The 53,887-nt window shown below is 70.1% G+C and carries 57 protein-coding genes, 1 rRNA gene, 2 pseudogenes and 1 riboswitch (1 of these 61 cut by a window edge); of the genes and pseudogenes, 39 read left to right on the top strand and 21 right to left on the bottom strand.

The features are described 5' to 3' along the window. Positions 1-8: 8 nt before the first annotated feature. The 11 genes from rrf (at position 9) to FCI23_RS23780 (ending at position 10,232) form a co-directional block, all read left to right on the top strand. Positions 9-125: ribosomal RNA gene (gene rrf / locus FCI23_RS23725) — 5S ribosomal RNA — on the top strand. Between the two features lie 113 nt (positions 126-238). Next, positions 239-847 carry a CDP-alcohol phosphatidyltransferase family protein gene (locus tag FCI23_RS23730; protein WP_136725949.1) on the top strand — a complete coding sequence of 203 codons (609 nt, stop codon included), beginning with the start codon at positions 239-241 and terminating at the stop codon, positions 845-847. 146 nt (positions 848-993) lie between these two features. After that, a complete protein-coding gene (locus FCI23_RS23735; RefSeq protein WP_136725950.1) occupies positions 994-3,489 on the top strand; it encodes a mannose-1-phosphate guanyltransferase in 2,496 nt (831 codons plus the stop codon). A gap of 82 nt (positions 3,490-3,571) precedes the next feature. Beyond that, the gene (locus tag FCI23_RS23740; RefSeq protein WP_136725951.1) at positions 3,572-4,510 is read left to right on the top strand and encodes a DUF881 domain-containing protein; all 939 of its coding nucleotides are present in this window, start codon (positions 3,572-3,574) and stop codon (positions 4,508-4,510) included. Then, complete coding sequence (locus tag FCI23_RS23745; protein ID WP_030364457.1) at positions 4,510-4,842, top strand: small basic family protein; 333 nt, start codon at positions 4,510-4,512, stop codon at positions 4,840-4,842. The genes FCI23_RS23740 and FCI23_RS23745 overlap by 1 nt, the downstream gene beginning before the upstream one ends. A gap of 7 nt (positions 4,843-4,849) precedes the next feature. Continuing rightward, positions 4,850-5,791 carry a DUF881 domain-containing protein gene (locus FCI23_RS23750; RefSeq protein WP_136725952.1) on the top strand — a complete coding sequence of 314 codons (942 nt, stop codon included), beginning with the start codon at positions 4,850-4,852 and terminating at the stop codon, positions 5,789-5,791. 114 nt (positions 5,792-5,905) lie between these two features. After that, positions 5,906-6,727, top strand: a complete 822-nt coding sequence (locus FCI23_RS23760) for an FHA domain-containing protein (protein ID WP_211265464.1) — start codon at positions 5,906-5,908, stop codon at positions 6,725-6,727. A 43-nt stretch (positions 6,728-6,770) separates the two neighbouring features. After that, positions 6,771-7,505 carry a transcriptional regulator FtsR gene (gene ftsR / locus FCI23_RS23765; protein WP_136725955.1) on the top strand — a complete coding sequence of 245 codons (735 nt, stop codon included), beginning with the start codon at positions 6,771-6,773 and terminating at the stop codon, positions 7,503-7,505. 58 nt (positions 7,506-7,563) lie between these two features. Then, the gene (locus tag FCI23_RS23770) at positions 7,564-8,037 is read left to right on the top strand and encodes a bifunctional nuclease family protein (RefSeq protein WP_136725956.1); all 474 of its coding nucleotides are present in this window, start codon (positions 7,564-7,566) and stop codon (positions 8,035-8,037) included. A 191-nt stretch (positions 8,038-8,228) separates the two neighbouring features. Beyond that, the gene (locus FCI23_RS23775) at positions 8,229-8,849 is read left to right on the top strand and encodes a MerR family transcriptional regulator (protein WP_136725957.1); all 621 of its coding nucleotides are present in this window, start codon (positions 8,229-8,231) and stop codon (positions 8,847-8,849) included. A gap of 57 nt (positions 8,850-8,906) precedes the next feature. Next, positions 8,907-10,232, top strand: coding sequence for a DNA polymerase IV (locus tag FCI23_RS23780; RefSeq protein WP_136725958.1), 1,326 nt, complete (start codon positions 8,907-8,909; stop codon positions 10,230-10,232). Positions 10,233-10,285: 53 nt separating this feature from the next. On the opposite strand, the gene FCI23_RS23785 is transcribed toward FCI23_RS23780, so the two are convergent. After that, positions 10,286-10,660, bottom strand: coding sequence for a PRC-barrel domain-containing protein (locus FCI23_RS23785; RefSeq protein WP_169316910.1), 375 nt, complete (start codon positions 10,658-10,660; stop codon positions 10,286-10,288). A gap of 100 nt (positions 10,661-10,760) precedes the next feature. Further along, positions 10,761-10,860: riboswitch (glycine riboswitch) on the top strand. 144 nt (positions 10,861-11,004) lie between these two features. Between FCI23_RS23785 and gcvP the strand changes: the two genes are divergently transcribed. After that, positions 11,005-13,899, top strand: coding sequence for an aminomethyl-transferring glycine dehydrogenase (gene gcvP / locus FCI23_RS23790; RefSeq protein ID WP_136725960.1), 2,895 nt, complete (start codon positions 11,005-11,007; stop codon positions 13,897-13,899). A 176-nt stretch (positions 13,900-14,075) separates the two neighbouring features. Here the strand turns inward: gcvP and FCI23_RS23795 are convergent, their stop codons facing one another. Both FCI23_RS23795 and FCI23_RS23800 read right to left on the bottom strand, forming a co-directional pair. Beyond that, positions 14,076-14,282, bottom strand: a complete 207-nt coding sequence (locus FCI23_RS23795; protein ID WP_136725961.1) for a DUF5999 family protein — start codon at positions 14,280-14,282, stop codon at positions 14,076-14,078. Between the two features lie 251 nt (positions 14,283-14,533). Further along, positions 14,534-15,121 (bottom strand): hypothetical protein, encoded by a 588-nt coding sequence (locus FCI23_RS23800; RefSeq protein WP_136725962.1) that lies wholly within the window; start codon positions 15,119-15,121, stop codon positions 14,534-14,536. Between the two features lie 516 nt (positions 15,122-15,637). On the opposite strand from FCI23_RS23800, the gene FCI23_RS23805 reads away from it, so the two are divergent. Both FCI23_RS23805 and FCI23_RS23810 read left to right on the top strand, forming a co-directional pair. Beyond that, entirely contained in the window at positions 15,638-17,140 is a 1,503-nt protein-coding gene (locus tag FCI23_RS23805; protein WP_136725963.1) for a glutamate--cysteine ligase, read from the top strand. Between the two features lie 67 nt (positions 17,141-17,207). Continuing rightward, positions 17,208-17,999: a CPBP family intramembrane glutamic endopeptidase gene (locus FCI23_RS23810; RefSeq protein ID WP_246143931.1), complete on the top strand. Its 792-nt coding sequence runs from the start codon at positions 17,208-17,210 to the stop codon at positions 17,997-17,999. A gap of 11 nt (positions 18,000-18,010) precedes the next feature. On the opposite strand, the gene FCI23_RS23815 is transcribed toward FCI23_RS23810, so the two are convergent. Next, positions 18,011-18,835 carry a PhzF family phenazine biosynthesis protein gene (locus FCI23_RS23815; protein ID WP_136725965.1) on the bottom strand — a complete coding sequence of 275 codons (825 nt, stop codon included), beginning with the start codon at positions 18,833-18,835 and terminating at the stop codon, positions 18,011-18,013. A 98-nt stretch (positions 18,836-18,933) separates the two neighbouring features. Here FCI23_RS23815 and FCI23_RS56595 point away from each other — a divergent pair, with 98 nt between their 5' ends. From FCI23_RS56595 to FCI23_RS62425, 4 genes and pseudogenes are all read left to right on the top strand, one after another. Beyond that, the gene (locus tag FCI23_RS56595; RefSeq protein ID WP_169316911.1) at positions 18,934-19,092 is read left to right on the top strand and encodes a hypothetical protein; all 159 of its coding nucleotides are present in this window, start codon (positions 18,934-18,936) and stop codon (positions 19,090-19,092) included. Between the two features lie 37 nt (positions 19,093-19,129). Further along, complete coding sequence (locus FCI23_RS23820) at positions 19,130-19,738, top strand: PadR family transcriptional regulator (protein WP_136725966.1); 609 nt, start codon at positions 19,130-19,132, stop codon at positions 19,736-19,738. A gap of 330 nt (positions 19,739-20,068) precedes the next feature. After that, positions 20,069-20,734 (top strand): annotated as a pseudogene (locus FCI23_RS63840) (glycoside hydrolase family 3 protein); the annotation flags it as partial. Between the two features lie 25 nt (positions 20,735-20,759). Then, positions 20,760-22,175 (top strand): glycoside hydrolase family 3 C-terminal domain-containing protein, encoded by a 1,416-nt coding sequence (locus FCI23_RS62425; RefSeq protein ID WP_265737767.1) that lies wholly within the window; start codon positions 20,760-20,762, stop codon positions 22,173-22,175. Positions 22,176-22,200: 25 nt separating this feature from the next. On the opposite strand, the gene FCI23_RS23835 is transcribed toward FCI23_RS62425, so the two are convergent. Then, positions 22,201-22,629 carry a type II toxin-antitoxin system Rv0910 family toxin gene (locus tag FCI23_RS23835; RefSeq protein WP_136725969.1) on the bottom strand — a complete coding sequence of 143 codons (429 nt, stop codon included), beginning with the start codon at positions 22,627-22,629 and terminating at the stop codon, positions 22,201-22,203. A gap of 289 nt (positions 22,630-22,918) precedes the next feature. Between FCI23_RS23835 and FCI23_RS23840 the strand changes: the two genes are divergently transcribed. The 4 genes from FCI23_RS23840 to FCI23_RS58340 all read left to right on the top strand — a co-directional run bounded on the left by FCI23_RS23840 (position 22,919) and on the right by FCI23_RS58340 (position 25,733). Continuing rightward, complete coding sequence (locus FCI23_RS23840) at positions 22,919-23,608, top strand: pyridoxine/pyridoxamine 5'-phosphate oxidase (protein ID WP_246143932.1); 690 nt, start codon at positions 22,919-22,921, stop codon at positions 23,606-23,608. A 144-nt stretch (positions 23,609-23,752) separates the two neighbouring features. Continuing rightward, positions 23,753-24,232 (top strand): Clp protease N-terminal domain-containing protein, encoded by a 480-nt coding sequence (locus FCI23_RS23845; protein ID WP_246143941.1) that lies wholly within the window; start codon positions 23,753-23,755, stop codon positions 24,230-24,232. A 12-nt stretch (positions 24,233-24,244) separates the two neighbouring features. Continuing rightward, the gene (locus FCI23_RS23850) at positions 24,245-25,204 is read left to right on the top strand and encodes an EamA family transporter (RefSeq protein WP_136725971.1); all 960 of its coding nucleotides are present in this window, start codon (positions 24,245-24,247) and stop codon (positions 25,202-25,204) included. A 334-nt stretch (positions 25,205-25,538) separates the two neighbouring features. Continuing rightward, a complete protein-coding gene (locus FCI23_RS58340; RefSeq protein ID WP_211265454.1) occupies positions 25,539-25,733 on the top strand; it encodes a hypothetical protein in 195 nt (64 codons plus the stop codon). A gap of 103 nt (positions 25,734-25,836) precedes the next feature. Here FCI23_RS58340 and FCI23_RS23860 read toward each other — a convergent pair whose 3' ends face one another. Further along, positions 25,837-26,505 (bottom strand): FMN-binding negative transcriptional regulator, encoded by a 669-nt coding sequence (locus FCI23_RS23860; RefSeq protein WP_136725972.1) that lies wholly within the window; start codon positions 26,503-26,505, stop codon positions 25,837-25,839. 14 nt (positions 26,506-26,519) lie between these two features. After that, positions 26,520-27,173: a pyridoxamine 5'-phosphate oxidase family protein gene (locus FCI23_RS23865; RefSeq protein ID WP_136725973.1), complete on the bottom strand. Its 654-nt coding sequence runs from the start codon at positions 27,171-27,173 to the stop codon at positions 26,520-26,522. Between the two features lie 33 nt (positions 27,174-27,206). On the opposite strand from FCI23_RS23865, the gene FCI23_RS23870 reads away from it, so the two are divergent. Next, on the top strand, positions 27,207-28,538 hold the full coding sequence (locus tag FCI23_RS23870; RefSeq protein WP_136725974.1) for an aminotransferase class I/II-fold pyridoxal phosphate-dependent enzyme: 1,332 nt from the start codon (positions 27,207-27,209) through the stop codon (positions 28,536-28,538). 245 nt (positions 28,539-28,783) lie between these two features. On the opposite strand, the gene FCI23_RS23875 is transcribed toward FCI23_RS23870, so the two are convergent. Beyond that, complete coding sequence (locus tag FCI23_RS23875; protein ID WP_136725975.1) at positions 28,784-29,251, bottom strand: pyridoxamine 5'-phosphate oxidase family protein; 468 nt, start codon at positions 29,249-29,251, stop codon at positions 28,784-28,786. 39 nt (positions 29,252-29,290) lie between these two features. Between FCI23_RS23875 and FCI23_RS23880 the strand changes: the two genes are divergently transcribed. Beyond that, on the top strand, positions 29,291-29,935 hold the full coding sequence (locus FCI23_RS23880) for a cysteine hydrolase (protein WP_136725976.1): 645 nt from the start codon (positions 29,291-29,293) through the stop codon (positions 29,933-29,935). On the opposite strand, the gene FCI23_RS23885 is transcribed toward FCI23_RS23880, so the two are convergent. Next, positions 29,918-30,394, bottom strand: coding sequence for a Rieske (2Fe-2S) protein (locus FCI23_RS23885; RefSeq protein WP_136725977.1), 477 nt, complete (start codon positions 30,392-30,394; stop codon positions 29,918-29,920). The genes FCI23_RS23880 and FCI23_RS23885 overlap by 18 nt on opposite strands. Positions 30,395-30,838: 444 nt before the next feature. On the opposite strand from FCI23_RS23885, the gene FCI23_RS23890 reads away from it, so the two are divergent. From FCI23_RS23890 to FCI23_RS23915, 6 genes are all read left to right on the top strand, one after another. After that, a complete protein-coding gene (locus FCI23_RS23890; RefSeq protein ID WP_211265455.1) occupies positions 30,839-31,660 on the top strand; it encodes a HipA family kinase in 822 nt (273 codons plus the stop codon). Then, positions 31,657-32,040, top strand: a complete 384-nt coding sequence (locus FCI23_RS23895; protein WP_136725978.1) for a DUF3037 domain-containing protein — start codon at positions 31,657-31,659, stop codon at positions 32,038-32,040. Before FCI23_RS23890 ends, FCI23_RS23895 begins: the two co-directional genes overlap by 4 nt. Before the next feature lie 117 nt (positions 32,041-32,157). Beyond that, complete coding sequence (fabG, locus tag FCI23_RS23900) at positions 32,158-32,919, top strand: 3-oxoacyl-ACP reductase FabG (protein ID WP_136725979.1); 762 nt, start codon at positions 32,158-32,160, stop codon at positions 32,917-32,919. Between the two features lie 21 nt (positions 32,920-32,940). Continuing rightward, positions 32,941-33,699, top strand: a complete 759-nt coding sequence (locus FCI23_RS23905; protein ID WP_136725980.1) for an SDR family oxidoreductase — start codon at positions 32,941-32,943, stop codon at positions 33,697-33,699. Positions 33,700-33,750: 51 nt separating this feature from the next. Continuing rightward, positions 33,751-34,467, top strand: coding sequence for a uracil-DNA glycosylase (locus FCI23_RS23910; protein ID WP_136725981.1), 717 nt, complete (start codon positions 33,751-33,753; stop codon positions 34,465-34,467). Between the two features lie 599 nt (positions 34,468-35,066). Further along, entirely contained in the window at positions 35,067-35,486 is a 420-nt protein-coding gene (locus FCI23_RS23915; RefSeq protein ID WP_136726072.1) for a hypothetical protein, read from the top strand. Here the strand turns inward: FCI23_RS23915 and FCI23_RS23920 are convergent. The 4 genes from FCI23_RS23920 to FCI23_RS58345 all read right to left on the bottom strand — a co-directional run bounded on the left by FCI23_RS23920 (position 35,474) and on the right by FCI23_RS58345 (position 38,659). Continuing rightward, the gene (locus FCI23_RS23920; RefSeq protein WP_211265456.1) at positions 35,474-35,836 is read right to left on the bottom strand and encodes a hypothetical protein; all 363 of its coding nucleotides are present in this window, start codon (positions 35,834-35,836) and stop codon (positions 35,474-35,476) included. The two genes, FCI23_RS23915 and FCI23_RS23920, sit on opposite strands and share 13 nt — an antisense overlap. A gap of 144 nt (positions 35,837-35,980) precedes the next feature. Further along, the gene (locus FCI23_RS23925; RefSeq protein ID WP_136725983.1) at positions 35,981-36,484 is read right to left on the bottom strand and encodes a DinB family protein; all 504 of its coding nucleotides are present in this window, start codon (positions 36,482-36,484) and stop codon (positions 35,981-35,983) included. 233 nt (positions 36,485-36,717) lie between these two features. Next, positions 36,718-38,337, bottom strand: coding sequence for an apolipoprotein N-acyltransferase (lnt, locus tag FCI23_RS23930; RefSeq protein ID WP_136725984.1), 1,620 nt, complete (start codon positions 38,335-38,337; stop codon positions 36,718-36,720). Between the two features lie 34 nt (positions 38,338-38,371). Beyond that, positions 38,372-38,659, bottom strand: a complete 288-nt coding sequence (locus FCI23_RS58345) for a hypothetical protein (protein WP_211265466.1) — start codon at positions 38,657-38,659, stop codon at positions 38,372-38,374. A gap of 234 nt (positions 38,660-38,893) precedes the next feature. Here FCI23_RS58345 and FCI23_RS23940 point away from each other — a divergent pair, with 234 nt between their 5' ends. Next, positions 38,894-39,523: an NAD(P)-dependent oxidoreductase gene (locus FCI23_RS23940; protein ID WP_136725985.1), complete on the top strand. Its 630-nt coding sequence runs from the start codon at positions 38,894-38,896 to the stop codon at positions 39,521-39,523. 74 nt (positions 39,524-39,597) lie between these two features. Here the strand turns inward: FCI23_RS23940 and FCI23_RS23945 are convergent, their stop codons facing one another. Next, entirely contained in the window at positions 39,598-39,819 is a 222-nt protein-coding gene (locus tag FCI23_RS23945) for a dodecin (protein WP_136725986.1), read from the bottom strand. Positions 39,820-39,922: 103 nt separating this feature from the next. After that, a complete protein-coding gene (locus FCI23_RS23950; RefSeq protein WP_136725987.1) occupies positions 39,923-40,597 on the bottom strand; it encodes a hypothetical protein in 675 nt (224 codons plus the stop codon). A gap of 119 nt (positions 40,598-40,716) precedes the next feature. Here FCI23_RS23950 and FCI23_RS23955 point away from each other — a divergent pair, with 119 nt between their 5' ends. Beyond that, positions 40,717-41,583: an Fpg/Nei family DNA glycosylase gene (locus FCI23_RS23955; protein WP_136725988.1), complete on the top strand. Its 867-nt coding sequence runs from the start codon at positions 40,717-40,719 to the stop codon at positions 41,581-41,583. Between the two features lie 37 nt (positions 41,584-41,620). On the opposite strand, the gene FCI23_RS23960 is transcribed toward FCI23_RS23955, so the two are convergent. After that, on the bottom strand, positions 41,621-42,259 hold the full coding sequence (locus FCI23_RS23960; RefSeq protein WP_136725989.1) for a TetR/AcrR family transcriptional regulator: 639 nt from the start codon (positions 42,257-42,259) through the stop codon (positions 41,621-41,623). An 86-nt stretch (positions 42,260-42,345) separates the two neighbouring features. Between FCI23_RS23960 and hpnH the strand changes: the two genes are divergently transcribed. Continuing rightward, a complete protein-coding gene (gene hpnH / locus FCI23_RS23965) occupies positions 42,346-43,350 on the top strand; it encodes an adenosyl-hopene transferase HpnH (protein WP_136725990.1) in 1,005 nt (334 codons plus the stop codon). A gap of 201 nt (positions 43,351-43,551) precedes the next feature. Further along, positions 43,552-45,030: a sensor histidine kinase gene (locus FCI23_RS23970; protein WP_136725991.1), complete on the top strand. Its 1,479-nt coding sequence runs from the start codon at positions 43,552-43,554 to the stop codon at positions 45,028-45,030. A 137-nt stretch (positions 45,031-45,167) separates the two neighbouring features. Here FCI23_RS23970 and sthA read toward each other — a convergent pair whose 3' ends face one another. Further along, positions 45,168-46,571, bottom strand: coding sequence for a Si-specific NAD(P)(+) transhydrogenase (sthA, locus tag FCI23_RS23975; RefSeq protein ID WP_136725992.1), 1,404 nt, complete (start codon positions 46,569-46,571; stop codon positions 45,168-45,170). Positions 46,572-46,729: 158 nt separating this feature from the next. Here sthA and FCI23_RS23980 point away from each other — a divergent pair, with 158 nt between their 5' ends. After that, a complete protein-coding gene (locus FCI23_RS23980) occupies positions 46,730-48,397 on the top strand; it encodes a serine/threonine-protein kinase (protein WP_169316913.1) in 1,668 nt (555 codons plus the stop codon). A 62-nt stretch (positions 48,398-48,459) separates the two neighbouring features. Here FCI23_RS23980 and FCI23_RS23985 read toward each other — a convergent pair whose 3' ends face one another. Continuing rightward, entirely contained in the window at positions 48,460-49,980 is a 1,521-nt protein-coding gene (locus tag FCI23_RS23985; protein WP_136725994.1) for a glutamate synthase subunit beta, read from the bottom strand. A gap of 318 nt (positions 49,981-50,298) precedes the next feature. After that, complete coding sequence (locus FCI23_RS23990) at positions 50,299-51,261, bottom strand: thaumatin family protein (RefSeq protein WP_169316914.1); 963 nt, start codon at positions 51,259-51,261, stop codon at positions 50,299-50,301. Positions 51,262-51,508: 247 nt separating this feature from the next. Here FCI23_RS23990 and FCI23_RS58350 point away from each other — a divergent pair, with 247 nt between their 5' ends. The 3 genes and pseudogenes from FCI23_RS58350 to FCI23_RS60005 all read left to right on the top strand — a co-directional run bounded on the left by FCI23_RS58350 (position 51,509) and on the right by FCI23_RS60005 (position 52,303). After that, entirely contained in the window at positions 51,509-51,904 is a 396-nt protein-coding gene (locus FCI23_RS58350) for an RNA polymerase sigma factor (RefSeq protein WP_211265457.1), read from the top strand. Further along, a pseudogene (locus FCI23_RS60000) lies at positions 51,816-52,058 on the top strand (glycosyl hydrolase); the annotation flags it as partial. The gene FCI23_RS58350 and the pseudogene FCI23_RS60000, both read left to right, overlap by 89 nt. Positions 52,059-52,165: 107 nt before the next feature. Then, entirely contained in the window at positions 52,166-52,303 is a 138-nt protein-coding gene (locus FCI23_RS60005; RefSeq protein WP_246143933.1) for a hypothetical protein, read from the top strand. Between the two features lie 43 nt (positions 52,304-52,346). On the opposite strand, the gene FCI23_RS24000 is transcribed toward FCI23_RS60005, so the two are convergent. Further along, positions 52,347-52,937 carry a helix-turn-helix domain-containing protein gene (locus FCI23_RS24000; RefSeq protein ID WP_136725996.1) on the bottom strand — a complete coding sequence of 197 codons (591 nt, stop codon included), beginning with the start codon at positions 52,935-52,937 and terminating at the stop codon, positions 52,347-52,349. 306 nt (positions 52,938-53,243) lie between these two features. Between FCI23_RS24000 and FCI23_RS24005 the strand changes: the two genes are divergently transcribed. Further along, a complete protein-coding gene (locus FCI23_RS24005) occupies positions 53,244-53,597 on the top strand; it encodes a hypothetical protein (protein ID WP_136725997.1) in 354 nt (117 codons plus the stop codon). Between the two features lie 121 nt (positions 53,598-53,718). Here FCI23_RS24005 and FCI23_RS24010 read toward each other — a convergent pair whose 3' ends face one another. Next, positions 53,719-53,887, bottom strand: partial view of an amidohydrolase family protein gene (locus FCI23_RS24010; protein ID WP_136725998.1) — the 3' end only. The gene runs 776 nt beyond the window's last position; only the last 169 of its 945 coding nucleotides appear in the window; the start codon falls outside the window, past its right edge; the stop codon is at positions 53,719-53,721.

Here is a 53,887-nt window from a genome sequence, read left to right on the forward strand (position 1 = left end):
CATAGTGTTTCGGTGGTTATTGCGTTAGGGAAACGCCCGGTTACATTCCGAACCCGGAAGCTAAGCCTTTCAGCGCCGATGGTACTGCAGGGGGGACCCTGTGGGAGAGTAGGACGCCGCCGAACAATCATTATGAGGCCCTGCCTCGGATCCATGATCCGGGGCAGGGCCTTTTTAATGCCTGCTGTAGGGTCAGGGGGCATCGTCGGCACATACATACACGTACAGGAGGGCCACGGTGGAGGTCCAGGAGACACGGGTGCAGACGGACCGAATCCTCACGGTCCCCAACATCCTGAGCATGGCACGCCTCGTCGGCGTACCGGTGTTCCTGTGGCTGATCCTGTGGCCCGAGTTCGGCGGTCCGAAGGCCGATGGCTGGGCGCTGCTGGTGCTCGCGTGGAGCGGTATCAGCGACTACCTGGACGGCAAGCTGGCCCGGCGGTGGAACCAGATCAGCAGGCTGGGCCGGATCCTGGACCCGGCGGCGGACCGTCTGTACATCCTGTCCACTCTGGTCGGCCTGACCTGGAGGGAGATTCTCCCCTGGTGGCTCACAGCGCTGCTGCTGGCCCGCGAGGTGATGCTCGGAGTAATGATCCTGGTCCTTCGGAAGCATGGCTACGGGCCGCCGCAGGTAAACTTTATGGGCAAGGCGGCGACTTTCAACCTTATGTACGCCTTCCCGCTCCTCCTCCTGAGTGACGGCAACGGGTGGCTTGGCACGTTCGCTGCTATTTTCGGATGGGCCTTCACCGGATGGGGTACAACGCTCTACTGGTGGGCAGGGATCCTGTATGTGGTCCAGGTCCGCCGGCTCGTCCGGGCGGACGCCACAGCCGATTGAGCCTGTGTGCCCCTCTCCTCGTGCTCCTCGCACGAGCCGCAGGGCCGCCGAGCGCAACACCAGCGGCCCATCTTGGCCCATCGCGGCCCACCGGGGCCGGGCGACGTCGGTGAGAATGCCCGTCTCTCAAGGAGGACGCTTCCGACATGAAGGCCGTCGTGATGGCCGGCGGTGAAGGCACCCGCCTTCGCCCAATGACCTCGAGCATGCCCAAGCCTCTGCTGCCGGTGGTGAACCAGCCGATCATGCAGCACGTGTTGACGCTGCTCAAGCGGCACGGTCTCACCGAGACCGTGGTGACCGTGCAGTTCCTCGCCTCGATCGTCAAGAACTACTTCGGTGACGGCGAAGAGCTCGGCATGGATCTCACCTACGCGAACGAGGAGAAGCCACTCGGGACCGCCGGGAGTGTCAAGAACGCGGAGGAGGCACTCAAGGACGACTCGTTCCTGGTGATCTCCGGTGACGCGCTCACCGACTTCGATCTCACCGAGCTGATCAACTTCCACCGGGAGAAGGGCGCACTGGTCACCGTCTGCCTGACCCGGGTACCGAATCCTCTGGAGTTCGGCATCACCATCGTGGACGAGGAGGGCCGGGTGGAGCGCTTCCTTGAGAAGCCCACCTGGGGGCAGGTTTTCTCCGACACGGTCAACACCGGCATCTACGTCATGGAGCCGGAAGTCTTCGACTATGTCGAGGCCGATACGTCGGTCGACTGGTCCGGGGATGTCTTCCCGCAACTCATGAAGGAGGGCAAGCCGGTCTACGGCTATATCGCCGAGGGCTACTGGGAGGATGTCGGCACTCATGAGAGCTACCTCAAGGCCCAGGCCGACGTCCTGGAGGGCAAGGTCGACGTCGAGATCGACGGCTTTGAGATCTCGCCAGGCGTCTGGGTCGCCGAGGGCGCGGAGGTCCACCCCGACGCCATACTGCGCGGTCCGCTCTATATCGGGGACTACGCCAAGATCGAGGCCGGTGCGGAGATCCGCGAACACACCGTTGTCGGATCCAATGTCGTTGTGAAGTCGGGCGCCTTCCTCCACAAGGCGGTGATCCATGACAATGTGTTCGTCGGGCCGGGGACCAATCTCCGTGGTTGTGTGATCGGGAAGAACACCGACATCATGCGCGCTGCACGGATCGACGAGGGCGCGGTGATCGGTGACGAATGCCTGATCGGCGAGGAATCGAGCATCGCGGGGAATGTTCGTGTTTATCCGTTCAAGACGATCGAGGCCGGTGCGATCGTCAACACCTCGGTTATCTGGGAGTCGCGCGGCCAGGCGCACTTGTTCGGTGCCCGGGGTGTCTCGGGAATCCTGAATGTGGAGATCACTCCGGAGCTGGCCGTCCGTCTCGCGGGTGCCTATGCGACGACGCTGAAGAAGGGCGCCACGGTCACTACCGCCCGTGACCACTCCCGTGGCGCGCGGGCTTTGAAGCGGGCAGTCATCTCGGCGCTGCAGACCAGCGCCATCGACGTACGGGACCTGGAGAACGTCCCCATGCCGGTGGCCCGGCAGCAGACAGCGCGCGGCAGCGCCGGCGGGATCATGATCCGCACCACGCCCGGAACGCCGGACTCGCTCGACATCATGTTCTTCGACGAGAGCGGTGCCGACCTTTCTGCGGCCGGCCAGCGCAAGCTCGACCGGGTCTACGCCCGCCAGGAGTACCGCCGGGCGTTCCCCGGCGAAATCGGCGACCTGTACTTCCCGGCGACCGTCTTCGACTCCTACACCGGAGCGCTGCTGCGCGCGGTGGACACCTCGGGTATCGCCGATTCCGGTCTGAAAGTTGTCGTGGACGCCGCCAACGGCAGCGCGGGGCTCGTTCTGCCCAGCCTTCTGGGCCGGCTCAAGGTGGACTCGCTCACCATCAATCCGGGCCTGGACGAGTCGCGGCCCACCGAGACCGCCGAGAGCCGGCGGGCCGGGCTGGTCCGGCTGGGTGAGATCGTCGCCTCGTCCAGAGCGGCTTTCGGGGTGCGGTTCGACCCGGTCGGCGAGCGGCTGTCGCTGGTCGACGAGCGCGGGAAGATCATTGAGGACGACCGGGCGCTGTTGGTGCTGCTCGACCTGGTGGCGGCCGAGCGCCGCAGCGGGCGGGTGGCGCTGCCGGTGACCACGACTCGTATCGCCGAGCAGGTGGCGGCCTATCACGGCACGCAGGTGGAGTGGACGACGACATCGCCGGACGACCTCACCCGGGTCGGCCGGGCCGAGTCGACGATCTTCGGCGGGGACGGCAGGGGTGCGTTCATCATCCCGGAGTTCAGCAGCGTCTTCGACGGCACCGCGGCCTTCGTCCGGTTGATCGGCCTGGTGGCCCGTACACAGCTGACGCTGAGCCAGATCGACGCCCGGATCCCGCGGGCGCACGTCCTCAAGCGCGATCTGGCGACCCCGTGGGCGGTCAAGGGCATGGTGATGCGGCGGGTGGTCGAGGAGGCGGGCGATCGTTCCGTCGACACCACGGACGGTGTGCGAGTGGTCGAGGCCGACGGGCGTTGGGTGATGGTGCTGCCGGACCCGGCCGAGGCGGTCACCCATCTGTGGGCCGAGGGGCCTGATGACGCCTCCGCCCAGGCGTTGCTGGACGAATGGTCGGCGATTGTGGAGAGCGCAGGCCGCTGAGCGAGCGGTGAGCCCCCTGCCGGTGCGCCCGAACGGCGCGCCGGCAGGGGGCCGTTCGAGCGCGGCCCCCCGACGTGCGACGATGTGCGGCATGCCGCAGCAGCAACCCGATCGGAGCAGCCCCAGCCGGAAGGCCGTGCCACGGCGCCCCGATGCCTCGATGTCGCTGCTGACCAATGTCATGGAGCACAGCCTCGACGACGGCTACGCGGAGGCGGCGGCCCGCCGGGGTGAGACGGGCACCTCGCGGCTCCCCGGAACGCTGCGCGGGAAACTTGTCCTCGCTGTGGGCCTGGTGCTGGCGGCCGTCGTCGTCACCCTGGGTGCCGCCCAGGCACGGGTCGCGGCGCCCACGCTGGCCAAGGAACGCCAGAAGCTGATCGACCGCGTCCAGTCCGAGACCAAGTCCGCCGACGGCCTGCAGAAAAGCGTGAACGGCCTGCGGGACGACGTGGCAGCAAAGCAGAGCAAGGCGCTGAAGGACCACGGTGGTGACAGCACCGCGCTGGTTTCTCTCCTCGCCGCCGCCACCGCGGTGGCCGGACCGGGTATGAAGCTGGTGGTCAACGACGCCAAGGAGGCCTCGTCGGGCGGCGGCAGCAACCCCCGTACGAGCAGTGATTTTTCCGACACCGGGCGGGTCCGCGACCGCGACATGCAGCGGGTTGTCAATGGCGTGTGGGCGTCGGGCGCCGAGGCGGTCTCGGTCAACGGGCAGCGGCTGACGGTGCTGTCGGCCATCCGTGCCGCCGGTGACGCCATACTGGTCGACAACAGGCCGCTGGTGCCGCCGTACACGGTGCTGGCGATCGGGGACGGGCAGCGGCTCAGTACTGCGTTCCAGGACAGTGCGGACGGGCAGTATCTGCACGTCCTGGAGCAGAACTACGGGATCCGCGTGAGCATCACCGCCGAGGACACGCTCCGGCTGCCCGCCGCCCCGAGCTTGACCGTACGTTCCGCCAAGCCGGCCCCCGGGGCCGGTACGTCGGACGCTACCAAAACAGGGAAGGGTGCGTAGTGATCGCCGTACTGGGCCTCGTCGTGGGAGTAGTGGTGGGCCTTGTGGTCCGTCCCGTGGTGCCGACGGTGGTCGAGCCCTACCTCCCCATTGCCGTGGTCGCCGCGCTCGACGCCGTTTTCGGCGGTCTGCGGGCGATGCTGGACGGCATTTTCGACGACAAGGTTTTCGTGGTCTCCTTCCTGTCCAATGTGGTGGTGGCCGCGCTGATCGTGTTCCTGGGCGACAAGCTCGGCGTCGGCGCACAGCTGTCCACAGGTGTCGTGGTCGTCCTCGGCATCCGCATCTTCTCCAACGCGGCCGCGATCCGCCGCCACGTGTTCCGGGCGTGACAGCGGCATGAGCGAGGACGAGAGGCCGGAGAAGCCTCCGGGCCGAAGCCCGGACGAGATCCCGGACGAGATCCCGGACAAGATCCCGGACAAGATCCCGGAGAGCAGCGCGGAGGGCGTCCCGGAGACGGGGCCGCCGGCCGCCGGGCTGCCTGGCCCGATGCCGCCGGCGGAACCGCCCACGGCCCTGGAAGAGCCCGCGGGCGCGCGGGAGCGGTCGGGGGCCCCGGCCGACGGCAGACAGCGCCTGAGGGCCGGTCTGTGGCCGCCACGGGTGTCACGGGCGCAGCTGATTGTCGCGTTGCTGCTGTTCGGGCTGGGCCTGGGCCTGGCCATCCAGGTGCGGTCCACCAACGACAACAGCGTGCTGCGTGGCGCGCGCCAGGAGGACCTGGTGCGCATCCTGGACGAGCTGGACAACCGCACGCAGCGGCTGCAGGACGAGAAACGGCGGCTGGAGGCCCAGCGGACCGAACTGGAGAACAGCTCGAACCACGCCGCGGAGGCCCGTAAACAAACCGAGCAGAAGGCCCAGCAACTCGGCGTGCTGGCGGGCACAGTGGCGGCCCAGGGCCCCGGTATCACGCTGACGGTCACCGACCCGAAGGGCAGCGTCCAGGCCGATATGCTGTTGGACACGCTGCAGGAGCTCCGGGCGGCCGGTGCGGAGGCGATCCAGATCAACGATGTACGCGTTGTGGCGGGTACGTACTTCACCCAGGCTTCCAGCGGTGTGCAGGTCGACGGCCACGGGGTGTCGCAGCCCTACCGGTTCAAGGTGATCGGCAATCCGCCGGATCTGGAGCCCGCGCTGAATATTCCTGGTGGCGTGGTGCAGACTCTGGAGAAGGAGCAGGCCACAGCCGATGTGGTGCGCTCCCAGAAGATCATCGTGAATGCCTTGCGGGTGTCGAAGCAGCCTGACTACGCTCGGTCGTCATCCGGGTGATGGCGGCGACGAGTGGAGGCGGCTCAAGGAGGGCAGGGAAACTGCGGGGGGTCGCCGTCCCCACAGGGTGGTGCGTGGTGGAAACTGTGTTGTTGTCATGGCTGAGGGTTCGTCCTGCCCCACGGGCGGGTCTGTTTCGTTCAAGGGGAATCGCCCGTGAAGTTGTTTGAGAAGTTGTTCGGCAAGCGTGCCCGGCAGGAGGGTGACAGCGCGACCGCGCGTCACCGGGCGCCGAGAAGCGCGCAGGGGGAGGCTTCCTCCGAGGAGCGTCCGCTGTTCCGTAATGATCCCGCTGCTCCGGGCGGCGACATTTCGGGTGGTCATGGGGCGGGTTCTGTTGACCCTGCGGCATCGGGACGCATAGGTTTTGGTGAACCATCAGCCTCACGTACGGGTGGAGGGTCCTTGCCGGTCTGCACGAGGTGCGGGCACCGAAATGCGGAGGCCAGTCGCTTCTGCTCCAACTGCGGCGCACCATTGCGGGGCGGGGCCCCTGCCGAGCGGCCGTCCGAGACCACATCCACGATCTCGATCTCCGGCCTGGAGGCCTACGAGGCCGAGGCCACCGGCCAGACCGCGCTTCCGTCGCTGTCCCCGGAGGCCCAGGCGGCGGTGGACGCCCTGCCACCCGGTTCGGCGTTGCTGGTCGTACGGCGCGGTCCCAATTCGGGCAGCCGCTTCCTGCTCGACGGCGAGCTGACCACGGCGGGCCGTCATCCGGAGAGCGACATCTTCCTCGACGACGTGACTGTCTCGCGGCGGCATGTGGAGTTCCGGCGGAGCCCGGACGGCGGCTTCATGGTCGCCGATGTCGGCAGCCTGAATGGCACGTACGTCAACCGGGAGCGCATCGACTCGGTGCCGCTCGCCAACGGCGACGAGGTCCAGATCGGCAAGTACCGGCTGGTCTTCTACCCGAGCCAGCGGGGCTTTTGACCCTCCCCCGGACTCCGTCCGGGGGGACCCCCAGGGAAGGTCCATGCTTCGTACACCGTCGGGCGGTGCCGGAAACGGCACCGCTGCCGCGGGCGGTCGGCTGCTGAGCATCGGCGCGGTGCTCAGTCGGCTGCGCGACGAGTTCCCCGAGGTCACCATCTCCAAGATCCGCTTCTTGGAGGCGGAGGGCCTGGTGGAACCGCAGCGGACCCCCTCCGGGTACCGGAAATTCAGTCTCCCGGATGTCGAGCGGCTCGCCTCCGTCCTGCGGATGCAGCGGGACCACTATCTTCCCCTGAAGGTGATCCGGGAGCATCTGGACGCCCTCGACCGGGGCGAGCAGGTCCCGCTACCGTCGCCCGGCGAATCGCGTGACCTGCTCGGCTGGGCGCCGGAGGCGGAGCCGTCCTGTCCGCGGATCGGCCGTGACGAGCTGATCGCCGCCACCGGTGCGGCTGAGGACCAACTCGCGCAGTGGGAGTCGTACGGGCTGGTGGGGCCCGGTCCGGACGGCGGATATGACGCCGAAACGGTGAATATCGCGAAGATCGTCGCCGACCTGGGGCGGTACGGCCTCGAGCCACGCCATTTGCGGGCTGTCAAGGCCGCCGCGGACCGCGAGGTCGGTCTGGTCGAACAAGTGGTCGCTCCGTTGCGGCGGCATCGCAACCCGCAGACCCGCAACCACGCTGAGAGCACGGCCCGGGAACTGGCCGCGCTCTCGGTCCGGTTGCACGCCGCGCTGGTCCAGTCTGCGCTCCGGGTACGGCTGCCCTGAAGCCGGCCGAGAAGTCCCCGACTACCCAAACCTGCCGGGCACGTCCTAGGGTTGCTGTGTGAACGAGCTCGACGTCGTGGGTGTCCGGGTGGAAATGCCCTCCAATCAGCCAATCGTGCTCCTGCGCGAAGTGGGGGGCGACCGCTACCTGCCCATTTGGATCGGGCCGGGAGAGGCTACCGCCATCGCTTTCGCCCAGCAGGGCATGACTCCAGCCCGGCCGCTGACGCACGACCTGTTCAAGGACGTGCTCGAGGCGGTCGGACAGACACTGACCGAGGTCCGCATCACCGACCTCCGTGAGGGGGTTTTCTACGCCGAGCTGGTGTTCGCCAGCGGTGTCGAGGTCAGCGCCCGCCCCTCTGACGCCATAGCGCTGGCGCTGCGCACCGGGACGCCGATCTACGGCAGCGACGGGGTGCTGGACGACGCGGGTATCGCCATCCCGGACGAGCAGGAGGACGAGGTCGAGAAGTTCCGCGAATTCCTGGACCAGATCTCGCCCGAGGACTTCGGAACGAGCAGCCAGTGACGCCTGCCCCAGGGCATTCGACTACCCTTTCCCCTTCGGTGGTCACGGGAAACCACTCTCGCGGTTGATATCACTCGGCGTGCCGAGCGTGGCGATCGTTGACGCACCCCGGGTGACTGCCTACCGTCGAGATGGAAAGTCCCGACGGCATGTGCGCGTGCCTCCGGGACGCGAAGGGACGGAGGGTCGGCGTGAGAAGCACCGGCGACGGTATGGCCGCAGGCGGCTCGTATCCGATGCACGGGGCGTTGGCCCGTAACCCTGGCATGGCAGCGGGCGGGGGCAGCGCGTCGTCCGGACCGGGGCCTGAGCCCGGGTCCGAACAGATCGGTTACCGCGGGCCCACGGCCTGCGCGGCGACCGGGATCACCTACCGACAGCTCGACTACTGGGCCCGCACCGGCCTGGTCGAGCCGAGTGTGCGGCCCGCATACGGCTCGGGCAGCCAGCGGCTCTACAGCTTCCGGGACGTTGTCGTCCTCAAGATCGTCAAGCGGCTGCTCGATACCGGTGTGTCGCTCCAGAACATCCGTACCGCCGTGCAGCATCTGCGCTCCAGCGCCCCGTCCGAGCTGGCCCGGATGACCCTGATGAGCGATGGTGCCACGGTCTACGAGTGCTCCTCGCCGGACGAGGTCGTCGACCTGCTCCAGGGCGGCCAGGGGATCTTCGGGATCGCTGTGGGCGTGGTCTGGCGCGACGTGGAGAGCACGCTGTCCCAGCTGCACGGCGAGCGGGTCGACACCGGGGAGACCCTCGTCGGCCACAACCCAGCCGACGAGCTCGCGCGGCGCCGCAATCGCGCGGGGTAGATCCATGTCGTACGCGTGTGCGACGGATGTCAGTGCCGTGCGGCACCATCGGTAAGTGTGAGAAGCACTCCGACGATCCTGCACCTGGACATGGACGCGTTCTTCGCGGCCGTGGAGCAGGCATCGAAGCCGAGCCTGCGCGGGAAGCCCGTGGTGGTCGGCGGCCTCGGTCCGCGCGGGGTCGTCGCCACGGCGTCCTACGAGGCGCGGGTCCACGGAGTGCACTCGGCGATGGCCATGGCCCATGCAAGGCGGCTGTGCCCCAACGCGGCGTACCTGGTGCCGCGCTTCGGGCTCTACCGAAAGGTCAGCGACACCGTCATGGGGTTGCTCGGCGAGCTGTCGCCGCTGGTGGAGCCGTTGAGCCTGGACGAGGCGTTCGTGGATCTCGACGCGGGGGGAGTCGAGGAGCCGCCCCTGCTCGTGGCCCAGCGGCTGCGGGCGGACATCAAGGCGGCCACCGGACTGACCGCCTCGGTGGGTCTGGCCGCCTCCAAGCTGCTCGCCAAGATCGCCTCGGAGCGGGCCAAGCCGGATGGTGTTGTCCTGGTCGAGCCGGGCACCGAGCGCGCGCTGCTGGACCCCCTGCCGGTCCGCACCCTCTGGGGCGTCGGACCGGCGACGGCCGAGCATCTGCGCCGGGCCGGGATCACCACGGTCGCCGAGGTGGCCCATGCCGGCGAGTCCGAGCTCGTACGGCTGCTGGGCAAGGCACACGGGGCCTCGCTGTACGCCATGGCGGCGGGGCTCGACGACCGGCCGGTGGTGGCCGACCGGGAAATGAAGTCGGTCTCGGTCGAGGACACCTTCGACGTGGACCTGACGGACCGGGCCCGGGTTCGAACCGAGGTGGCCAGGCTCGCCGACCGCTGCGTTCAGCGGTTGCGGGGCGCGGGGCGGTCCGGGCGAACTGTCGTGATCAAGGTCCGCCGGTACGACTTCAGCACGCTCACCCGGTCCGAGACCCTGCGGGCGCCGACGGATGATCCGGCGGTGGTGCGGGAGACCGCGGCCCGGCTGATCGAGGCGGTGGACACCACCGGGGGCGTACGGCTGCTCGGGGTGGGGGTGGCGGGACTGGCCGACTTCACCCAGGAGGACCTCTTCGCGCAGACAGCGCAGGAGGCGGAGAAGGCCGAGCAGCTGTTGCCCGCCGGTGAGGCGGCTCCCGAGCCTGTGCCGGAGCCCGTCGTGGCCCGGCGGTGGACCCCGGGGCAGGACGTACGGCACAGCGAATTCGGCGCGGGATGGGTACAGGGCAGCGGCGTCGGCCGGGTGACCGTACGGTTCGAGGAACCGGGATCGGTGCCCGGCCGGGTACGGACTTTCGCGGTCGAGGACCCGGAGCTCAGCCCGGCCGAGCCGCTGCCTTTGGTGTCGTAGGGCTCCGGGCCGGGTCCGGCGGATCTTCCCGCCTCCCCCCTTCCCTCACCGCCTCAGCCGCCCGCCAGTTCCCCGAAGTCCCGGTCGGCCGGGTCCTGCGGTCGGCTGCCGGCGGGCGGAACCGCCATGCCGTAGTGGTGGTAGAGCTGCAACTCCTGCTCGGGCGAGAGATGACGTCCCACACCGAAGTCCGGGGCGTCCTTGATGAGAGCCTTGTCGAACGGGACACACAGCTGGTCCTGCACGAGCTCGCTGGGCTCCAGCGGCACGAAGGCATCCCGGCTGAACAGCCCGGTGCGGACGGAGGCCCATTCGGGTTCGCCGGTCGAGTCGTCCAGATAGACCTCGTCGACCGTGCCGATCTTCACTCCGTTACGGTCGAGGGCCCGGCGGCCGATCAGGCTGCGCGGATCGATGTCGGTCTGCACGGTGCCTCCAACTGTTCGGAATGATCCCATTTAGTCATGAAAAATGGCTTCTGTCATACCTGGTCAGAAGGAAACCCGCTGATAGGCTGGCAACGGCTGCAAACCCCATGCGGGAGAGTCCTGCGACGACGCTGTCGCAAGGCGCCGAAGGAGCAACTCCTCCCCGGAATCTCTCAGGCACCCGGTACCGCATGGGCTAGGTCACTCTGGAAAGCAGGAAGGGCTGCAGAGCCTTTTCCTCACCGACGGTGAAAGCCGCCCCGCGGGACGCGAGGCGGTGAAGCTCTCAGGTTGTGATGACAGAGGGGGAGGCCGTGTCGTGCCAGACCAGGAGGCCTCCGCAGATGACCACCCCTCGCAACCCTCGCACTCCGCTGTCCCAACTGGAGCGCGGTATCCCGTTCGCCGCCCGCCATATCGGCCCCGATGCCGCGGCGCAGGCCAAGATGCTCGCCCAGGTCGGCTACGGCTCGCTCGACGAGCTGACCGCGGCCGCCGTGCCGGACAGCATCAAGAGCACCGAGGCACTACGGCTGCCCGAGGCCCGTACCGAAGCAGAGGTCCTCGCCGAACTGCGCGTCCTCGCGGACCGCAACCAGGTGCTGCACCCCATGATCGGCCTTGGGTACTACGGCACCTTCACCCCGCCGGTGATCCTGCGCAACGTCATGGAGAACCCCGCCTGGTACACGGCGTACACGCCCTACCAGCCGGAGATCTCCCAGGGCCGGCTGGAAGCGCTGCTCAACTTCCAGACCGCCGTCGCCGACCTGACCGGGCTGCCCACCTCCGGCGCCTCGCTGCTGGACGAGGGGACGGCCGCCGCTGAGGCCATGTCGCTCTCCCGCCGGGTCGGCAGGGTGAAGGACGGGGTCTTCCTGGTCGACGCAGACACATTCCCGCAGACCGTCGCGGTGCTCCGGACCCGGGCGGAGCCCACCGGCGTCGAGGTGGTCGTCGCCGATCTCTCCGACGGCATCCCGGCGGAGGCTGCCGGGCGCGGCATTTTCGGGGTGCTGCTGCAGTACCCGGGTGCCTCCGGCGCCGTAAGGGACCTCCGGCCGGTGATCGACCGGGCGCACGAGCTGGGGGCGATCGTCACCGTCGCCGCCGACCTCCTGTCGCTGACCCTGCTCACCTCACCCGGAGCGCTCGGCGCGGACATCGCCGTTGGCACCACCCAGCGTTTCGGCGTGCCGATGGGCTTCGGCGGCCCGCACGCCGGATACCTGGCGGTGCGCTCGGCGTACGCCCGCAGCCTGCCCGGCCGCCTGGTCGGCGTATCGGTCGACGCCGACGGCAACAAGGCCTACCGGCTGGCGCTGCAGACCCGTGAGCAGCACATCCGCCGCGAGAAGGCCACCAGCAACATCTGCACCGCGCAGGTGCTCCTTGCCGTCATGGCCGGGATGTACGCGGTCTACCACGGTCCGGACGGTCTGGCCGGCATCGCCCGCCGCACCCACCGCTACGCGGCGATCCTGGCCGAGGGCCTGCGGGCCGGGGGCGTCGAGGTCGTCCACGACGAGTTCTTCGACACGGTGACGGTACGGGTGCCCGGCCGCGCCGCCGAGACCGTGGCGGCCGCCCGGCAGGCCGGGGTCAACCTCCGCCAGACCGACGCGGACCTGGTCGGCATCGCATGCGACGAGACCACGGGCCGTGAGCAGCTGACCGCGGTGTGGGGCGCGTTCGGGGTGCACGGTGACATCGAGGCGCTGGACGCGGCTGTCGCCGACGCCCTGCCCGAGGGGCTGCCGCGCGGTGACGACTACCTCACTCACCCGGTCTTCCACCAGCACCGCTCCGAGACCGCGATGCTCCGCTATCTGCGCCGTCTCGCCGACCGGGACTACGCGCTGGACCGGGGCATGATCCCGCTCGGCTCCTGCACGATGAAGCTCAACGCGACCACCGAGATGGAGCCGGTCACCTGGCCGGAGTTCGGCGCGCTGCACCCCTTCGCCCCCGTCGAGCAGGCGGCCGGCTACCTCACGCTGATCCATGAGCTGGAGGACCAGCTCGCCGAGGTCACCGGCTACGACAAGGTCAGCATCCAGCCGAACGCGGGCTCCCAGGGCGAACTCGCCGGTCTGCTCGCGGTCCGCGCCTACCATCGCGCGGCCGGCGACGCCCAGCGCACCGTCTGTCTCATCCCGTCCTCCGCGCACGGCACCAACGCCGCCAGTGCCGTCATGGCCGGTATGAAGGTCGTCGTGGTGCGTACCAGCGAGGACGGCGACGTCGATGTCGCCGACCTGCACGCGAAGATCGAGCAGTATCGCGACGAGCTCGCCGTGCTGATGGTCACCTACCCCTCCACCCATGGTGTGTTCGAGGACAACATCACCGACGTCTGCGCGGCCGTGCACGAGGCCGGCGGCCAGGTGTACGTGGACGGTGCCAACCTCAACGCTCTGGTGGGGCTTGCCGGGCCCGGCAAGTTCGGCGCGGATGTCTCGCACCTGAACCTGCACAAGACCTTCTGCATCCCGCACGGTGGCGGCGGCCCCGGCGTCGGCCCGGTCGCGGTCCGCGCGCACCTCGCCCCGTACCTCCCGAACCACCCGCTGCAGCCAACCGCGGGCCCGGCGACCGGCGTCGGCCCGGTCTCGGCCGCTCCGTGGGGCTCGGCGGGCATCCTGCCGATCTCCTGGGCGTACGTACGGCTGATGGGGGCCGAGGGCCTCAAGCGCGCGACGCAGGTGGCGGTACTGGGGGCGAACTACATCGCCAAGCGGCTCGAACCGCACTACCCGGTGCTCTATACGGGCCCCGCCGGGCTGGTCGCCCACGAGTGCATCATCGATCTGCGGCCGCTGGCCAAGGAGACCGGCGTCTCGGTGGACGATGTCGCCAAGCGGCTGATCGACTACGGCTTCCACGCGCCGACCATGTCCTTCCCGGTGGCCGGGACGCTGATGATCGAGCCGACGGAGAGTGAGGACCTGGCGGAGCTGGACCGCTTCTGCGAGGCGATGATCGCGATCCGGGGCGAGATCGACAAGGTCGGCTCGGGGGAGTGGCCTGCGGCGGACAGCCCGTTGCGCAACGCCCCGCACACGGCTGCGGCGCTGGGCGGGGAGTGGGACCACCCGTACTCGCGTGAGGAGGCGGTCTTCCCGGCCGGGGTGACGCCCGCGGAGAAGTACTGGCCGCCGGTGCGCCGTATCGACGGCGCGTTCGGCGATCGCAATCTGGTGTGCTCGTGCCCGCCGCTGGAGGAGTACGACGCCTAGGAGGCCTTGGACAGGAAGGCCGTCCAGTCGGATCATCAGCGCCCGCCGCGCCGGGAGCACTTCCCGGCGCTGGCTGGGGGAGCGTCAACGTCACAAGGCCGGCGGCGGCTCGTGACTCAGCCGCTCCGCAGCCGGCACGGCGGCGGAGCAGGGGGCCGTACGTTCCGGGGCCGGGGTCAGGCAGCCGTCACGATGTGCTCGGTACCGAAGGGCCGGTGGGGTGCGATGATCTGCCCGTCGGGGAGCAGTTCGCCGGTGTCCTCGAAGAGGAGGACACCGTTGCACAGCAGGCTCCAGCCTTGTTCCGGGTGATGGGCCACGATGTGGGCGGCTTCCCGGTCGGGGTACTCGGCTGACGGGCACTGCGGCTGGTGCTGGCACATTGACGGTGTCTTTCGCTGAGGTTGGAGTGTCGTACGGCTGGATTGGGTAGGTACCTCGGTCATGGCCGCTCCCCCGTTACTTCGGTCGGTCCCAGTGTTGCCCTACTGGCGTCATTCCGCAGGGATTTCGCGCGAGCTGTCCTCGATACTTGGGGACGCGTTCACTCGCGCGGTCGGTTGCTCGCGCAGTGCAACGCCCCCGTGACCGTTCCGTCACGGGGGCGTCGGGCTGTCGCCCGCTCCGGGGCTTTTCAGGCCGGCGAGCTCAGCAGCGGCGTGGGCGCCAGTCGCAGGGTGAGCACCGGCACCAGGTCGGTGAGCCGGTGCAGCCGGTGGGCGGCGATCCCGGGCGGCGCGGGGGCGAGCGGGATGAGCAGGTCGGCGGAGGCGGGCTGGGCGACGGCCGGATCGTCCGTCAGGTCGCTGTGCAGCCAAAGCGTCAGCATGTACAGTCCGGGCACCGAGAGCAGGTGCGGCTGGTATCCGGCCGTCAGTACGTCCGCCTGGCGCAGCGCGCGCTCCGTGGAGGCCAGGTACGGGCCTTCGCAGAAGTGTGAGAACGCCCAGCCGTCCGCGGTGGGCACGGTCTCGCCGGCCGCGGCGACCCGCTCGTCCGACCGTATGTGGAACCGCCAGCCGGTGAGCCGGGCGTGCGGCAGCCCGCCGCCCGGGGCCGTCGGCTCCAGTACGTGCATCGGGAGCGGGTGGTCAGGAACGAGGGGTCCGACGGCTTCCCGAAGCGCGGGGGTGCGTGCCTCGCGGACCGTGGCGGGGGAGCTCAGCGCGGCGAGTACGCTCCGCAGCGCGGCGGAGGGGGCTGGGGGAATATGCAGCGGCATGGTGGGCGGCCTCTCATGGGGAGACACGGTGGAGAGCTCGGTGGGTGAGGACGGCACTGTCAGCGATGCAACGAGGGCAGACCACGGCGGACCGGACCAATGGCCGCAGGGGCGGGGGCGCGCGGAATCAGCAGGGGCATGCTGGATCCCTTCCCGAGGCCGGGTGCCTGCGCGGGCACGTGCGGCGGGTCGCGGAGTCTCTACCTTATGCGCGCAGTTTATATGACGCGTGTTCGCGCGGTGTTTCGGCTAACAGTCGCGGACATTACCAGCAAGGGGATATCCGGTCTTCCTGGGCGGCTATTTCCTCCGGCTTTGCCGCTAAATGTCCACCGGTGAACTGCAGGTTGCACGTTGCTGCGGACGGCTGATTCCCGCCGACGCTTTTCGTCGGGGGTCCCGGCTCGATTAAGGCAGGCCGCCATGCCAATGGAATGTGCCAGGAGGGACCTAGGTATGAGCATAGCGCCTGCGGGGCATCATCGGGGCACAGTCCGCTCAAGGAGGGACACTCAGATGGGCGAGAAGGTCGTGGCCACGCGGTTCGACCTGTCCGACCGGCAGCGCTACCGGCGAAAGCTGCGGGAGTGCCTCATGGGGCTGGAGCGGCTGTTGGAGGAGAAGCGCTTCGAGCGGCCACGGAATCTGCTGGGCCTGGAGCTCGAGCTGAATCTCACAGATTCCGACGGACTGCCGCGCATGATGAACGATGCGGTGCTTGACCGCATCGCGAGCCGCGATTTCCAGACCGAGCTGGCACAGTTCAATATTGAAGTGAACATACCTCCGCACGAGCTTTCCGGCCGGGTGCTCGACCGGCTCGCAGAGGAGTTGCGCACCGGCCTCGGGTATGCCGACAGAAAAGCCCGTGAGGTCGGTGCGCACATCGTCATGGTCGGAATCCTGCCGACTCTCGGGGTTCATGACCTGGTCTCCGGCAATCTCTCCAGCGACGACCGTTACACCATGCTCAACGAGCGCGTTCTCGCCGCCAGGGGCGAGGAGATCAGGCTCGACATCTCCGGCGTGGAACAACTCCACTGCAGTTCTGCCTCGATCGTTCCGGAGGCCGCCTGCACATCGATGCAGATGCATCTGCAGGTCACCCCGGCCCGGTTCTCAGAGGTGTGGAACGCCGCGCAGGTGGTGGCCGGCCCGCAGATCGCGATGGGGGCCAACTCCCCGTTCGCCTTCGGCCTGGAGCTGTGGCGGGAGACCCGGCCGGTGCTGTTCCAGCAGGCGACCGACACCCGGCCGGAGGAGCTCCAGCTTCAGGGCGTCCGCCCGCTGACCTGGTTCGGCGAGCGCTGGGTCAACTCCGCGTACGACCTCTTCGAGGAGAACGTCCGCTACTTCCCCGCGCTGCTGCCCATCTGCGCCGTCGAGGACCCGCTGCGGGTCCTCGACTCCGGCGGTGTGCCCGAACTGAATGAGCTCACCCTCCAGAACGGCACCATCTACCGCTGGAACCGGCCGGTCTACGCGGTGGCGGACGGCATCCCCCACCTGCGGGTGGAGAACCGGATCATGCCCGCCGGGCCCACCGTGGCCGATGTGGTCGCCAACGCCGCCTTCTACTACGGTCTGGTGCGCGCCGTGGCGGAGGCGCCGCGCCCGCTCTGGACTCGCATGCCGTTCGACGTCGCCGCCGCGAACTTCGAAGCCGGGTGCCGGGACGGTATCAACGCCGTGCTGCGCTGGCCCAGGTCCGGTCGGGGCAGCGGGCTCGTGGAGATCCCTGCCATCGATCTCGTACGGGACGAGCTGCTGCCGCTCGCCGCCTCCGGCCTCGACTCCTGGGGCATCGAGCCGGTTGACCGGGACCACTACCTCGGCGTGATCGAGGGGCGCTGCCGTCGCCGGATGAACGGGGCGCAGTGGCAGTCCGAGACCTTCCATCACAACCTGGAGCGCGGCCTGGGCCGGCAACCCGCGCTGGTCGCGATGACCTTGCGGTACGTCGAGCTGATGCACTCAGGAATCCCGGTTCACCAGTGGCCGGTGGACGCGATGGACTGACACCCGGGCCGCTGCTTCCGTTCGCTTTTCGATGTGCTCGAATCTGCGATGGGGCAGGATGGCGCGAGTGGAGGTCCGTGTGCACGTCGGGACGGTCGGGACAGACCTGGAGCGGGGAACACTGCGCAGCGAGATGCTGCTGGTGCTGGCGCTCTCGCTGGGCGCCAGCGCGGTCGGGGCGCTGATCAGCTTCGTCGGCTCGGTCACCAAGCCCGGCGGGCTGAAGGACCAGGCGGCGACGCTGGTGGGCTCGCAGGCGCCCGGCCGGCCGTGGCTGGACCTGGCTTGGCAGGTCTTCGGGATCGCCACCGCGCTGGTCCCGGTGGCGCTGGTGGCGCACCTGCTGACGCGTGAGGGCGTCGGGATCCGGGTGATGGGCTTCGATCTGCGCCACCTCCGCTACGACCTGGTGCGGGGAGCGGCGGTCGCGGCGGCGATCGGCGGCACCGGGCTGCTGTTCTACCTCGGTGCCCGGGCGGCCGACTTCAACCTCACTGTGGTGCCGGAGTCGCTGCCGGACGTGTGGTGGAAGGTGCCCGTGCTGATTGCCTCGGCGGTGCAGAACGCGGTGCTCGAAGAGGTGATCGTGGTCGGCTATCTGCTGCGCCGCCTGGGACAGCTGGGCTGGTCACCGGCCGCGGCGCTGGTCGCCAGCTCGGTGCTGCGCGGCTCCTACCACCTCTACCAGGGCATCGGCGGACTGGTCGGCAACATGGCGATGGGTGTGGTCTTCGTGCTGCTCTACCGCCGTTGGGGGCGGGTGGGGCCGCTGGTGGCGGCCCACGCCCTCATCGACACCGTCGCCTTCGTGGGGTACGCGTTGCTGGCGGGGAAGGTCGGCTGGCTGCCGACCGCCTGACCTGACCGGCTCTACGGGCTCGTGAGCAGTTCGCCGTCGATGACGGTGACGGCGGTGCCGCGGAGCAGCGTGCGTGGGCCGCGTACCTCGGTGTGCACGAGGCCGGTGCGGGCGGAGGCCTGCAGGCCGGTCAGATTGGTGCCGCCGAGCCGGGCCGACCAGTAGGGGGCCAGTGCGGTGTGGGCGCTGCCGGTCACCGGGTCCTCGTTGATCCCGTAGCCGGGGAAGAAGCAGCGGGAGACGAAGTCATAGCCCGCCGCGGGGTCGCCGGCGGGGGCGGTGACGATCAGTCCGCGCCGGGTGGCGATGCGGGCCACGGCGGCGAGGTCGGGGGAGAGGGCCCGCACCGTCCTCTCGTCGGCCACCTCGACCAGGAGGTCGCCGACGTCCGCGCCGGTCTCGTGCACGGCCACGACCTCCGCGCCGATCGCGGGAGCGATGTCCGCCGGGATCGCGACGGCGGTGAGCGGGGCGGTGGGGAAGTCCAGAGTGATGGACCCGCCCGCGGACGTGGTGGCCGCGAGGATGCCGCAGCGCGCCGCGAACCGGGTGGTGCCGGTGGCGGCGCCGGTGGTGTGCAGGACGTGCGCGGTGGCCAGGGTCGCGTGGCCGCACATGTTGACCTCGGTCACCGGCGTGAACCAGCGCAGCGCCCAGTCGGCGTCCGGGTGACCGCGGAGGGGGTGGGCGAACGCGGTCTCGGCATGGTTCACCTCGGCGGCGACCTGCTGGAGCCAGAGGTCGTCCGGGAAGGCGTCCCCGTCCAGGAGCAGTACACCGGCCGGGTTGCCGGCGAAGGGACGGTCGGTGAAGGCGTCGACGATTCGGATCCGCATGGTGGCGAGCATAGGCCGCGGGCGAGGCCACGGAGCAGAGCCAATTCCGGGTCGGTGGACGCCTTGGACCTGATCGGCCGTCGCCTCTGCCCGGAGCGGTGCCGTCGGCTCAGGTTCGCCGCGGCGCGGTGATTCCCGGCCGGGGCGCGAAGGTGTTCACCTGCCGTCGCAAGCCCGCACCCGACGCCGCGGTGGAGGCGATCGGCATCAACAAGGGCGAGGTGCTTGCCTTACGACAGGTGCCGATATATCGTTGACGTATCACGATCGATCAACGATGGGTGGAGTGTAATCATGCATTCTCAGGAACATGGACACTGCGGGCCCGGTCATCACGGCCGCGGCGAGCATGAGCAGCGGCGAGCGGCCTTCGGCCCCTTCGGCCCGCCTTTCGGGGGAGGCCCCTTTGGTCCCGGCCCCGGCGGACGGGGGCGTGGGCGCGGCGGGGGCGGCCCGCGCGGCCGGGCGCGGCGCGGCGATGTGCGCGCGTCGATCCTGGCGCTGCTCAAGGACCGGCCGATGCACGGCTACGAGATGATCCAGGAGATCGCCGAGCGCAGCGGCGGGGCGTGGAAGCCGAGCCCCGGCTCGGTCTACCCGACCCTGCAGCTGCTCGAGGACGAAGGCCTGATCACCAGTGCGAGCGACGGCGGCAAGAAGCTGTTCACGCTCACCGACTCCGGCCGCACCGAGGCCGAGGCGGGCCCTGACGCCCCGTGGGAGGAGGCCGGCCGCGGCATCGACTGGGACAGCCTGCATGAGATCCGGAAGGCCGGCGGCGGACTCGTCGACGCGTTCCGGCAGGTGTGGGCGACCGGCACCCCGGAGCAGCGTGACAAGGCGCTCGCGGTGGTCAATGAGGCCCGCAAGAAGCTCTACCTCATCCTCGCCGACGAGGACTGAACGGCGGAGCGCATCATTCGGCGGCCCGGGACGGACAACGTTCCGGGCCGTCTCGCGCATTTTGGATCCCGGTGACGTGGTGGGAGTTTTGCGCCGGCTGGTTTGCTTTGTCGTTTACCGACGCCCATCTTGACGTATTGTCATGGCTAGAACAAGACTCCGGTTATGCCACTGATCTCACCGCGCACCCGACTGAGAAGGCTCACCACCCTGGCCACCGCGGCTGTCTGTGTCGCCGCGATCGGCTCCGTGCAGGCCCGGGCTGACGGCCCCGTGTACAAGAAAGCAAACGCGCCCGTGGAACTGCGCGTGAAGGACCTCCTGCGGCGGATGACGCTTCAGGAGAAGATCGGGCAGATGGACCAGGTCGCGGTCGCCCGGATGCAGGGCGACTGCGAATGGAGCGGCGGCGCGCTCAATGATGCGTGCATGAAGACGGTGCTCGCCGACTACCCGGCCGGATCGGTGATTTCCGGCGGTGGTATGGGACCTGCGAAGAACACGCCCGGAGACTGGGCGCGGATGGTCAACTCCGTACAGAAATACGCCATCGAGAACACAAGGCTCCACATCCCTGTGCTCTATGGCGTCGACGCGGTGCACGGCCACAACAATGTCCTCGGCGCCACTGTCTTCCCGCACCAGATCGGTCTCGGCGCTACCTGGGACCCCGCCACGGTGCGGGCCGCCGCCGCCTCGACGGCGCGCTCGGTAGCCGCGACCGGCATCGACTGGAACTTCGCCCCCGTGGCCGACCTCGCGCGCGACCAGCGCTGGGGCCGCTACTACGAGACATACGGAGAGGACCCGCTGCTCACCGGGACGCTTGCCGCCGCCAGCGTGAAGGGCATCGAGGGCGCGGACGGTGCCAAGAACGTCGCCGCCACCGTGAAGCACTTCGGCGGCTACTCGGAGCCCTCCAACGGGCACGACCGTGTCCCGGCCGATGTCTCCACCCGCTATCTGCAGGACACTCTGCTGCCGTCCTACCGGCAGGCCGTCGAGGCCCGGGGCGCAGACGGTGATGGTGAACTCCGGCGCCATCAACGGCGTTCCCGCCACCGCGTCGAAGTACCTGCTCACCAAGGTGCTGCGGGACAGGTGGGGCTTCAAGGGCGTCACCGTCAGCGACTGGCAGGACGTACGGGCCTTGCAGACCAACTACCGGATCGCCGCCGACTACCCGGAGGCTATAGCGCTCGCGGTCAACGCCGGGCTCGACATGGCCATGGAGCCGTACTACGCCAAGCAGTGGAGCGATGGCCTGAAGACGGCGGTCGACCGGGGCCTGGTCTCCGAACGGCGCATCAACGAGTCCGTGACGCGGATCCTGCGGCTGAAGTTCAGCCTCGGCCTGTTCGAGCACCCGTACGTCGACGCCTCGAAGGCCGACGCCGCGGTGCTCGGGGCGGACCAGGGCCTCGCGCGGCAGGCGGCCACCGAGTCGCAGGTGCTGCTGCGCAACGAGGACTCGGTGCTGCCGGTCGGCACCTCCGTGAAGAAGATCGTCGTCGCCGGCGCATACGCCGATGACATCAACGACCAGGTGGGCGGCTGGACCATCGGCTGGCAGGGCGTCCCCGACGGTGTCGATGTGCCCGGCACCACCGTGCTGAAAGGCATCCAGGAGGCCGCGCCGCCTGGCACCGAGGTTGTGCATGCCAAGACCGACGCCGATGCCGTGGCCGAGGCCAAGAACGCCGATCTCACCGTCGTGGTGGTCGGTGAGAAGGCCGCCGCCGAGGGCGGCGCCGACAGTCCGCGGCCCGAGCTCTCCGCCGACCAGCAGGCGCTGGTCAAGTCGCTGAAGGCAAGCGGCAAGCCGGTCGTCACGGTCGTCCTCGCCGGCCGGCCGCTGGTGCTCGGCGACGCGGCCGGGACGCAGGGGCTGCTGATGTCGTGGCTGCCTGGCACTGAGGGTGGCCACGCGGTCGCCGACGTTCTGTTCGGGGCTGCTAACCCCAGTGGGCGGCTGCCGGTGTCATGGCCCAAGGACGTCGGCAATGAGCCGATGTACTACCAGCAACTGCCGGGCACCAATGGCGGTGCGGAGTCCTCGTACGATGCCCTGTACCCCTTCGGTGCGGGCCTGTCGTATACCACGTACGCCTTCGACGCGATCACGGCCGACAAGTCGGCGGGGCAGACGACAGTGAAGGTGACGGTCTCCAATACCGGTGACCGTGATGGTGACCTGGTGGTGCCGGTCTATGTCTCACGGCCGGTGAGCGAGGTACTGGCCCCCGACCGCAAGCTCGTGGCCTTCACCAGGGTCGCGCTGAAGGCGGGAGAGAGCCGGACTGTATCCCTGCGAGTGGCGCGACGCACCCTTGCCGTGACCCCCGGCGACATCGATGGATCCGGCACGGCGAAAGTCGAGCCGGGCGTCTACACCTTCACGGCAGGCGCGCGGAGCGCCGATGTGACGGTTCGGTAGCGGCCGACGGCGGGGACCGCGGCCCTCACTCCACGAGACCGGCCAGTTTCCGGAGCGACTCGTTGAGGGCCGCGGTCGCCGAGTCCTTGAGCCGCCCCGCCATGAGTGAGACGGCCGCCCCGGTGAAGGAGCCGTCGATCCGCAGATCGGTGGTGTCCCCGTCGGGCGTGAGCGTGTAGCGGGTCAGCAGGTCGACACCCATCGGCCCCTTGCCGGTGATCGCGAACTCCCGCTCCGGGGTGAGGGCGCCCACGGTCCAGGTGACCTCGGCGGGGAAGCCCATCATCTTCAGGTTCTCCTGGTAGGTGGCGCCTGCCGCGAGCGGGGAAGGGCCGCCGTGAGGGAAGCCGGTGTGTGTCACGCTCCACTGCTCGTGCGAGCTGAAGTCGGTGAGCTGGTCCCAGACCTTCCCGGCCGGGGCCGCGATGCGGGCCTGGGCGGAGACTTCGGGCATACGGCGGCTCCTTCATCGGGGGTGCGGCGCAACGTAGTCGCAGGGGCTGCGACATTCAATACTGATGGGTCATCAGATTTGACGGGGCCGGGCGGGCCGGACCCGTAGCCCGGCGGGCCGGTCGGCGCGCGGCGTACCGCAGGATCGCGACCCACGCACCAGGTGCCATCGCCGACGGACAGCAGCACGGTGCGGTGCCGGATGTCGTACCGCTTGGATCCGGGCGGGAGGAGCACCGGATCCGGGACGCCGTCGCCCCGTGCCGGACGTCTTGTGTGAGGATCGTGGCGTGGACGATCACAACGAGGGGATGACGGCCGAGGAACTGCTGGCGCGGATGCGGCAGGCCCCGGTGCTGGCGGGTCCGCTGCCGGGGTTCGATCCGGAGCGGGCGGACGACACGCCCGGGCCGCTGTTCGCCCGGTGGCTGGCGCACGCGTTGGGCACCGGGGTGCCCGAGCCGCATGTGATGACGCTCAGTACGGCGGATGCCGAAGCCCGCCCGTCGGCACGGGTGTTGATGCTGCGGGGCGTCGACATCGAGGAATGCGGCTTCGTCTTCGCCTCCGACGCCGGCAGCCGCAAGGGACGGGAACTGACGGCCAATCCGTACGCCGCCCTGAGCTGGTACTGGCCCCTGCACGGGCGGCAGATCCGGATGGCCGGGCGTGTCGCGGTACTGGACGGCGACGCCGCGCGTCGTGACTTCCTGGGGCGTGGTGAGGCCTCCCGGATCTCCGGGTTCACGGGCCGGATGAGCGAGCCCCTTGCCGGCCCGGACGAGTACGAAACGGAACGGCGGCGGGCGGCAGGTCTGGTGGCCGCCGACCCGCAGGCCGTCCCGGAGGGACACACCGTGTATGTGCTGCGGGCCGACGAGGCCGAGTTCTTCCAGGGCGACTCGCGTGGGTTCCATGTCCGGCTGCGCTATGTGCGGGAGGAGGGCGCTGGTTGGACCCGTGGTCTGCTGTGGCCGTGACTTGGGGACAGTTCATCCCTGAGGATGAGCGAACGGGCACCTGTGCCCATCCCCGGGCTGAGGAGGATATGCCTCCTGACGGGGATGTTTTCAAGGACGGCCACTGATGAGGTTGATGTCGTGCACACCGGCGACACCCTGCCCATGGCCCCGACGAACCCCGCTGACGACGCACAGCTCACCGCCGAGCTGCGATCGGTGGCCGCCAGCGCGCGCCGGCGTGCGCTGCGTGACGGGGACCGGCAGATAGACACCGCCCACGTGCTGCACTCCCTGCTGGAAGCCGACCCCGCGGCGCGCGAAGCCTGCGGTGGCCAACTCGTGCGCGTACTCGGCTACCTGGCACAGCGCAGCATCGGCTACGGCATACGGTGGCACGGATCCGTCGAGGAGTCCGGCGCCCTGCAGGCCGTCACCTCGGGAACGGCGGGATGGAGCCCCGCCGCCGCCACCGCGATGCGCGCGGCGGTGGCACGGGCGCACAGCCACGGCCGGCCGCAGGCCGACGGCGGGGATCTGCTGGCCACGCTCGCCGCCGACCCGCGCTGCCGGGCGGTCGAAGTGCTTCGCTCCGCCGGGGTCGAGGTCAGTGGTCACCTGGATGACGGTACTGTCGCGAGCTGACATCATGGCCCAATGCAGGGGTCTGAGGGCAGGAACGCGGGGCTGGGGCTGGCCCTGGCGTCAGCGTTCGCGTTCGGTGGTTCGGGGGTGGCGGCCAAGCCGCTGATCGAGGCGGGGCTCGACCCGCTGCAGGTGGTCTGGCTACGGGTGGCCGGTGCCGCGCTCGTCATGCTGCCGATCGCCCTGCGGCACCGCGGGATGGTCCGCCAGCGCCCGGGGCTGCTGGCCGGGTTCGGCCTGCTGGCCATCGCCGGGTGCCAGGCGTTCTACTTCGCGGCGATATCCCGGATCCCGGTGGGCGTCGCGATTCTCGTGGAGTTCCTCGGACCCGCGCTGCTGCTCGGCTGGGTGCGCTTCGTACAGCGCCGGCCGGTCAGCCGGTCGGCCGCGATCGGTGTCGCGCTCGCGGTCGGCGGCATGGCGTCGGTTGTCGAGGTGTGGTCCGGACTTGCCTTCGACGCCCTCGGGCTGCTGCTCGCCTTCGGGGCGGCCTGCTGCCAGGTGAGCTATTTCGTACTGGCCGACCACGGCAGCGATGCCGAGGACGCGCCCGACCCGCTCGCCATCATCTCGTACGGTTTGCTGATCGCCGCCGCCGCGCTGACCGTCGTATCCCGCCCCTGGGGTATGGACTGGTCGGTGCTCACCAGGCAGGCCGCGCTGGGGGACAAGAACGTGCCGGCCCTGCTGCTGCTCGGCTGGGTGATCCTGGTGTCCACCGTGGTCGCGTATCTGACCGGGGTACTGGCGGTGCGGCGACTGTCGCCGCAGGTCGCGGGAGTCGTGGCCTGCCTGGAGGCGGTGGTCGGGACGGTCTTCGCCTGGGTGCTGCTCGGTGAGCACCTCGGCCTGCCACAGGTCGCGGGTGGCGCCCTGGTGCTCGCGGGCGCGTTTGTCGCGCAGACCGCCAAGCCCCGGCAGGCGGCGGCGGACGTGATGGCCGAGCCGCTCCTGGAGCCGGACCCCGTATAGCCCCGTAGAGAGTGACGATCATGCAGCCCACCGTTCTGCCGCCTCCCGCCGTCTGAGGCGGGCGGCGAACCCACGGAAGACCGGGCCCGGGCGCGTCCCGGGCAGGTCGCCGCTGCCCGCACACGAGAGCAGGCGACCACCATCTGTCTTCCGCGGGAGAACAAACTCGTGTCCACTTTCTATGCCTGCCGCTGCGGCGGAGCCTGCTTTACGTCGCCTTCGCCGCCACCGCCTGGGGTACCGCGGGCGTGGCCGCCGTGCTGCTGGTGGTGCGGGCGGCTCGTACGGTCCCGGAGCGACCCCGCCTCGGCCGCCGGAACGCGACGCCCCTGATGTGCTGGTCACCGGCCTCGGGTTCACGCTCTTCCAGGCCGCGTACTTCGGCGCCGTCCAGATGACCGGGCTGGTCGTCGCGACTGTCGTCACCCTGGGAGCCGGGCCTGTGCTCGTCGCGCTCGGCGGGCGCCTCACCATGGGCGAACGGCTCTGCCTCGGTGGCGGCTTCGTCGTGATCGGAGCCGCACGGTGAGCAGGTGTAGCCGGAGGCCGACAGCAGCACGAGCGCGAGACTCGCCGGACGCGCCGTCCCCGCGTCTCCGCCGCCGAGGACCAGCACAACTGCCCGGCGAGGCCTAAGCGCCCGTTGGTTCCCCCGGTAGGGAAGGGGCCTGCGCAGCCAGTCGGCGCAGCTGGTGGGCGCGGGCGGCCGCGTCGTGCGGGGCGGCACGGCCGGCGAGGAGGCCGGTGACACGCTGCTGCGTCTCGCGGGGCTTGTTGCCGCCGTACTTGAACTTGGCCAGCACTTCGGTCACCTCCAGCCGTAGGCCGCGGATGCCGGGGAGCATCCGGCCGTACGGGGCTTCGCCGGGGGCCACGCGTGCGTAGTCGCCCAGGGGCTGGAAGTGGCCGAGCTGGCGGTGCAGCAGTCCGGCCTTCTCCGCTTCGGCGTCTATGACGTGAGCGGTGCAGAGCAGCTGGACGGCGGCGTAGAAGCTGGTGGGGGTGCCGTGCTCGGGCGGTGCGCCCTCGGGGGCGTGCCAGGGGCCGGGGATGAAGGCGTAGTCGTCGACGACGCTGAGGGTGACTCGGGGATCGGTTTCGAGGGCTCGCCAGATGGGGTTCGGGCGGGCGAGGTGGGTGACGGCTTCGCTGCGCTCAGCGTCGTAAGCGAAGTGCAGCGGCTGAACGATGGGGGGCTCGCCGGGCAGGCCGTTGACGGCGAGCTGGCCGAAGTCGTGGGTGGCGAGCCAGTCCTGCCATTCGGTGTCGTCGACGGCGGCGTCCCAGGGATGGATGAGCATGCGTGGGCCTCCGGTCAGTGGGCGCTGAGGTAGCCGGGGAGGGGGGTCGAGGGGGTGAGGTCGTCGGCGGGGATGGGGGTGCCGTAGGAACGGGTGACAGGGAGGACGCCGCTCCAGTAGGGGAGGGCGAGGTCCTCGGGGTCGTCGTTGGGGCCGCCTGTGCGGACCTTGGCGGAGACCTCGTCGAGGTCGAGGCGGACCACGGCGGTGGCGGCGAGCTCCTTGGCATTGGCGCGGCGGGAGTCGTCGGCGCGGCCGGGGACGATGTGATCGACGATGGTGTCCAGGGCCTCGGCGCGCTCGGCGGGATCGGTGACTTCGCGGGCGGTGCCGTGGACGACCACGGAGCGGTAGTTGATGGAGTGGTGGAAGGCGGAGCGGGCCAGCACGATGCCGTCCAGGTGGGTGACGGTCAGGCACACCGCCAGGCCCGGGTCCTTGGCACCGCGCAGCGGCCGGGATCCGGTGGAGCCGTGCACGTAGAGCCGTGTCCCGACCCGGGCGTAGAGGGTCGGGAGCACGACGGGTGCCCCGTCGCGAATGAAGCCGAGATGGCAGAGGTAGGCATCGTCGAGGATCGCGTGGACCAGCTCGCGGTTGTACGAGGCGCGCTCGGCGCTGCGGGTCGGCACGGTGCGTTCGGTGGCCCGGTACGGTGCGGTAGTCATGGCAGTCCTTTGAACTAGTGCATAATAGGCTTTGTGCTAGGAGAATATCGGATCACCGGAGCCGGCGCAGCAGAGATTGCAGCCGATGTGGAACGCGCCGTCGGGCAGGGCGCCCTGGGGCCGGGGGAGTCATTGCCGCCGCTGAGACAGCTCGCGGCGGAGCTGGAGGTGAACCCGAACACGGTCGCGGCGGCGTACCGGCTGCTGCGCGACCGCGGGGTCATCGAAACCGCCGGCCGCCGGGGCAGCCGGGTGCGCGCCCGTCCGGCCACCACCTCGCGCGACCAGCTCCGGGTCGAGGTCCCGCCCGGGGCGCGCGATCTGTCCACCGGCAACCCGGACCCCGTACTGCTGCCGCCGCTGTACGAAGCCCTGGCGGCCGCCGCCGCGCGGCACTCCGAACGCCCGATGCTCTACGGCCAGTCTGCCGTCACCGACGAGCTGAGCGGCCCGGCCCGGGAGTCCTTCGACACCGACGGGGTCCCGGACGGGCCGATCGGTGTCACCTCGGGGGCACTGGACGCCATCGAGCGGGCGCTCATCGCGCATCTGCGGCCGGGCGACGCGGTGGCGGTCGAGGACCCGGGGTGGGGGAGTGTCCTGGATGTCGTCCCGGCGCTGGGGATGCGCGCGGTGCCGGTCGCCGTGGACGACGACGGGCCGGTGCCGGGTGAGGTGGAGCGCGCGCTCCGGCAGGGCGCGCGGGCGCTGATCGTCACCGACCGGGGACAGAACCCGACCGGCGCCGCGATCTCGGGCGGACGTGCCAGTGAGCTGCGCGCCGTTCTGGCCGGGTATCCGGAGGTGCTGGTGATCGACGACGATCACGTCCACGGCCTCGTGGAGCTCCCGCTGCACCCGCTCGCTGGGAGTACGCCGCACTGGATGCTGGTGCGCTCCACCGCCAAGGCGTACGGCCCGGACCTGCGGCTGTCGGTGCTCACCGGCGATCCGGTCACGGTGGACCGGGTGCAGGGGCGTTACCGGCTCGGTCCTGGCTGGGTCAGCCACCTCCTGCAGGACGCCGTGGTCCACCTGTGGCGGAGCGGCGCGGTGGACACCGGGGCGGTCGCCGCCGCCTACGCATGGCGGCGCGAGGGGTTGCTGCGCGCCCTGCGCGATCGGGGGGTCGCCGCGTACGGGCGAAGCGGTATGAACGTATGGGTGCCGGTGCCGGACGAGACCGGCGCGGTCGCCCGGCTGCTCCAGTCCGGCTGGGCGGTGGCACCGGGCGCGCGCTTCCGGGTGGCCTCGCCGCCGGGGGTACGGGTGACGGTGTCACCCCTCGCCGGCGGCGACATCCTCCCGTTGGCCGACGCGATCGCCGACGCGGTCCGCCCGCACCGGTCGGGGCGGCTCGGCTGACGAGCGGCGCTGCGTTAGGGCGGCACCGGCCGGCGCGCCCCCGTCGCGATGACCCGAGCAGTGCGGGCTGGGCCTGGGCCGAGCCGGCGGAGTTCGTGGATGACGACCGGATCACCTGGCCGCACGGCTTCTTTCATGAATGGCTGCTCTTCACCCTGCGATGCAGGGACGTGCGGCCCCCACATCGCGCTCCGGCCCTCCGACGCCGACCGCAGGACCGCCATCCGGGCAGCGGCCGAGGCGCGTCAGGGCTGAGGGATCTTGCGGAAGTCCCAGGAGACGATACGTTCCGGGGTGAGCCTCAGCCACGCGTGGCGGCCGTCGTGCGGCATGGCCTCGAGGCCGAAGTTCTTCGCCGCGAACAACCGCTCGGGCGCGGTGAGCTCCGGATGCGGTTCGCCGGTACGCGGGGCCTCGCCGACGATTTCCACCGAGCCGGAGAGCTCGGCGCCGCGCAGCTCCCCGTACTCCTCGCCGTCGTCCACGACCACCGCGACGCGCGGGTCGCCGAGCAGGTCCGCCCAGCGCCGGCTCCGTACTATCGAGTACAGCCACAGCGATGTCCCGTCCCAGGCGAACCAGAGCGCCACGACATGCGGACGCCCGTCCTTGGAGACGGTGGCGATGCGGCAGGTGCGCTGCTCCGCGAGGAACGCGTCGAGCTCCTGCGGAGTCATCATGGTGCGGCGCCCGCGCTTCTGATCTGATGACATGTCAGCTACCCTAGGCCGCCGCCGCACGAGGGGGCAACCATGCACGGGAACGACCGGCTTGACGCACTGCTCGACCCGGCCGTAACGGCACTGCTCACCGTCGAGTGCCAGCGCGGCGTCCTCGGCCCGGGCGGCGCCCTGCCCGAGCTCGCCACAGCCGCCCGTGAGTCCGGCGCCCTGGCCAACGTCGCCCGGCTGGTCGTCGCGGCCCGCACGGCCGGTGCCGTGGTGCTGCACGCCATCGCCGAGCGCCGCCCGGACGGGCGCGGAGCCAACCGGAACGCCAGGCTCTTCCGCGCCGCCGAGCGGCTCCAGGTCCAGCAGCTCGCCGGTACTGACGCCACCGAGATGGCCGACGGGATCCCGGTGGCGGCGAGCGACTTCGTACTGCGACGGCTGCACGGCCTCTCGCCGATCGCGGGGACGGAGGCGGACGCGCTGCTGCGCAACCTGGGTGTGCGGACACTGGTTGTCTCGGGCGTGTCGGCGAATATCGCGATCCCCAACGCCGTCTTCGACGCCGTCAATCTGGGGTACGAGGCCGTGGTGCCGGCCGACGCCATCGCCGGGGTGCCCGCCGACTACACGCAGGCAGTTCTCCGGCACACTCTGGCGCTGGTCGCCACCGTGACCACGGCCCGCGCCGTGCTGGACCGGTGGAATCGGTCAGGAGGCCGTGACTGACCCGTTCGCGACGGTGACATTGGTGGCCGCCGCCAGGGGCTGCGTCGCGGGACCGTTCTTCACACTGCCGTCCTCGATGCTGAACTTGCTGCCGTGGCAGCCACAGTTGATCGTGCCGCCCGACACGTCGGCCACCACACAACCGCTGTGCGTGCACACCGCGGTGAACGCCTTGTAGGTGCCCGCGGTCGGCTGGGTCACGACCACCTTCTGGTCTTTGAAAACCGTGCCGCCGCCCGAGGGAATGGCGGAGGCCTTTGCCAGCTCGGTGCCGCTGCCGCTGCCGGCCGCGGTGGAGGCGCTGCCCGTAGCGGGCGTCGCGGCGTTCTGCACGGTGCCGGCCGACGAGTTGTCCGAACTGCCACACGCGGCCAGCGCGGCGGCGAGACCTGCGGCCCCGACTCCGGCGACGACGTTGCGGCGGGTCGGAATTCCTGAAATGCCAGACGTCTCGGCCATACGTCATCCTGCTTTCTGGTGAGAACCGGGGGTTGGGGGAGGGAGCGCCCGGCGGTGTTTTGGTCACGCTTGGTCAGTCATACGGATGTCCGTGTCGGAAGGTTCACTCGTTCATGAAGTTCTCATTTCCGGTCTCCGGCCGCTCCCCGGGCCCTCGCCGGAGAAAGACCGGCTGGTGGAGGAGGAGATTGGCCACCTCCCCCTCCCCCGGCTGGGGAGGGGGAGGTTCCGCCGAGCAGTGCTGCCGACAGTAGCAATGTGTGCGCGGGGACCGTCCGCGGGCCGCGGAGGAGCAGCAGCGGGCGGCGGAGCGACGGGGAGTCGCCGATCACTGACGAACGTGCGTAGCAGTACAGCCGCGCACAGAGGCGCTGCGTGCGGGCGGACTGCCGTGGGACTCCGCCGGGTCCATGGGACAGAATCTGACACACGTACCCTGGTGCGATGCTCACAGAGGTGACGGGGATCCGGTATGTAACGCCCTTGAGAGAGGGCGGCTCGGTGCCCGGGCTTGTCGAGGCCGATGATCTCGGCACATATGTGGTGAAGTTCACCGGCGCGGCTCAGGGGCGCAAGGCGTTGGTCGCGGAGGTGATCGCCGGGGAGCTGGCCCGACGGCTGGGGTTGCGCGTCCCTGACCTGGTCCGCTTCGAGTTCGACCCGGTCATCGCCCTCGGTGAGCCCGACCAGGAGGTCCAGGACCTCCTCAAGGCCAGTGGCGGCCTCAATCTGGGCATGGACTTCCTGCCGGGCGCGCTCGGCTTCGACCCGCTTGCCTTTGAGGTGGATTCCGCGGAGGCCGGGCGTGTTGTCTGGTTCGACGCGCTCATCGGCAATGTCGACCGGTCGTGGCGCAACCCCAACATGCTGATCTGGCACAAGGACCTGTGGCTCATTGATCACGGCGCGTCGCTGATCTGGCACCACAACTGGAAGACCGCCGGACCGGCGGCGGACAAGCCGTACGACGCCGCGGACCACGCCCTCGCCCGTTTCTCGCCCGACCCGACGGCCGCCGCCGCCGAACTCGCACCGCAGGTCACCGAGAGCCTGCTGCGCGAGATCACCGCACTCGTCCCCGACGAATGGCTGCTGGACGAGCCGGGCTTCGCCGGTCCGGACGAGGTCCGCCGCGCGTACGAGAAGGTGCTGCTCAACCGCGCCGCCTCCGTGCACGCGCGGATCTCGCTCGCGGGCAAACAGAAGGAGAAGCAGGCGCCGCCGAAGTGGCTGCGCACCTGGGTCGAGGGGAAGAACGCCACGTGAGCGGCCGGGACGTTTTTGAGTACGCGCTGGTGCGGGTGGTCCCGCGGATCGAGCGTGGCGAGATGATCAACGCGGGAGTGCTGGTCTACTGCCGGGCCCGGTCCTTTGTGGGCGCCCGGGTGCACCTGGACGAGACCCGGCTCGCCTGCCTCGACCCGGACGTCGACGTGGATGGAGTACGGGCCGCCCTGCGCGGCTACGAAGGCATCTGCGCGGGCGGCGAGCGGGCCGGGCAGGCGGCGGACGACGATCCTGGCCGGCGCTTCCGCTGGCTCACCGCGCCGCGCAGCACGATCGTCCAGCCCGGCCCGGTCCATACCGGGCTGACCGCCGATCCGGGCGCCGAGGCGGACCGGCTGCTGGATCTACTGGTGCGCTGAGCCACATCGGCCGCGCCTGCGTTGACAGTCGGTCACCGCCCTCCTACGGTTTCGACTGCGGGACGTACTAAGCGGTCGCTCATACGCACGGCCGCACCACAGGGCTGAGGAGATCAGATGTCCACCACCGAGCAGCGGATCGCGATCGTCACCGGCGCTGCGCGCGGCATCGGCGCCGCCACCGCTATCCGGCTGGCCGCCGAGGGCCGCGCCGTGGCCGTACTCGACCTCGAAGAGAGTGCCTGCAAGGACACCGTCCAGCAGATCACCGCGGCCGGCGGCCGGGCGATCGCGGTCGGCGCCGACGTCTCCGACGAGGCGCAGGTCGAGGCCGCTGTCGCCAAGGTCGCCGAGGAGCTCGGCGCGCCGACCATCCTGGTGAACAACGCGGGCGTGCTCCGCGACAACCTGCTGTTCAAGATGAGCGCTTCCGACTGGGACACGGTCATGAACGTGCACCTGCGCGGCGCCTTCCTGATGACTCGCGCCGTGCAGAAGCACATGGTGGACGCCAAGTTCGGCCGGGTCGTCAACCTGTCCTCCAGCTCCGCCCTCGGCAACCGCGGCCAGGTGAACTACTCCGCGGCCAAGGCCGGTATGCAGGGCTTCACCAAGACCCTCGCCTTTGAGCTCGGTAAGTTCGGTGTCACCGCCAACGCCGTAGCGCCCGGCTTCATCGCCACCGACATGACCGCCGCCACCGCCGCCCGCGTCGGCATGGGCTTCGAGGAGTTCCAGGCCGCGGCCGCCACACAGATCCCGGTCCAGCGGGTCGGCAGGCCCGAAGATGTCGCGGGTGCCATCGCCTTCTTCACCGGCGACGACGCCGGATTCGTCTCCGGCCAGGTCCTGTACGTGGCCGGCGGCCCGCTCAACTGACGCGATCGGAGCTCCCACCTCATGTCCCAGCAGCTTGACAGCGGCCGCGTCGCCATCATCACCGGCGCCAGCCGCGGCATCGGCTACGGTATCGCCGAGGCGCTAGTCGCCCGTGGCGACCGCGTCACCATCACCGGCCGTAACGAGGACGCCCTCAAGGAGGCCGTCGGGAAGCTCGGCTCCGACCGGGTCATCGGCGTCGCCGGCAAGGCACACGACGAGTCCCACCAGGCCGAAGCCGTGGAACGCACCATGGAGGCGTTCGGCCGCGTCGACTACCTCGCCAACAACGCCGGCACCAACCCGGTCTTCGGCCCGCTCGCCGAACTCGACCTCGGTGTCGCGCGCAAGGTCTTCGAGACCAATGTGATCTCCGCGCTCGGCTTCGCCCAGCAGACATACAAGGCGTGGCAGAAGGAGCACGGCGGCGCGATCGTCAACATCGCCTCTCTCGCCGGAGTCAGCGCCTCGCCCTTCATCGGCGCCTACGGCATCAGCAAGGCCGCGATGATCAACCTCACCCTGCAACTCGCCTCCGAAATGGCGCCCGGCGTACGGGCGAACTCAATCGCCCCGGCCGTGGTGAAGACCAAGTTCGCCGCCGCGCTCTACGAGGGGCGCGAGGAGGAGGCCGCGGCCGCGTATCCACTGAAGCGGCTGGGCGTGCCGGAGGACGTCGCCGGTGCCGCCGCCTTCCTGCTGTCCGACCAGGCGGGCTGGATCACCGGCCAGACCCTCGTCATCGACGGCGGCATCTTCCTCAACGCCGGGGTCGGCTGAGCGCCCGGCGGAGCCGATTGTCAGTGGCTCCCGGTACGTTCATATCCAGTAATGGATCGCGTACCGGAGGTCACTGACGTGCCCAGCATGCTGCCCGAGTCCTGGCAGGCCGTCCTCGGCGAGGAGTTGGAGACGCCCTACTTCAAGCAGCTCACCGAGTTCGTCGAGGCCGAGCGGACCGAACACAAGATCTTCCCGCCTCGCGACGAGGTGTTCGCCGCCCTGGACGCGACCCCGTACGACAAGGTCAAGGTGCTCGTCCTGGGGCAGGACCCGTACCACGGCGAGGGCCAGGGGCACGGCCTGTGCTTTTCTGTCCGGCCCGGAGTGAAGACCCCGCCCTCGCTGCGGAACATCTTCAAGGAGCTCAAGGAGGAGTACGGCTATCCGGTGCCCGACAACGGCTACCTGATGCCGTGGGCCCAGCAGGGCGTCCTGCTGCTCAACGCGGTGCTGACCGTGCGCGAGGGTGAGGCCAACTCCCACAAGGGCAAGGGCTGGGAGAAGTTCACCGATGCGGTGATCAGGGCCGTCGCCGGACGCACGGACCCGGCGGTGTTCGTCCTGTGGGGCAACTACGCCAAGAAGAAGCTCCCCCTGATCGACACGACCCGGCACGCGGTGGTGCAGGGCGCACACCCGTCGCCGCTCTCCGCGAAGCTGTTCTTCGGCAGCCGGCCCTTCACCCAGATCGATGAGGCCGTGAAGGCCCAGGGCCACGACCCGGTCGACTGGCGTCTCCCGGACCTCGGCCCGACCGGCTCATAGGCGCGCTGCCCGTATGTGTGTTGCCGGTAATTGTGTTGCCCGGGCAGGCCCGGAAAAGCGATGATCGGGCATGGGGATCGAATCGGAAATCCTCGCCCATTACGAACAGGGCCAAGGAGAACAGAAGGCCGCGCGACGGCGTCAACCGGCTGGAATTCCTCCCTGTCCAGGATGTCCGGCGGCGCGCCCTGCCGCCCGTCGTCGACGGCCACCGGTTCGAGGTGTTGGACCCGGTGCCGCTCCATGTGGGGGCGAAGCAGACCGGGTGGTGTACAGGGGTCACCGCCCGGCCTGGCGACGCACATGACCTGCCCCCCTCGCGGGTGGCCCGGCCCGGCGGCCGGTCGGGCGCCGCTGCTTCGAGCCTGCGGCAAGCGAGCAGCCGGACGCCACAGTGGTGGGCGGCCGGCGCTCCGCCCGTACGGCGGAATTCTTCGGAACTGCCTGATTTCATGGCCCGGCGAGATTCCCGGCGACTTCCCGGATGCCCGTCTCGGCGCCTGACGTCCGTTGTCAGTGCCTGCGGATAGCGTCGGGAGAGTCGGAACGGCAAGAGCGTGCGGGAGGCGTCGGTGGAAGAAGTGGTGGAAGACGCGGTCATGACGCGGATCGGCCAGGTGGCCATGCTGCTGCACGCCGGAGACCGCGAGGAAGCGAGGAACCGTTTCGCCGCGCTGTGGGAGGAGCTCGGCGAGCACGGTGACCCGCTCCACCGCTGCACTGTCGCGCACTTCATGGCCGACACGCAGGACGACCCCGAGGCGGAACTGGACTGGGACCTGCGGGCGCTTTATGCCGCCGATCACGCGGCGCTCGCCGCCCGCGGCTTCTTCCCGTCACTCCATCTGAATCTCGCGGCCGACTACTGGAAGGTGGGCGAGAACCGGATGGCGCGCAGCTGTCTCGGCCGCGCCCGGGAGGCCGCCGCTGTGCTCGGCGACGACGCGTACGCGGACGGGGTCCGCGCGGCGATCGGACGGATGGAACTCCGGCTGGACGCTCCGGATCAGTTGCCGTAGGCCTCCCTGCAGATCCGCGCGGCGTCGCTGTTGCCCGCCCAGCCGCCGTACACCTTGCCGAGCTCGCAGACGTTCGCACCGGCGGCCGGGGGAGCGGCGAGACGGGCACGGGGGCGGGGAGCGACCGGGGCGGCGGTACGGGGCCGGGGCCGCGACCGTGCCGGGGCGCCGGCCGGCGGAGCCGTCGGCCCGGTCGCGGTTGGCGGCTCCGGGCGGAAGGTGCCCAACACCTCATGGACGGGTTGCTGGACGATCGACACCGTCGGTACGACCGGGGTGACGGAGGAGGGCAGGGCCGGCCCAGAGGACTGCCCGGAGCCCGCCTGCCCGGCGGGCTGGGACACGGTCATACACCCCGAGACAGCCGAGGCCGCCGCCAGGACCATCACTGCTGCAATTCGACGCACCCGGCCAACTCTGGCCCACCCGGCAGCGCTTGGGAATGCCCCGCAGGAGTGATCGCGGACGCCGGAAAGGTGTGGATCAGCCGTCGGTCAGTCCCCGGTGGCGCCGTCGATCCGCTCCCGGAGCAGATCGGCGTGCCCGTTGTGCCGGGCGTACTCCTCGATCATGTGCACATAGATCCAGCGCAGCGAAACCGACGCGTCGCGCAATTGGCCGAGGTCATCCAGGGAGCGGCCCTGGACGAGTTCGCGGGCATGCTCGATCTCGGCCTGCCAGGTGGCGAAGGTCCCGGCGGTGTCGGCCAGGCCGATGTTGTGGAAGTCCCCGTCCTCGTCCTGGTCGGTGTAGTAGAGCGGCTTGGCGCCTTCCGCGGCGAGCCTGTTGCGGAACCAGCTGCGTTCCACCTCGGCCATGTGCCGGACCAGTCCCAGCAGGGTCAGCTCCGAGGGTGGTACGGAGGCCTCCCTGAGCTGCTCGTCGTTGAGCCCCTCGCATTTCAGGGCGAGGGTGGAGCGGTGGAAGTCGAGCCAGGTGTCGAGCATGGTGCGTTCGTCGGCCACCAGGGGCGGATCGATGCGCTGCGTCGTTGTCATGAGCGCCATCATGGACGGAGAAGTTGGATCCCGCGACGCATTAACCCCGGCGGAATTGCTCCTGGCTCGCCCGGCCGCCGCAACGCCGCCCGGCCGCAGGCGTAGTTCGAGGCCGGGCCCCGCAGCTGGCCCGCGGTGTGCGGTGGTTGTGACAGCCCCCTGCCGCTTCCCGACGGACGCTGTCACCCCGGAATCCGAACGGGGGCTGTGCCGGGGCGAGGCATTGCGGCGGCCTACCGGCCCCGCGCCGGCCACCGCGCCGGACACGGCCTGTGCGAGCGCGTCCGGGGAACCGGCCTCCGGGCCGGGCCTGAGGGCTGCTGGACGCGGCGGGTCCGGGTGAACGCTTCGTACACCGCACCGGCGGCAAGCAGGATGACGGCCAGGTGCCAGGCCCAGTCCCCGTAGCGGTCGTAGGGGCTGTGGCCGCCGGCGAGCGGGACCTCGTAGACCGCGGCGGTGCTGCGGGAGGTGCCCAGGCGGGAGCCGACCGGCCGGCCCTGGGCGTCGTAGACCGCGGTGATGCCGGTGAGGGTGGCGTGGACCATCGGCCGCCAGGTCTCGGCCGACCGTAGGGCGGCGAGCGAGGCGTGCTGAGCGGGGGCCCAGCTGTGCTGGAAGGTGGAGGTGGAGGACTGGGCGACCAGCAGTTGTGCCCCGCCGTCGGCGAGGCGCCGGCTCATGTCGGGGAACGCCGACTCGAAGCACACGAGGGGGCCGAGCCGCAGTGTCCCGGTGCTCATGATGACCTGGTGGTCACCGCGCCGCCGGTCCTCGCCGGCTGCCTTGCCGACGGAGGTCGCCCAGCCCAGGAGCGAGCGGGCCGGGATGTACTCGCCGAAGGGCACCAGCCGCATCTTGTCGTAGCTGGCCCCGACCGGGCCGTCCGGGCCGATCAGGACAGAGGTCTTGGAGATACCGCGCCCGTCGGCGCGCCGGGCGTCGACATTGACCAGCACGTCCGCGCCCACCTCGCTGGAGAGAGCGGCGAGCCGCCGAGCGATGTCCGGGCGGCTGGTCAGGTCGAAGCTGACGCTGCTCTCGCCCCACACCACCAGGTCGGCGCCCTGGCCGGCCAGCTGGCGGGTGAGCCGCTCCTCCCGGTCGAAGCGCGCCTGCGGACCTACGATCAGGCCGGGCTGCACTACCGCGATCCGTACTGTCCCGGTCCGCTTCGGCACCGGTGCCCACAGCCAGACCGCCGACGTCCCGAGCCCCACCACGGCCAGCGCCGCGCAGGCCGGATTACGGGCACGGGGCAGCGCGATCAGTACGGCGACGGCCGTGTTCACCACGACCACCAGCAGGCTGACCAGCCACACCCCGCCGACCGACACGAGCCGCAGCGCGGGCGTGAACTGCCACTGGCTCGCCCCGAGCAGCCCCCACGGACCGCCGAGGTACTGCCAGGAGCGAGCCAGCTCGGCCATCAGCCAGCCGCACGGCACCAGCACCAGCGCCGCCGCCACCTGCCTCCCACCCGGGTCCCTGCCCGGCGCCCCGCCCAGCAGCCGCCGCACCAGCCACCCCCACGGCGCCCACAACGCACCGAGGAACAGTGCCAGCGGCACGATGAAGACATGCAGGCTCGACCACAGCCAGTGATGCAACGCGATCATGAACCCGGCGCCGCCCAGCCATCCGTCCAGTGCCGCCCGCCGCGCCGTCCCCGCCGACCGGGCCAGCAGAAGCCACGGCACCAGCGCCACATACGCCAGCCACCACAGTGACGGTGCCGGGAAGGCCAGCGCCGGAAGCGCGCCCGCGGCCACGGCCGCCACCCCGCGCATCCAGGGCGAGGTCAGCCGGGGGGATCGCGGCGCGGAAAGACGCCGGTCGACCGTCACTGTCATGCGCGCTCCCTCACGATGTCACGATCGTCCTACCTCACCGCGGATCGCGCCCGCCGTCCAGGACGATGATCTCGCCGGTCAGATACCCACTGGCGGCCACTGAAGCAACCAGATTCGCCACATCGGCTGAGCCGCCCGGCGCGCGGGCGACGGCGTTCAGGGCGCGCCCGGCGGCTACGGCCCCTGTGCCGCTGGCATTGGCGGGTCGGGTGGGGGTGCTGCCGTGGAAGTGGCCGTTCAGGGGGGAGAGCGACGTTGACGATGAAGAGGTCGAGATCGGAGACGAAGACGGCGCGCGATCCGCGGCCAGGTGCAGCACCACCTCACCGAGGTCGGGCGGGAGCTGCTGCCGCTGATCCAGGTCGCTGCTGAGTGGATCTCCAGGCTGACGTCCCTGGCACCGGCCTCCACCCCACGCCCCGGGACGGCCCGATGGTCGCATGTCGCGGCGCGCCGATGAGGTGCTTGAATCGTTGACGGGTGCCATCTAGGGTTTCCGTGAACATTCAAGTAAGGTCTCGGACTCAGGCAAGATCCGGGAAGGGACAACCCCGCCATGAAGCTGCTCGTCCTGGGCGCCACCGGAGCCACCGGCCGCGAACTGCTCGTTCAGGCTCTACGGGCCGGGCACGAGGTTACCGCCTTCGTCCGGAACCCGGCCGCCCTGGACGACCTGAAGTCCCGTGTCCGCGTCCTCACCGGTGACGCCACCTCGGTGGTGGACCTCGCCGCCGCCCTGCCAGGGCACGACGCGGTGCTTTCCGCCCTCGGCTCCGGCAAGTCCATCCGGTCCGACATCGCCTCCCGCGCCGCAACGGCTCTGACCGAAGCCGCCGAGGACTCCGGAGTGCGCCGGGCGGTGTTCCTCTCCGCCTTCGGTGTCGGCGGCAGTCTCGCGCAGGGCAGCGTCATGCAGAAGACGCTCTACGGGACGGTGATGCGGTCGCTGTTCGCCGACAAGGCTGTTGCCGACGAGGTGATCCGTGCCAGCGCCCTGGACTGGACCCTGGTCTACCCCGTCGCCCTCACCCACGGCCCGGCCACCGGCACCTACCGCAGCGGGGAAAAGTTGCCGATGAGGGGCCTGCCCAGGATGAGCCGTGCCGACGTCGCCGAATTCATGCTCACCGCGGCAGCCGGTACCGAGTGGATCCGCCGTACCGCCGTGCTCAGCTCATCTCGGTGAGCGCCGGCCGCGCCGCCATGGATCCAGGCGTCGCGGGCGTCGGTCCGGTCGCCGGTCCCGGCTGAGTGCGGCGGTCAGCCCGCGTCCGGTTCCTCGAGGCGGAAACCGACCTTCAGCCCCACCTGGTAGTGCTCGATCTCGCCGTCCGCGATCTGGCCGCGTACCTGGATCACCTCGAACCAGTCGAGATTGCGGAGGGTCTGGGAGGCACGGCGGATCCCGTTGCGAATGGCGGCGTCCACGCCCTCGTGGGAGGAGCCGACGATCTCGGTGATCCGGTAGGTGTGGTCGGTCATGGTGGCCTCCTTGGCCCGCTGGGGCGCGCAATGTCCTCTCCACGGTGCCCCACCGTCCGTCCGACCGCATTGGGAGGCGGTGCCACTCGGGGGTCAGGGGCCGCTAACGGCCGAAGCCCTGCCCCTGACCCAGATCGCCGCCGCCCTGCGGCAGTCCGCCGCCGCGGTGCCGGCCGCCGGTGTAGCTCTGCTCTGCCGAGCGCTGGGCGGCGGCTGCCCGCGCCAGGGCCTCCTGCCAGTCGGCGCTGTCCAAGTTCCCGCTGAGGCGGGCGTGGCGGGCAGTGCCGGAGGAACTGCTGGCGGCAGTGCTGGAGGAACTCGACGAGGAGGCCGGGGAAGCGATGGTCCGGGCGTTGCCGGTCGTCGCGGTGGTGCTTTTCGCCCCGGAGCCGGCGGCCTTGCTCTGTTCGGCGGGCACAGGGGCAGACACCGCGGCCAGGGCGGGGTCGATCGTCTGGTCCGGTGCCTGGTCGGGCGCCGACTTCACCGGCTCATGGACCCGGGCGGCGATGGCGTCGGACGACTCGTGGGTGAGCAGCAGCCCCAGACCGACTGCGGCACCGGTGGCGGCGAGGAAGGCGGTGCCGATCGCGGAGCGTGGGGCGCGATGGCTCTGGCTGGGACAGTGCCGGCCGTTGATGACCTGTCCGCTGATGATTCTGGCCTCTGCCCCCTCGGTGGTCGCGAGGGGCTGTGGGCCGGGTATCACCTCGGTGGGGTCCAGAGGGCGGGTGGCCGTACGGCCCTGCTGCGCGGGCATCGGGAGCGGGTCAGCCATGGTCCCAGATCATTCACGGTTGACAGTGCCCTGTCCAGTTCCCTGGGCGAGTGAACGCCGCCCCACCTATTCGCGCGGCCTCTTGTGCGCCGGCCGGCCACTTGCCGCACACTGGGCCCATGCCGGAGCTGCCGGAAGTCGAAGCCCTCGCCGGATTCCTCGCCGAGCGCCTGACCGGCCGTGCCATCGCCCGGGTGCTTCCGGTGGCGGTGAGCGTGCTCAAGACGTACGACCCGCCGCTGACCGCCCTGGAGGGACGCACCGTCACTTCGGTCACCCGGCACGGCAAATTCCTCGACATCGGCACCTCGGGCGTCCACATGGTCGTCCATCTCGCCAGGGCCGGCTGGTTGCGGTGGCAGGAGAAGCTGCCGCCCGAGCCGCCGCGCCCCGGCAGAGGACCGCTGGCCCTGCGCCTGGTGCTCGACGGACCGGAGAGAACCGGGTTCGACCTGACCGAGGCCGGCACCCGCAAAGGGCTCGCGGTGTACTGCGTCCGCGAGCCGTCCGACGTGCCCGGCATCGCGCGGCTCGGCCCGGACCCGTTCGACGAGGCGTTCACACTGGAGGTCCTGGCCGGACTGCTGGCGGACGAACGCCGCCAGATCAAGGGCGTACTCCGCGATCAGAGCGTGATCGCCGGCATCGGCAACGCCTACTCCGACGAGGTGCTGCACGCCGCACGCATGTCGCCGTACAAGCTCGCCGCGAGACTGACCGGCGACGAGATCTCCGTGCTGTACGAAGCGATGGGCAGCGTCCTGCGTGACGCCGTCGAACGCTCCCGGGGACAGGCGGCCGGCACCCTGAAGGCTGAGAAGAAGAGCGGCCTGCGGGTGCACGGCCGTGCCGGTCAGCCGTGCCCCGTCTGCGGCGACACGATCCGCGAGGTGTCCTTCAGCGAGTCGTCGCTGCAGTACTGCCCAACCTGCCAGACCGGCGGCAAGCCGCTCGCCGACCGGCGGCTTTCCCGGCTGCTCAAGTAGCGCCGTTCGTCAGTAGTGCCGTTCCGTCCGGCACCGCTCAGGCGCTCCCGACCGCCAGCCCGGCGAGGAGCCGGTCCAGGACCGCCCCCGCTTCCTCGCGGGCCCGGTCGTGGTCCTCGGCGCGGGCGATGTACAGGCTGGCCTCGGAGATCAGCGACGCGAGCATACGGGTCAGGGGCGGCACCGGAAGCTCCTCGATCCGGCCTTCCTGGATCGCCTCGGTGAGTGCCTCGGCCAGCAGCAGATAGCCGTGCTGCTCCACCAGCGTGTCCCAGGCACTGTGCCCGAGCACGGCCGGGCCCTCGACGAGCACGATCCGCTGGAAGTCGGGATCATTGCAAGCATCGAGGAACGACTGGAATCCGGTCCGCAGCAGCTGCCACGCATCGCCCGGATGCTGTTCGGCCCGGCGGGTTTCCTGCTCGACCAGCCGCTCGGCCATCTCCTGGGCGCACTCGCCCATCACGGCCCGGAACAGATCCGCTTTATCGCGGAAGTGGTGGTACAGCGCACCCCGGGTGACCCGGGCGGCCGCCACGATGTCCTCGGTCCCGGTGGCCGCGTAGCCGCGCTCGGCGAAGAGCGTTCTGGCCGCCGCCACCAGGGACTTGCGGGTGTCGGCGACATGCTCGGAGCGGCGGCTCCCGGGGTTTCCGGTGGCACGGGGACTAGTCATACCTACATCCTGTCTCATACAGACTGTATGGTGGTTACGGGTGATATTCCAAAGCTCGGTGTACTCGGCGGACGGAGACACGGATCATGGCACTCCCGCTCAACCTCACCGTCAAGATGGGCAGCTACCTGGTCAAGCAGAAGCTGCTCCGGCGAGAAAAGTTCCCGCTCATCGTCGAGGTGGAACCGCTCTTCGCCTGCAACCTCGCGTGCAACGGCTGCGGCAAGATCCAGCACCCCGCCGGAGTGCTGAAGAAGCGCATGCCGGTCGCCCAGGTGATCGGCGCCGTGGAGGAGTGCGGCGCCCCGATGGTCTCGCTGGCCGGCGGCGAACCGCTGATGCACCCGGAGATCCACGTCATGGCCCGCGAGTTGCTGTCCCGCGGCAAGTTCGTGGTGCTGTGCACCAACGCGGTGTTGCTTCCGAAGCACCTCCACAAATTCTCCCCGCACCGCAATTTCGCCTGGATGGTGCACATCGACGGTCTGCGCGAGCGGCACGACGAGTCGGTGAGCAAGGAAGGCGTCTTCGACCAGGCGGTCGAGGCGATACGGCAGGCCAAAGCGGCCGGCTTTGCCGTCTACACCAACTCCACCTTCTTCAACAACGACAGTCCGCAGGACGTCGTCGAGGTTCTGGACTACCTCAACAACGACCTCAAGGTCGACCGGATGGAGATCTCCCCGGGCTACGCCTATGAGAAGGCCCCCGACCAGGACCGGTTCCTCGGGGTCGAACAGACCCGGCAGCTGTTCAAGGAAGCCTTCTCGGAGGGGCGGCGGCGCAAGTGGCGGCTCAACCACTCCGAGCTGTACCTGGACTTCCTGGAGGGGCGCACCGACTTCGAGTGCACACCCTGGGCGATCCCCTCGTATTCGCTCTTCGGCTGGCAGAAGCCCTGCTACCTGATGGCGGACGGGTACGCGGCGACCTACAAGGAGCTGCTGGAGACCACCGACTGGGACAAGTACGGCCGGGGCAAGGACCCGCGCTGCGACAACTGCATGGCGCACTGCGGCTATGAGCCAACGGCCGTGCTTGCCACGATGGGCTCGCTCAAGCAGTCGTTGAGGGCCGTGACCGCGGGCTGAACCGGACGTGGACCGGCCCCGGGCCGCCGCCCGGAGCCGGTCCTCCGGCAATTTCATGGGGAATTCACAGGACAACGGAAGTCCTCGCGCAGCCGGTTGCCAGTCTTTTCACAGAATTCTCAGGCAGCGTCGGGACATGACCCCGAGTTCTTCCCATTTCGCCCCCGCCGCCACCACGATCACGACCCAGGACTCCTCGCGATGAGCGGGCGGCACTGGACGCTCCGTACCCGGCTGACCGTCTCCACCACGGCGCTGCTGGCGGTGGTCTGCGCGGTGATCGCGCTGATCACAGCGTTGGCCATGCGCTCGTTCCTGCGGCAGAGCCTGGACGACCGGCTCGACGCCGTCGCCGACCGCTCGGCCGGCACCGTGACCCGGACCGTGGGCAAATCGGCGGAGCTGTCGTACCTCAGCGCGTTCGGGGTACCGGGCGGCACCGTGGGCGTCGCGGTGGACGGCGGCAGCGTGACGACCGCCGAGATGGTCAGCGCGACCGGGGAGGCGGAGCAGCCCACGGCCGCGCAGCAGGCGGTGCTGGCCGCGGTGCGGGCGGACGGCGGGCACTACACTGTGCGGCTGCCGGGGCTGGGCGTCTACCGGGTCAAGGCGGTGCGCGCCGGATCCGCAGACGGGGCGGTGGTGACCACGGGGGTGCCGCTCGCGGCGGTGGACAGTATCGTCACCCGGCTGGTGGTGGTCGAGCTGGTGGTCGCGGCGGGCGGACTGGCCCTGGCAGGCCTGGCCTCGGCGGTCGTCGTCGGGCGCAATCTGCGGCCCCTGCGGCAGATATCGGCCACCGCTCTGCGGATCTCCGGCCGGCCGCTGCACAGCGGCGAGGTGTCAGCGCTGGAGCGGGTACCGGCGTCCGACGCCGATGCCAACACCGAAGTGGGCCGTGTCGCGGCCGCGCTGAACCGGCTGCTCGGCCACGTGGAAGGCGCGCTGGAGGCGCGCCACGCCAGCGAGCAGAGAATGCGCCGGTTCCTCGCCGACGCCAGCCACGAACTGCGTACGCCGCTGGCCGCCATCACCGGTTACGCCCAATTGACCCGGCGCGGCACCGAAGTCGTCGGCCCGCAGACCGCATTGGCGCTGGCACAGGTCGAAGCCGGGGCCGCCCGGCTGAGTTCGCTCGTCGACGACCTGCTGCTGCTTGCCCGGCTGGATGACAACCGGCCACTGGAGCGGGGCGAGGTGGATCTCTCGCCGCTGGTCGCGGAAGCAGTGCGCGACGTCCACACCGCCGCCCCGGACCACCACTGGCGGCTCGAAGTGCCCAACGAGCCGGTACTGGTCACCGGCGATCAGGCCAGGCTCCATCAGGTCGTGGCCAATCTGCTGGCCAACGCCCGTACCCATACCCCGGCCGGGACCACGGTCACAGCCGCGGTCCGGCCCCAGGAGGACGGGATACTGGTCCAGGTCACCGACGACGGCCCGGGTATCTCCCCCGAACTGCTGTCCAGGGTCTTCGAGCGGTTCGCCCGCGGTGACGCCTCACGCTCCCGGGCCGCCGGCGGTACGGGTCTGGGGCTGGCCGTCGTCTCCTCGGTCGTCGCCGCCCACAATGGGCGGGTGGAGGCGGCCAGCGAGCCGGGGCGCACCGTGTTCACTCTGCGGCTGCCCTGGGGCGCGCCGTCACCGGAGCGTATTGCGGAGGCCGTGGAGTCGTACTGATCGGACCCGGACCGCACTTGTGTGCGGCCTGTCCCGGTCATGACCACAGAACCCCGTTCGCCGGCGGCCGGGGGCGGCGCCGCGGCGGCATCGATATGACGGAGTTCATACCCCTGTGCCGCTGAGGTGCGCCGGGGTCAGCCTGAGAGGTTGCCGATTTGGCGGAGCTTGTTGGTCGCGTCCAGGGCGGCGACCTTGTAGGACTCGGCGAGAGTCGGATAGTTGAACACCGCGTCGACCAGATAGTCCACGGTGCCGCCGCAGCCCATCACGGCCTGCCCGATGTGGATCAGCTCGGTGGCGCCGGTGCCGAAGACATGGACGCCGAGCAGCCGCCGGTCCTCCGTGGAGACCAGGAGCTTCAGCATGCCGTGGGAATCGCCGATGATCTGGCCGCGGGCCAGCTCGCGGTAGCGGGAGATGCCGACTTCGAAGGGCACCCGCTCCTCGGTCAGCTGGTCCTCGGTCCGGCCGATGAAACTGGTCTCCGGGATGGTGTAGATGCCGATGGGCTGCATATGGCCCATCGGATTCACCGCCTCACCACACGCGTGGTACGCGGCTGCCCGCCCCTGCTCCATCGAGGTCGCGGCCAGCGCCGGGAAGCCGATGACATCGCCCACGGCATAGATGTGCGGCACAGTGGTGCGGTAGTGCTCGTCGACCGCTATCCGCCCGCGCCGGTCGGCGGAGAGCCCGGCCTTGTCCAGATCGAGCTCGTCGGTGAGCCCCTGCCGTCCGGCGGAGTACATCACGGTGTCGGCGGGGATCCGCTTCCCGCTCTCCAGCACGGTGAGGGTGCCCCGCGGGTGGCGCTCGACCGCGGCCACCGTCTCGCCGAAGCGGAAGGTCACCGCCAGCTCCCGCAAGTGATACTTGAGCGCCTCGACGATCTCCAGGTCGCAGAAGTCGAGCATCGCGTCGCGCTGTTCGACGACCGTCACCTTGCTGCCGAGGGCGGCGAACATCGAGGCGTACTCGATGCCGATCACCCCGGCCCCCACGATCACCATGGAGCGTGGCACGGTCTCCAGGTTGAGGACACTGTCGGAGTCCACGATGGTCCGGTCGTCGAACTCGACGCTGGCCGGCCGCGCCGGACGTGTGCCGGTGGCGATCACTATGTGCTCCGCGGTCACCAGTCGGTCCTGGCCGGTCACATCCCGTACGGCGACGGTGTGGTCGTCCGTGAACCGGCCGGTACCGGCGAGCAGCGCGATGTGGTTACGGGTCAGCTGGCTCCGGATGACATCGACCTCGCGGCTCACCACATGTTGCGTGCGGGCCGTCAGGTCGGCAACGGTGATCTCTTCCTTGAGCCGGTAGCTCTGCCCGTAGAGGTCGCGCTGGGTGAGCCCGGTCAGGTAGAGCACTGCCTCGCGAAGGGTCTTGGAGGGAATGGTGCCGGTATTGATGCACACCCCGCCGATCATGTCGGGGCGGTCGGCGACGGCGACCCGCCGGCCGAGTTTGGCTGCGGCGACGGCGGCTCTCTGGCCGCCCGGTCCTGATCCGATCACCAACAAGTCGAAGTCGGGCACCTGGTGAGTCTGACAGCCTGACGCACTGTACGGGAAGGGTCAATCCTGGGTCGCAGAGCGACAAACTCCAAGAAATGTGCGCCGGATTGAGTAGACAGGGGCGCCCGGGCCGTACAGGCCGTCAGTGGGAATGCTCCGGCATGCGATGAGGGATGACCATGGTCACTACACAAGGCACTACATGGCAGTTCCTCGCCGGACGGTACCGGCTGATCGATCTGATCGGAGAGGGCGCCAACGGATCGGCCTGGCGGGCCGAGGACGTGGAGCTCGGCCGCCCGGTGGCCGTGAACGAACTGAGGTTCGACGGCGAGCTGGATGAACGGACCAAACGGCGGCTGGTCGCCAGGATGCTCCGGGAGGCCGAGGTGATGGCCCTGGTGTGCCCCGACAGGGTCGTCACCGTCATCGACATAGCCGAGGAGGAGAAGCGGCTGTGGATGGTAACCGAGCTTGTCGAGGCGCGTCGGCTGGACGAACTGCTCAGCGAGCGCGGCCCGCTGGACTCGGGCCACGCGGCGCGGATCGGCCTGGAACTGCTTGATGTCCTCGGTGCCGCGCACCGCGAGGGCATCACACACGGCGATGTGCGGCCGTCGCACGTGCTCGTCCGCGGTGACGGCCGGATCGCGCTCTCCGGCTTCGGCCTGACCGTCGCCGACGGCGTCCTGTCGTCCGCCACCCGCATGCCGGCCGGGTCGGCATGCTTCGCCTCCCCGGAGCGGGCCCGCGGTGACCGGCCCGGGCCCGCCTCGGACCTGTGGTCGCTGGGCGCTGTGCTGTACGCCATGGTCGAGGGGCGCCCTCCGTATCGCGACCACGGCTCGCTGGACGCCACGCTCGCCGCTGTGGCCCGGGAACCGGTACGGGCGCCACTGCACGCAGGACCGCTGGAGCTCGCCATCAACGCGCTGCTGCGCAAGGACCCGGTGGAGCGGGCGGACGAGACGGTGGCCCGCCGTGCGCTGGACCGGGTGGTCACCGAGTCCGCGGTCGGGACGGCGGACTCGGGGGAATCCGTCTCCGCCGCGCGATCCCGTTCCGGCAAGGTCGTACGCCGCGGCTGGCTGGCGGGCGGCACAGGATTCCTGCGTGGATTGCGGTACCGGGTGCGCCAGCGGCCGAAGGCCGTCACCCTGGGAGCGGTCGCGGTGCTCACGGTGTTCGGGGCCCTGGTCGCCGTACTCCAGCTGACCGGGGACAACGCGGGCCCGTCCGCGTCCGGCCCGGCTACCGCGTTCCCCACCAGCTTCCCCCTGCCGGCCACGCCGGCCGGCGGCTCCTCGCACTCGGGGCTCCCGAGCCCGTCGTCGTCCCAGTCCGTGTCGCTGTCGTCGTCGCAGTCGGCGTCCGCCGACAGCAGCAGCTCGGTGCCCTCGGGATTCGTCTTGGACAGCGACCCGATGGGCTTCTCCATCGCCATCCCGGACGGCTGGAAGCGGATCGGGGACAACGGCTTCTCCACCGGCTCCACATTCGCCGGCACCGGCGATCCGCGCAGGCTGCTTGTCGATGTGACCAAGGACCCCGGCACGGATCCGGTCGTAGCGTGGCAGCAGCTGGAGGCGAGGGTGATGGACACCATCCCGGGCTACCAGCGGATCGGTGACATCCGCGTCGCGGAGTACCGCGGTTGGCAGGCGGCCGACTGGGAGTGGACGTTCGACTTCAAGGGGATCCGATACCGCTCGCTCGACCGGGGCTTTGTGGTCGACTCGACGCACGGGTATGCCATCAAGTGGAGCGTGCCCGAGTCGGAGTGGTACACCGAGGCCAACCAGAGCGCCCTCGCGGTCTTCCTGTCGTCGTTCCAGCCGGTGCGGTGACGGCCCGGCCGGTGCCCGCCCGGGGCACCGGTGACGTCGGTGGCGAGCGGCGGTCCTGAAGGTCACACCACGAGCGCGCGGTCCGTCGGTGCGATCGGGGCGGGAAGGGCCGTCGCACCCATGAGATAACGGTCCACGGCCGCTGCCGCGGAGCGGCCCTCCGCGATTGCCCAGACGATGAGCGACTGGCCGCGGCCCGCGTCGCCCGCCACGAAGATTCCGTCGCGGGTGGCGAACTCCGCGTCGCGGGCGATGGTGCCGCGGGCATCGAGCCGCAGTCCGAGCCGGTCGACCAGACCGTTGTCCCGCTCCGGTCCCTCGAACCCCAGGGCGAGCAGCACCAGTTGCGCCGGGATCAGCCGCTCCGCCCCGGGCCGGGGCCTGCGCCCGGACGGTCCGACACCGGCCAGCCGCAGCCAGCGCACATGCCCGTCGGCGTCCCCGCGAAAGCTCAGAGTGGACGCCGAGAACATCCGCACGTCGCCTTCCGGCCCGGGCAGCGGCACGCCGCGCCCGGCCCGGTCCGCACTGCTGAGGCGAGCCAGCGCACCGGCCTCCTCGTGGGCCGGCGAGACCCGGTAGACCTTCGGATACACCGGCCACGGCTCGTCCTGCCTCCGCTCCGAGCCCGGCTGCGGATTGATGTCCAACTGCACGACCGAAGCCGCGCGCTGCCGCAGTACGGTGCCCAGGCAGTCCGCGGCGGTGTCCCCGCCGCCGACGATCACCACGTCCTTGCCCTCCGCGGTGACAGGCGGCTCCGCGAAGTCGCCCTCGCACACCCGGTTGGCCATCGGGAGGTATTCCATGGCCTGATGTATGCCGTGCAACTCCCGCCCCGGTACCGGAAGTTCGCGCCAAGCGGTGGCGCCGACGGCCACCACCACCGCGTCGTGGCCCCGCACCAGCGCGGCGGCGTCAAGCCCGGTGCCCACCGCCACACCCGTACGGAACTTCGTGCCCTCCGCCCTCATCTGCTCGATACGGCGGTCGAGATGGCGCTTCTCCATCTTGAACTCGGGTATCCCGTAGCGCAGCAGCCCGCCGATCCGGTCGGACCGCTCGTACACCGTCACCGTGTGCCCGGCCCGGGTCAGCTGCTGCGCGCAGGCCAGCCCGGCGGGACCGGAGCCGATGACGGCGACCCGTTTTTCGGACAGTCGCTCGGGGGGCAGCGGCGGCGCATAGCCGTGTTCCCACGCGTCGTCGGCGATCGCGGCCTCGACGTTCTTGATCGTCACCGGGTCCGCGTTGATCGCCAGGACGCACGCGGTCTCGCAGGGAGCTGGACACAGTCGTCCGGTGAATTCCGGGAAGTTGTTCGTCGCGTGCAGCCTGTCGCTCGCGGCCGCCCAGTCGTCGCGGGAGACCAGGTCATTCCACTCGGGGATCAGATTTCCCAGCGGACAGCTGTCGTGGCAGAACGGGATGCCGCAGTCCATGCAGCGCTCCGCCTGCTCGCTGATGATCGGCAGCAGTCCCTGGCCCTGGTAGACCTCGTTCCAGTCCTTCACCCGCTCCTCTACCGGACGGCGGGGCCAGGTGCGGCGGGGGATCTTGAGAAAGCCCTTCGGGTCCGCCATGGCGGCCTCCGGCTTGAGCGCAGCGATCGCATCTACTCGCTACCATACGTCGCCCTTGACCCGTTTCGGACGTGCTGGTCGAGGGTCCTTGGCCGGCACGCACAGCTCATCCACATCAGCCGCCTGGCCGGCGTCGCGGCAAGGGCGGGCCGCCGGCGCGACCCCGCGGGTATCACCCGACAGGAGGCGCTCAGGGACCTGCGGGCCGTCTTCGCGGTGCTGCAGCAAGCCATCGGCGAAGGAGTACGACGACGTGATCGCCCAGCTCCCTGGCGAGTACCGGCCTCTGCTGAAGCGGGGGTAGTGCCGGCACATCGGTCACGGGGGGTTTCCGAAGGCAATGCGGTAGCCGCACTCTCCGGCGCAGGTGAAGGTGCTGGTGGCGTCGTCATCGACGTATGAGTACGCGAACGGCTGGGCCTTCTTGAAGGTCGCCGCGTAGTTCACGGGCCACTTCTCCGGCAGGTACTGATCGCGGGGGGCCCACTGCGCACGGCAGGAGTACTGGTCGGTGCCGAATACCCCGCAGGGCGACTCGCAGCCGACCGTGCGGCCGCCTGTGCGTACGCGCAGTTCGGCGGGGCACGGCACGGGTCGGGTGCAGCCCGCGGAGGAGCAGCCGGAGGCGCAGATCGGGTCCTTGGTCCGGCCGGCCGCGATGTTGATCCACATCGGGACGTTGGAGCCGTCGACCATGCTGACGTCGTAGAAGTCGAGGTTCTGCCAGGAGTTGAGGTTGAACTCGGCGAGCGTCGCGGGGATCACGCCGTACTGGCCGCACTGGAATCGGCCCGCACAGTCACCGGTCTCGCAGTGCCCCCGTCCAGCGGCGTTGAAGACGCAGCCGGTGCGGCCCCAGAAACGCCCTCCCCATCCCTCCGGTACGGCGACGGAGACGCTCCCTCCTGGCCGGAGGACCCATCCGGTCGTGGTGAGCGGGTGCTTGTCGCCCTTGGTGGCGGCCAGCCAGACGGTCCGGCCGAGGCGGTTGGCGAAGGAGAAGGTACGGGTGCCGGCCGCGCCGCCGCCGGTGGCCTTCGTCGCGGTCCCGCCAGGCCGGTGGGTGGCGGTGGAGCGGGTGGTGGCGGTGGGCCGCGCGGCCTTGGAAGCGCCGGGCCGGCTTGGCGCGCCGGAGCGGCCGGGGCTCGCCGACGCGGACGGCGACGCCGTCGCGTCGGGGACGGGCACGGTGGCCGCGGCGCGGTCGGCGGCGGTACTGACCTGCCGGTCGTGCCCGGAGCCGGGGGAGTGGCCGGACGACTCGAACCAGAACACGGTCACCGCTACGGTGATCACCGTCACCAAGAGCCCGACCCGTGATCTTCGGGCCCGCTGTGTACGGTTGCGCCTTCGTCCCATCGCGGTACCTGTCCTCGTCCTTGTCATCGGCTTGGCCCCTGTTACCGGAGACCGGCGGGAAGCGGGCCGACAACAGAAAATGCCGGGACGTGCGCCAGGAATTTCCGTTGTCCGGTCCCGCCTCGCCGGTCTCCGATAACAGAGGCAGATGACACCCGGAGAGTGGAGCATGCGCGGAAACGGTAGGAGCGGTACCGATACCGAGATGGTGGTCGCCGCCCGCGACGGCGACCAGGGGGCGTTGGAGGAGCTGGTAGCCGACTCGCTGCCGCTCGTCTACAACATCGTCGGCCGTGCGCTGGGCGCCCACAGCGATGTCGACGATGTTGTCCAGGAGACGTTGTTGCGAGTGGTGCGGGGCCTGTCCGACCTGCGTGATCCGGACGCCTTCCGGTCCTGGCTGGTGGCGATCACCGTACGGCAGGTCCGCAACCGCGATCATTACCGCAGAACCCGACATGGCCGCCCAGTCCAACATGACCGTCGATCAGGCGCTTTCGCTGTGGCCCAAGCTGATGGGCGCGGGCCGCGTCCTCGGCAGCCCCGCGGTCGCTTACGGCGGTGACACCCCCGGGGGCTGGCTGGACCGCTTCATGTCGGGTGCGAAAGCCCGCGGCTACCGCGTGGACTTCATCGCCCTGCACTGGTACGGCGGGGACTTCACCACATCCGCCGCGGTCGGCCAGCTCAAGTCTTATCTGCAGGCAGTGTGCGAGCGCTACCACAAGCCGATCTGGCTCACCGAATATGCCCTGATCGACTTCTCCCAGGGCACACGGTTCCCGACAGCGCAGCAGCAGGCCGCGTTCGTCAGGCCTCCACCCGTATGCTCGCGGGGCTGCCGTATCTGCGGCGGTACGCGTGGTTCGGGCTGCCCGCCGCGGACTCCGGGCCGAGCAGCGGCCTCTTCCGCAGCGGCCCGGTTGCCACCGAGGCCGGCCGAGCCTTCCAGGCCGCCCCCTGAGGGGCGATCCGGCGGGCGCCGGGGCCGGGCGGAGCGGCGCGGATCATGCGCCGGTGGGACGGGCCCGTACGTGCATCCGCTCGCCCTGCGCTCCGAACAGGGTGATGAACTCGACCGGCTGTTCTCCGGCGTTGGCGAAGCCGTGGGGGATGCGCGTGTCGAATTCGGCGGCCTCGCCGGCGGTGAGGACAAGGTCGTGCTCGCCCAGGGCGAGGCGCAGCCGGCCGGACAGGACGTACAGCCAGTCGTAACCCTCGTGCGTTGCCTGCTCGGGCCGCCCGGCCGCCCGTTGTCCGGCGGGGATGATCTGCTTATAGGCGTGCAGTCCGCCAAGGTGACGGGTCAGTGGCACGAAGGTCTGGCCGTGCCGGGTGAAGGGGCGCGAGTGGATACGGGGGTCGCCGGTGGCCGGCGCGCCGACCAGTTCGTCCAGTTGCACTCCGTGGGCCTTGGCCAGCGGAAGCAGGAGTTCCAGGGTCGGTTTGCGTTTCCCGGACTCCAGCCGCGAGAGGGTGCTGAGCGAGATGCCGGTCGTTTCACTCAGCTCGGCCAGGGTGGCGCCGCGGTCGCGCCGCAGCGCCCGCAGCCGCGGGCCCACAGCGGTCAGCACGCCGGGAATGTCGTCGTCTGCCATCCCTCTATTTGCTGTCCCGGCAAGAAAGTTTGTCAAGTCGTTGGACACGGGCTGACGATCGCGGATGAACGGAGGCAATCGACAGGACGACACAAACCCAGCAGGCAGCAACCACCGCTTCCACGGACGAGGAGCGGCGCTATGACGTCGTGGTCATCGGGGTGGTGCCGCGGGGCTGAGCGGGGCGCTGACCCTGGCGCGGGCACGACGCTCGGTCCTGGTGACACCCCGCCCCGACCCGTACTCGGCGATACGGGAAGCCGTCCGGGCCGGGCGCCACAGCGAGGCCGCCACCATCGCCGCGGCATGGGAACAGGCCGCCTCGCGGACCGCAGGCCCCGCATCGCCCGAAGCGATTCACTGGGTGAAGTCCGCGCCGACCTGGCCATGCTCGCGGGTGACACCGCGCATGCCTGCGAGCTGTGGATGACCACCGCCACCGTACGGCTCACCAGCGGCCACACTCCGGACGACGAAGCGGTCATCGGCCCGGTCGACCGCGCCCACCACTGCTGGGTGAAGATTACTGACCGGACGAGGGCCGTCAGCCTCGCGGCCGATCTGCTGGAGTTGCGACGTAAGGTCCCCGGAAAACAGTCCCGAGCTCTGGAGCAGCTGCAATACCGCCTGGAAACCCTGCGAGCGGTACGGACCGGATGAGGCCGCGCTCGCCCGGCCACGCGTGAGCGTCGATCGGGATCTCGTTCTGCGTCGGGTCGCCGACCGGACGGACCATTTCAGGCCGGCACGGTCGTTCACGCGTCCGCGGCTCTTGGCCGGGTCAGCGGGCGAGGCGCGGGAAGAGGGCTTCGGCGCTGCCGCGGTTGATCGCTTCGGCCTGGCCGGGGGCGAAACCGGGGTATGTCTCCAGGAAGTGGTTGTAGTAGGTGCCCACATCCTGGGGGGCGAAGGGCCAGTCGCTGCCGTAGAGGACGTGGCCGGGTTCGGCG

The sequence above is a fragment of the Actinacidiphila oryziradicis genome, assembly GCF_005047355.1.
GTDB lineage: Bacteria > Actinomycetota > Actinomycetes > Streptomycetales > Streptomycetaceae > Actinacidiphila > Actinacidiphila oryziradicis.

Bases quoted from the DNA above. Each gene is read 5' to 3' on its own strand.
- lnt (WP_136725984.1), bottom strand. From the start codon at position 38,337: ATGACAGTGACGGTCGACCGGCGTCTTTCCGCGCCGCGATCCCCCCGG.
- FCI23_RS23820 (WP_136725966.1), top strand. From the start codon at position 19,130: ATGCATTCTCAGGAACATGGACACTGCGGGCCCGGTCATCACGGCCGC.
- fabG (WP_136725979.1), top strand. From the start codon at position 32,158: ATGTCCACCACCGAGCAGCGGATCGCGATCGTCACCGGCGCTGCGCGC.
- FCI23_RS24005 (WP_136725997.1), top strand. From the start codon at position 53,244: ATGGGAACAGGCCGCCTCGCGGACCGCAGGCCCCGCATCGCCCGAAGC.
- FCI23_RS23955 (WP_136725988.1), top strand. From the start codon at position 40,717: ATGCCGGAGCTGCCGGAAGTCGAAGCCCTCGCCGGATTCCTCGCCGAG.
- FCI23_RS23880 (WP_136725976.1), top strand. From the start codon at position 29,291: ATGCACGGGAACGACCGGCTTGACGCACTGCTCGACCCGGCCGTAACG.
- FCI23_RS23890 (WP_211265455.1), top strand. From the start codon at position 30,839: ATGCTCACAGAGGTGACGGGGATCCGGTATGTAACGCCCTTGAGAGAG.
- gcvP (WP_136725960.1), top strand. From the start codon at position 11,005: ATGACCACCCCTCGCAACCCTCGCACTCCGCTGTCCCAACTGGAGCGC.
- ftsR (WP_136725955.1), top strand. From the start codon at position 6,771: ATGCTTCGTACACCGTCGGGCGGTGCCGGAAACGGCACCGCTGCCGCG.
- FCI23_RS23910 (WP_136725981.1), top strand. From the start codon at position 33,751: ATGGATCGCGTACCGGAGGTCACTGACGTGCCCAGCATGCTGCCCGAG.
- FCI23_RS23845 (WP_246143941.1), top strand. From the start codon at position 23,753: ATGGCCCCGACGAACCCCGCTGACGACGCACAGCTCACCGCCGAGCTG.
- FCI23_RS23875 (WP_136725975.1), bottom strand. From the start codon at position 29,251: ATGTCATCAGATCAGAAGCGCGGGCGCCGCACCATGATGACTCCGCAG.
- FCI23_RS23915 (WP_136726072.1), top strand. From the start codon at position 35,067: ATGACGCGGATCGGCCAGGTGGCCATGCTGCTGCACGCCGGAGACCGC.
- FCI23_RS24000 (WP_136725996.1), bottom strand. From the start codon at position 52,937: ATGGCAGACGACGACATTCCCGGCGTGCTGACCGCTGTGGGCCCGCGG.
- FCI23_RS23920 (WP_211265456.1), bottom strand. From the start codon at position 35,836: ATGACCGTGTCCCAGCCCGCCGGGCAGGCGGGCTCCGGGCAGTCCTCT.
- FCI23_RS23960 (WP_136725989.1), bottom strand. From the start codon at position 42,259: ATGACTAGTCCCCGTGCCACCGGAAACCCCGGGAGCCGCCGCTCCGAG.
- FCI23_RS23865 (WP_136725973.1), bottom strand. From the start codon at position 27,173: ATGACTACCGCACCGTACCGGGCCACCGAACGCACCGTGCCGACCCGC.
- FCI23_RS23795 (WP_136725961.1), bottom strand. From the start codon at position 14,282: ATGTGCCAGCACCAGCCGCAGTGCCCGTCAGCCGAGTACCCCGACCGG.
- FCI23_RS23800 (WP_136725962.1), bottom strand. From the start codon at position 15,121: ATGCCGCTGCATATTCCCCCAGCCCCCTCCGCCGCGCTGCGGAGCGTA.
- FCI23_RS23970 (WP_136725991.1), top strand. From the start codon at position 43,552: ATGAGCGGGCGGCACTGGACGCTCCGTACCCGGCTGACCGTCTCCACC.
- hpnH (WP_136725990.1), top strand. From the start codon at position 42,346: ATGGCACTCCCGCTCAACCTCACCGTCAAGATGGGCAGCTACCTGGTC.
- FCI23_RS23885 (WP_136725977.1), bottom strand. From the start codon at position 30,394: ATGGCCGAGACGTCTGGCATTTCAGGAATTCCGACCCGCCGCAACGTC.
- FCI23_RS23950 (WP_136725987.1), bottom strand. From the start codon at position 40,597: ATGGCTGACCCGCTCCCGATGCCCGCGCAGCAGGGCCGTACGGCCACC.
- FCI23_RS23740 (WP_136725951.1), top strand. From the start codon at position 3,572: ATGTGCGGCATGCCGCAGCAGCAACCCGATCGGAGCAGCCCCAGCCGG.
- FCI23_RS23805 (WP_136725963.1), top strand. From the start codon at position 15,638: ATGGGCGAGAAGGTCGTGGCCACGCGGTTCGACCTGTCCGACCGGCAG.
- FCI23_RS23940 (WP_136725985.1), top strand. From the start codon at position 38,894: ATGAAGCTGCTCGTCCTGGGCGCCACCGGAGCCACCGGCCGCGAACTG.
- FCI23_RS23860 (WP_136725972.1), bottom strand. From the start codon at position 26,505: ATGCTCATCCATCCCTGGGACGCCGCCGTCGACGACACCGAATGGCAG.
- FCI23_RS23835 (WP_136725969.1), bottom strand. From the start codon at position 22,629: ATGCCCGAAGTCTCCGCCCAGGCCCGCATCGCGGCCCCGGCCGGGAAG.
- FCI23_RS60005 (WP_246143933.1), top strand. From the start codon at position 52,166: ATGCTCGCGGGGCTGCCGTATCTGCGGCGGTACGCGTGGTTCGGGCTG.
- FCI23_RS23750 (WP_136725952.1), top strand. From the start codon at position 4,850: ATGAGCGAGGACGAGAGGCCGGAGAAGCCTCCGGGCCGAAGCCCGGAC.
- FCI23_RS23850 (WP_136725971.1), top strand. From the start codon at position 24,245: ATGCAGGGGTCTGAGGGCAGGAACGCGGGGCTGGGGCTGGCCCTGGCG.
- FCI23_RS23905 (WP_136725980.1), top strand. From the start codon at position 32,941: ATGTCCCAGCAGCTTGACAGCGGCCGCGTCGCCATCATCACCGGCGCC.
- FCI23_RS23945 (WP_136725986.1), bottom strand. From the start codon at position 39,819: ATGACCGACCACACCTACCGGATCACCGAGATCGTCGGCTCCTCCCAC.
- FCI23_RS23735 (WP_136725950.1), top strand. From the start codon at position 994: ATGAAGGCCGTCGTGATGGCCGGCGGTGAAGGCACCCGCCTTCGCCCA.
- FCI23_RS23815 (WP_136725965.1), bottom strand. From the start codon at position 18,835: ATGCGGATCCGAATCGTCGACGCCTTCACCGACCGTCCCTTCGCCGGC.
- FCI23_RS23985 (WP_136725994.1), bottom strand. From the start codon at position 49,980: ATGGCGGACCCGAAGGGCTTTCTCAAGATCCCCCGCCGCACCTGGCCC.
- FCI23_RS23980 (WP_169316913.1), top strand. From the start codon at position 46,730: ATGGTCACTACACAAGGCACTACATGGCAGTTCCTCGCCGGACGGTAC.
- FCI23_RS58350 (WP_211265457.1), top strand. From the start codon at position 51,509: ATGCGCGGAAACGGTAGGAGCGGTACCGATACCGAGATGGTGGTCGCC.
- FCI23_RS23925 (WP_136725983.1), bottom strand. From the start codon at position 36,484: ATGACAACGACGCAGCGCATCGATCCGCCCCTGGTGGCCGACGAACGC.